This window comes from Mesorhizobium sp. M0598, assembly GCF_040320865.1.
Taxonomy (GTDB): Bacteria; Pseudomonadota; Alphaproteobacteria; order Rhizobiales; family Rhizobiaceae; genus Mesorhizobium.
Window position 1 is genome coordinate 164231 of the sequence record NZ_JAMYQL010000002.1, and the last position, 54409, is coordinate 218639.

The window sequence follows — 54409 nt, forward strand, 5'->3', positions numbered from 1 at the left end:
CCAGGATTGCCGCGCGGCGGGCGCGGCGTTCGGCGTTGAGTGTCTTCAGCGCATAGGGATCCATTCGAGATCAACCCAATCTTTCTACATAGACCTTGATGCGGCCGCCGCATGACAGGCCGACTTGCCAGGCGGTCTCGTCTGCGACGCCGAATTCGAGCATTTTGGCCGTGCCGCTATCAATAACATCGACCGCCTCGGTGACCACGGCGCCTTCGACGCAGCCGCCCGAGACGGAGCCGTGGAAATTGCCTTCGGCGTCGATGACCAGGTGGCTGCCGACCGGGCGCGGCGCCGAGCCCCAGGTCTCGACCACGGTGGCAATGGCGACATCCTTGCCGTCCTTCATCCAGCCCTCCGCGATGATCAGCGGGTCGCGAGCCTCATCGAGATAGATACTGCGTTCCATGATTTTCTCCCTAGGAGACATGTGGTTATGCGACGCGCTTCACGCCAGCCTGATCCACCGGCGCGGGTCGACCGAACGCATAAAAACAGCACGGTCGCCAGCGACCGGTCCGCCACATAATCCGCACGGGTCAACAGATCGAGCGTCTCGTCGACCGTCCGCGGCGCCGGACGCGGTTTTCAACTCGGTCATCCTGTCTTCGCGGACGCGGCCATCTGAAAGCCTCTACAGAGCGTGGTAGCCGCGGTTGTGATAGATCAGCGGCCGCAAATTATCGCCGATGCGCAAACCTGTAACCTTGCCAAAAAGCACACGGTGGGTGGCCAGATCCTTGGAGTCGATCAGTTCGCAGTCGAAGACGGCGAGCGCGCCCTTCAGCGTCGGCGCACCGGTCGAGATCACATCCCATTCGGCCAACGCGAAACGCTCCTCGACCGGCAGGCCGGTAATGCCGGAAAAGGCGATCGACAGCGGCTCCTGATCCGAAGCCAGCGTGTTCAGTGCAAATTTGCCGTTTTCCACGAACGGCTCGTTCTTGGGATTTTCACGATTGAGGCAAACCAGGATGGTTGGCGGCGTGTCCGACACCGAGCAGGCCGCGATCACCGTCGCGCCGCGCCTGCCGGCAGGGCCATCGGTGGTGACTACATGCACATGGCCAGCAAAATGGGCCATCGCGTCGCGGTAGGCCTGCGGCCCGATGTCATTCTTCTTCAGCACCGATGATTTTCCACTAGTCAGAACCAACCGTTATATATGGGGGGATATTGCAGGCCACAAGCGAAGTGCTTGACCTATATCCCGAATTCGCGTGTTGCGCCAAAGCTGGCCAGCCTTTAGGTCTTGACGGCATTGGCGCCGGCAACCACGCGACCGGCGTGGAGGAATTCTTCGCTCGCATGCGACCTTGGACAACCACGATAGCGGTGCTGGCCTGGCTCTCGGTCGCCTGCAGTGCAAATGCCGAGACGCTGCTGGTCGGCGTCGCGGCACCTTTGTCGGGGCCGTCGGCGATCCTCGGCAAACAGATCGAGGCCGGCGCGACAATGGCGGCTGAAGCTGACGGTACCGAGATCAGGACGATCGATGACGCCTGCACGGCCGACGGTGGCGCCGCCGCCGCGCGGGAGTTCACCGCGGCCAAGGTCAACGTCGTCATCGGGTTTTTGTGCACCGACGCAATCGAGGCGGCTCTGCCGATCCTCAAGGATGCCGGCATACCGGTGATCACAGTCGGCGTTCGCACGGAAAGCCTGACCGACCGGCGCGCCAAGACCGGATGGCCGATCTATCGTCTCGGGCCGCGCGGCGACGACGAGCGCAATGCCGTTGCTGCCATCCTCACCCACCTATGGCAGACCGAGCTGTTCGCCATAGTCGACGACGGCACGATCTATGGCCGCGAAATGGCCGAGACGTTTCGGGCAGCCGCCGAGCAAGCGGCTCTGAAGCCGGTGTTCGTCGACACGTTCCGGCCGCAGCTCGACAACCAGATCGGCCTGATCGGCCGGCTGAAGAAAGCCGGCGCAACGCATGTCTTTGCCGGCGGCGACGGCGATGATGTCGCCATTATGGGCCGGGATGCTGGCCAGCTAAATACCGGCATGGTGTTTGCCGGCGGCGAAGCGTTGCGCGCGCCGCTCGGCGACGTGCCTTATGCCGTCGGTACGCTGATGATCGCGCCGCCCGAATGGGCCGATGTCGCCGACCCCAAGGTGCTGCAGAGCTTTGCCGGACAAAACATCGTGCCGGAAGGTTACACGCTGCCCGCCTATGCCGCGGTCGAGATCGCCAAGGCGGCTTCAGCATTGCCGCAAAGCTCCGGCGAGAAGCTGGCCAATGCACTGACCGCACATGACTTCACCACGGCGATCGGACCGATCCGCTTTGACGAAAAAGGCGACCTGACGCAAAATCCTTATCGCGCCTTCCGTTTCGACGGCGGCCGTTTCGTGTCGGCGGAGAGCCAATGATGTCCAGCACGGGGATGTTCCGTACCGGTCCGCGCAATCTCATCACCGACGTCGCCGGGCTGCGTGTCGGCAATGCCGCAGATGCAAAGCTGAAATCCGGTGTGACCACCGTCATCTGCGACGAGCCGGCCGTGGCCGGCGTGCAAATCCTGGGCGGTGCGCCGGGCACCCGCGAAACCGACCTGCTCGAGCCGCACAATTCGATCTACGCCATCCATGCCGTGGTGCTTTCGGGCGGGTCGGCTTTTGGCCTCGACGCCGCGTCGGGGGTGCAGGCGGCATTGCGTGAAAGGGGCATCGGCGTCGAGGTTGGCGGCTTTCGCGTGCCGATCGTGCCGGCGGCGATCCTGTTCGACCTGCGCAATGGCGGCGACAAGGATTGGGGCCGGTATCCGCCTTACCGCGACCTCGGCTACGAAGCCGCGCAAGCCGCCGCGATCGACTTTGCGCTCGGCACCGCCGGCGCGGGTGCCGGCGCGCTGAGCTCCGGTCTGAAGGGCGGGCTCGGCTCGGCCTCGACGGTGCTGGACAGCGGCGTCACCATCGGCGCGCTCGCCGCCGTCAACCCGACCGGCTCGGTGACGGTCGCCGGGACCCGCCATTTCTGGGCGGCGCCGTTCGAGATCGGCGACGAGTTCGGCGGCTTAGGCTATCCCCACCCGATGCCTGACGATGCCAGAAAGGTCCTGCTGAAGTTCCGTGATAGGTATGCGGCAGAGCAGGCGGAAACCGTCGCCAACACGACCATCGCCGTGATCGCCACCGATGCGGTACTCACCAAGGCCGCCGCCAAACGCCTAGCGATATCGGCGCATGACGGCTTTGTGCGTGCCATTTGGCCGACGCACACGCCCGCCGACGGCGATCTGGTCTTCGCGCTGGCAACGGGCAAGAGCGGCATCGAGCTCGGGCTCAACGATGCAATCGATCTCTACGCCGCGGCCGGCGCCACGATGGCGCGCGCCATCAGCCGCGGCGTCTTTGCCGCGACGCCAGCCGAGGGCGATCTGTTCCCGGTCTGGTCGTCGCGCTGAACGCGCAACGCTCATTCGGGTGAGCCGTTATCAGACTGGATTATGATCAGGTGGGTTCGGATTTTTCTTCCTCGAACGTGACCGCAACATCCGAGTTTGCCGACAGCCGCACCTTCTGGCCCTCGACCTCGGCGACAAGGCTGAGAGGAATGAAGTGGTGATGGCCCCTGTGAGCGCCCTCGCCGCTGTCGCGCTTGGTCAGCTTTATGCGATCTCCGTCAACCTTGTCGACGGTACCGACATGGACGCCGTCGGCGCCGATCACTTCCATACGTTCGCGAATCTTGGCTGCATCTGTCATGGGGGTCTCCCTTAGAGCGCCGCGCGTCCTTTTGAACGCGCAAAGGACACTCTAAACATTTTGAATCAATGCACCGTGCCTTCCGAAAATAGATCCTGATTTTAGGAAGGCACGATGCGGTGAAGCTGCCGACAATAACAAACGACGGCCGGATTGGATGCATCGACTTTGTGTTTCAGTCAGCACGATCTTTTGACGGCATCGTGATAGGAATTTAACGGCGTCGACCGCCGGAATGGAAAGTCCCATGCGAAATCTTGCCCTGTTTGCCGTCTGCCTGCTTGCCCCGCTCGCAACTTTGGCCGCCGCCCACGCAGGCGATGTCGCCGAGCTTGAGATCCTCGGCTTCAGCCGTGATGGCGGGGTCTTTGCCTTCGAGGAATACGGCGTCCAGGACGGATCCGGATTTCCCTATGCGATCCGCTATTATATCGACACGGCCGACGACAGTTTCCTCAAGGGCTCGCCGATACGTGTCCGGCTCGACGACGAGAATGCCACGGTGGCCGCAGCGCGGCTGCAGGCCCGGCAAAGGGGCGAAGCGATCGTCAGTCAGGCGGAACTCACGGCAAATCGCGGCATCACCGCCGGCTTCAACCCGGTGACCGAGCTTTCTGCCGATCCCTTCCGCATGGTGGTCAATCCGCGCCCGATCTTCTCGCCGGTCGACGATCCGCTCGAGTTCCGGCTCGACCAGATCGGCATGAACGACACCGAACGCTGCCAGAGCCAGGGCGAGATCAATGGCTTTCGCCTGCTGCGCATCGAGGCGAAGGATGGCGGCCAGACGAGGATCATTCACGAGGACAAATCGATCCCGCAAAGCAGAGGCTGTCCGAATGGCTACCAGATCGGCGCGGTTCAGACATTTTCGCTGGATAGCGTCAGCACCTATGCCGTGCTGATCGCGGTGCGCCAATACGGCTTCGAAGGGCCGGACTATCGCTGGATCGCGGTAACCGGTCGCCTGTGACGTTCCCCGCCATGCGCTATCGCGCCCTGGGCCGTCTCCGCCGCTCCTTGCCGCCGCTGCGCACGGCATTTGCCGGTGCCTTGTTGTGGGCCATGGCGATGGGCGCCAGCGCGCTGCTCAATCTGCTGTTGTACGATTGGGAGACCCCGGTAAAGATCCGCTTCGTCTCGCTGCTTTATGCTGCCGGCGGCGCGCTGGCCTTCCCGGTTGGGCTGTTTATGGCGCGGCTCGTCTCGCTCGGCCGTCACTGGGAAATCGCCCTCGCCGCCGCCTTCGTCTGCCTTCTCGCCGCGACAATTACCTTCACCGGCGGCCTCTTTGGGCTGCAATACCGCTCCTACTACGTCCAATGGCATGCACCCGCGCTCACCATCACCTGGGTTTTCCAGTTCGTGTTCACGATGTTGACGGCGCTTTACCAGTTCGTCGTCCTCGGCATCCGGCTGTATTTTCCGCTCGGTTTCGTTGCACTCGCTGTCGCCAGTGTCTGGTTTGCGCGCCAGCAACGTTGAGCATTTTGCCTGCCTCTGGTAGGACGCGGGCAAATGCTCTCGCAAGTCAGGACCGACTGATGATCCCTCGCTACTCCCGGCCGGAAATGGTGGCCATCTGGTCCCCCGAAACCCGGTTCCGCATCTGGTTCGAGATCGAGGCCTACGCTTGCGACGCATTGGCCGAGATCGGCGTCATCCCGAAGGAGGCCGCCAAGACCATCTGGGAGAAAGGCGGGGCGGCGAAGTTCGACGTCGAAGCCATCGACGAGATCGAGCGCGTCACCAAGCATGACGTCATCGCCTTTCTCACCCATCTTGCTGAATTCGTCGGGCCGGATGCCCGCTTCATCCACCAGGGTATGACATCCTCCGACGTCCTCGACACCTGTTTTGCCGTGCAGCTCACCCGCGCCAGCGACATCCTGCTGGCCGACATTGACGGGCTGCTTGCGGCGCTCAAGCGCCGCGCCTTCGAGCACAAGGACACCATCACCATCGGCCGCAGCCACGGCATCCATGCCGAGCCGACCACCTTCGGCGTCAAGCTGGCGCAGGCCTATGCCGAATTCTCGCGTTGCCGCGAGAGGCTGGTGCATGCACGCGAGGACATCGCCACCTGCGCCATCTCTGGTGCGGTCGGCACCTTCGCCAATATCGACCCCTATGTCGAAGAATACGTGGCCAAGAAACTCGGACTGAAGCCTGAGCCGGTGTCGACGCAGGTGATTCCGCGCGACCGCCATGCGATGTTCTTCGCCACGCTCGGCGTGATCGCCTCGTCGATCGAGCGGCTGGCGATCGAGGTGCGCCATCTGCAGCGCACCGAGGTACTTGAAGCAGAAGAGTACTTTTCACCCGGACAGAAGGGCTCGTCGGCGATGCCGCACAAGCGTAACCCGGTGCTGACCGAGAACCTCACCGGCCTTGCCCGCATGGTGCGCTCCTTCGCATTGCCGGCAATGGAGAATGTGGCGCTGTGGCACGAGCGCGACATCTCGCATTCCTCGGTCGAGCGCATGATTGGGCCCGACGCGACGGTGACGCTCGATTTCGCGCTCTCACGGCTGACCAGCGTCGTCGACAAACTGCTCGTCTACCCCGACAACATGCTGAAGAACATGAACAAATTCCGTGGCCTTGTGCATTCGCAGCGCGTGCTGCTGGCGCTGACGCAAGCCGGTGTTTCGCGCGAGGACGCCTACCGGCTGGTGCAGCGCAACGCCATGAAGGTGTGGGAGCAAGGCGCTGATTTTCTTGAGGAACTTTTGGCCGACAAGGACGTTGTCGCAGCCTTGCCCGAGGCCGAGATCCGCGAGAAATTCGACTTGGGCTATCATACCAAGCACGTTGATACGATCTTTAGCCGAGTGTTTGGAGAAGCCTGATGATTTCGTCGGCCGGAGATTTCGATTTCCTTGCCCTGCCCGGGCGCGGCAATTCCGGGCCGGATCATTGGATGTCGCATTGGTGCCGGGTGTTCCCCAATTCGAGCCGCGTGCTGCAGGCCGAGTGGGACCGGCCAAAGCCTGAAGACTGGATCGGCCAGGTGGATGCCGCGGTGGCCGCCGCACCGCGCCGCGTCGTGCTGCTTGCGCATTCGCTGGCGGTGGCGACGGCGGTGAAGTGGGCTGCCGGCGCCAGTCAAAGCCAACTCGACAAGGTCGCGGCGGCATTCCTGGTTGCCGCGACCAATGTCGAGGATGCCGATCCCTCATTCGACGCGGTGCGCCCGTTCGCGCCGATGCCGCTGAAGCGCCTGCCCTTCCCGGCATTGGTGGTGGCGAGCCGCAGCGACCCGCGCGTCACCTTCGACAAGGCGACCGCTTTTGCCGCAGCCTGGGGCGCGGATATCGCCGATGCCGGCGATCTCGGCCATATGGGGAACGAGGCCGGCCTCGGCGTATGGCCAGCGGGCCTGCTCATGCTTGGCCGCTTGTTCGAAAAAGCAAACCTCTAACCTACGCCTTACCGGGAACCGTCCTTATCACCGTGCCCCACGGATCCTCGCGGGTGGTCTCGCTTGCGGCATTGTCCGAGCGCATCTCGACCCAAGCTAAGCCGGAGCGGGCGGGATCGCGGCGACCGGCGCCCGCGCTCTGCCACGCATTTGCGCCAATGTGGTGATGATAGCCGCCGGACGACAGGAACACCGCCGCGCCACCGTACTTTGCCACTGTGTCGAAACCGAACTCCTGATGCCACCATGCTTCGGCTTCTTCCGGCCTGCCGACCCGCAAATGGACGTGGCCGATAATGCTGTTTTCCGGCGCGCCCTGCCAGCCGGTGTCGCCGGCCGGCACCTCGGCAACGACCGACGGAATGTTCAGCCGCTCCGTCGCCATCGCTATCTTGTCACCGTTCCATTTCCAGTCCTGCGGACGGCGGTCGGCATAGATCTCGATGCCGTTGCCTTCCGGATCGGTTAGGTAAAGAGCCTCGCTGACCAGATGATCGGATGCGCCCTCGATGCCGATCTTGCCGGCGATGGCGTGATTGATCCAGCGGCCGAGATCGGCCCGGCTGGGTAGCAGGAAGGCGGTGTGGAAAAGACCGGCGCTGCGCGGGTCATCGGGTTTCGCGGCCGGATCCGCTTCGATGTCGAGCAAAGGGCGATTGACTGCGCCGAGCGTAATCGTTCCGCCGGCGCGGCTCAGTTCCTGCAAACCGACCACTTTGCGATAGTAGGCAGCGAGATTGTCTGCATCGCGCGCCCGCAAGCCGACGCGGGCAACGCTGACCGGGGTCGTCGCGGCAAAAGGCAGTTCGCTCATCAAAGTGCTCCGTTCAGGCGGCGCTCGACAAGCTTCCAACAGAGCAATCCGGCGCCATCAATCATTCTACGCCATGTCCGTGCCAAAATCTCGGAACAGCCATTCTTTCCCAGCGACAGATCGTTGATCGCGATCGTTCACACAAGAGCGCAAGAAGCGAACAGGGTGTTCACAATAGCGAGCAGAACCGGGCTCGTAAGCGGCCGTTTGCGTGTCGCTGTTGAGTTCATACCCGGTTGCACCCGACAGCGCCTCTCGCTACATGCGCGCCATGAAAGTCAGGGAAGCAGATATTCTCATCGTGCCGGGCTACACCAATTCCGGCCCCGATCATTGGCAGAGCCGCTGGCAGTCGAAACTATCGACAGCGCGCCGCGTCGAACAGGCGGAATGGTCGAAGCCGGTGCGCGAGGATTGGACGGCCGGTGTCGCCAAGGCGGTTAACGAGGCCGAGCGGCCGGTCGTCATCGTCGCCCATTCGCTTGGCGTCGCGGCGGTCATTCAAGCATTGCCTCGGTTCGAGAGGCCGGTCGCCGGCGCTTTCTTCGTGGCGCCACCCGATGTCGCCAATCCAGAGATAAAGCCGAGGCACCTGATGACCTTCGGCCCCTATCCGCGCGACCCGCTGCCGTTTCCGTCGGTGGTGATCGCCAGCCGCAACGACCCGTTCTGCGCCTTCGGCGTCGCCGAGGACATTGCCGGGGCGTGGGGCTCGCTGTTCATCGACGCCGGGGATGCCGGTCATCTCAACGCGGATTCCGGCTTCGGCCCCTGGCCTGAAGGCTCGATGACGTTCGCGAAATTCTTGACGGATCTCTAGGAAGCGATCGAATCCCTGACGCTGTTCAGCAGGGTCTTTGCCCCAAGCGAAATCAGCGAATGCTCGGAACCCATCGCCAGCAGCCGGTAACCCATCGACACCACGCGACCGGCGATGGCCGGTTCCATCACATAGATCGCCGCATGCTTGCCGGCTTTGCGGGTGCGCTCGGCGATCGAGGCGACGGTCCCCATCATGCTCTCCAGCGTCGAACTGACGGTGGTGCCCTTCGACCAGGCGATCGAGAAATCCGACGGGCCAAGGAAGATACCGTCGATGCCCGGCGTGTCGAGGATGCCGTCGAGTGCATCAAGCGCGGCCCGCGTTTCGACCATGGCGAACGCCATGGTGCGCTGGTTGCTGTCGCGCAGCCAGTCGGCATAGTCGCCCTTGCCATGGCGCGGAAAAGCATAGGTCGGGCCCCAGGAGCGCTCGCCGAGTGGCGGGTATTTCATTGCGGCAGCAAACAGCTTTGCGTCCGCCACCGAATTCACCATCGGGGCGATCACCGCCTCGGCGCCGAAGTCAAGCGCACGGCTGGCCATGTCGAAGCGGCCGACCGGGATGCGTACCAAAGCCGGCTTGTTGGCGGCCAGCACCGGCACAAGCCCGCGCAGCACGCTGTCCTCGTGATGGCCACCATGCTGCATATCGAGCGTAACCGCGTCGAACCCTTGCCTGGCCAGTATCTCGACCGTCAAGGCATCCGGCACGCCGGACCAGGCGGTGAACAGCGTCTCGTCGGCCGCAAGGCGTGACTTCAGGGACATTGGCGATTTCCTCTTTGCTTGCAGCAATTCAGCCGGAAATGACCGCAAAGGCAAAGAAAAACCGCCCGGTGAGGCCGGGCGGTCGATTGGTCCAGCATTCGAAGAGTATCGATGGGGATCAGGTGTTCTTGATCTGCTCGATCGCCTGCGCCATCAATTCATCCATGGTGCGGCGGATCTGATGGTCCGACTGGTCGATGCCGGCCGCATCGAAATCCTTGCGTATCTTGCGGAAAACGTCGTGATCGCCGGCTTCCTCGATGTCGCTGACGACCACTTCCCTGGCATAAGCGTCGGCATCGGCGCCGGACTTGCCGAGCTTTTCGGCAGCCCACAGGCCGAGCGCTCTGTTGCGGCGTGCCGCAGCCTTGAACCGAAGTTCCTCGTCGAACGCGAACTTGCGCTCAAAGCCCTCTTCGCGGTCTTTCATGCTGCTCATGGCATCCCTCCGTGAAATCCGATTCGTTGTGCCAATATGTGTTGCCGGAGCACAAACCAAAAGGGCGCCGGCCGGTCAATATGCTACATTGCTTGCTGCGCTGCGGCATTTCGGTGCCCGAAAGCGGTTGATTGAAAGGATTTGCCGATTGAGCAAACAGTGCGATTGGGATAGACACCGGCATTGAACCCCACCGTCGCCATCTTATTTTAGGCAGACGGACAGGAACTGGTCGCTTGCCGCCTGCCCGCAAATCCAGAGAAAAATCAGATGAAAAATCGCCGCCGCATTTATGAAGGCAAGGCCAAGATCCTTTATGAGGGACCGGAGCCTGGCACGCTGATCCAGTTCTTCAAGGACGACGCTACCGCTTTCAACAAGAAGAAGCATGAAATCGTCGATGGCAAAGGCGTGCTCAACAACCGCATTTCCGAGCACATCTTCAATCATCTCAACCGGATGGGCATTCCGACCCACTTCATCCGCCGGCTCAACATGCGCGAGCAGTTGATCAAGGAAGTCGAGATCATCCCGCTCGAAGTGGTGGTGCGCAACGTCGCCGCCGGCTCGCTGGCCAAGCGCCTGGGCATCGAGGAAGGCACCGTGCTGCCGCGCTCGATCATCGAATTCTATTACAAGGCCGATGCGCTCGACGATCCGATGGTATCGGAAGAGCACATCACCGCCTTCGGTTGGGCGAGCCCTCAGGAGATCGACGATGTCATGGCGCTGGCCATTCGCGTCAACGACTTCCTTTCCGGCCTGTTCATGGGCGTCGGCATCCAGCTGGTCGATTTCAAAATCGAATGCGGCCGCCTGTTCGAAGGCGATATGATGCGCATCGTCGTTGCCGATGAGATCTCGCCGGATTCCTGCCGGCTGTGGGACGTGGCGACGCAGGACAAGCTCGACAAGGACCGCTTCCGCCGCGACATGGGCGGGCTGGTCGAGGCTTATCAGGAAGTTGCCCGCCGTCTCGGCATCATGAACGAGAACGAGCCACCGCGTCCGGCCGGGCCGGTGCTCGTCGCATCGACCGACGGTGTCAAAGGTAAGCCGCACTGACGGCTTGCCCGCTCAACAGGTGAACAGGAGCATGTCCAGCGTGATCAAGGCCCGCATTACCGTAACCCTCAAGAACGGCGTGCTAGACCCACAAGGCAAGGCAATCGAGCACGCGCTGTCCGCAATGGGTTTCGGCGGCGTCGGCCAGGTGCGGCAAGGCAAGGTTTTCGACGTCGAATTGGCCGAGAGCGACAGCGCCAAGGCCGAGGCCGATCTGAAAGCCATGTGCGACAAGCTTCTGGCGAATACAGTGATTGAGAATTACGCGGTGGAGATCGCCTGAGGTGAAATCAGCCGTCGTCCTGCTCCCAGGCCTCAATCGCGACCGCGACATGATCGCGGCGCTGACCAAGATTTCCGGCACGCCGCCGGTCACCGTCTGGCAGACCGACACCGAAATTCCCGATGTCGACCTGATCGCCATTCCCGGCGGCTTTTCGTTCGGCGATTATCTGCGCTGCGGCGCCATTGCCGCGCGCATGCCAGTAATGCGGGCTGTGGCCGAAAAGGCGGCCAAGGGCGTCACGGTCATCGGCGTCTGCAACGGCTTCCAAATCCTGGTCGAGGCCGGCTTGCTGCCGGGCGCATTGATGCGCAATACCTCGCTGAAATTCGTCTGCCGTCAGGTGAAGCTGCAGATCGCCAATGCCAACACGATGTTCACCCGCCGCTACCAGCCGGGCCAGATCATCCGGGCGCCGGTGGCGCACCATGACGGCAATTATTTTGCCGATGCCGAAACGCTGGCCCGCCTCGAAGGCGAAGGCCAGGTGGTGTTCCGCTATGCCGAAGGCACCAATCCCAACGGCTCGATCAACGACATTGCCGGCATCGTCAACGGCCGCGGCAACGTGCTCGGCCTGATGCCGCATCCCGAGAACCTGATCGAAGCGGCGCATGGCGGCAGCGACGGCCGGGCGCTGTTCGAAAGCGCGCTGGGCATCGCTGCTTGATACCTTCAATTTTCCTCCTGGAGCCACGGTCATGAAACTCTATTCGCGGCCGTTGTCGCCCTATTCGTCGATCGTGCGGGCGTTGGCCTACATCAAGAACGTGCCGCTCAAGCTCATTGCACCGCCGCCGGGGTTTCCCATCCCCGAGGCATTTCGTGCCATCTCGCCGCTCAACAGGATTCCGGTGCTGATCACCGGTTCCGGCGAAACGATCGTCGAATCGGTAGTCATTGCCGAATATCTGGAGGAGCGTTTCCCCGAGCCGGCGCTGCTGCCCAAGGATACGAAAGACCGGGCGTTGGTGCGCATGTTCGCCCGCATCACCGACCTCGACGTGCTCGCTCCGACCATGAAGCTGTTCGAACTCTATTTCGTGCCGCAGCGCAATGAGGCGGAGATCAAGGCACAGTTCGCCCGATTGCATCACGGGCTTGCGGCAATCGAGGCCCGCATGGCGCATGGCCCGTTCGCGCTCGGCGACGACATCTCCTTTGCCGATGCGTGGTTGACGCCGACCCGGTTCGTCTTCAACAATTTCAGGACAACGATCGGCCGCCCCGATTTGCTTGACGCCTATCCGAAATTCGATGCCTACGAGCAAATCGCCTTGCAGCATCCGGCGCTGTCGCGCGTCTGGGGTGAGATGACAGACGGTCTGAAGATCTTTCTGTCCGAACTCGAGATGGGCGCCGCTTGAACATGAGACCGACGACCACGCGCCTCGCCGTCGCTACTGCCGCCGGGCTTGTACTCGCCTCATGCCAGTCAGGCCCGAAGAGCACGCCGGCGCCGGCGGGCAAGAGCGCGTCACTGCTTGCCATGGAACAGGTGGCAATCGCTGCCCACAAATGCTGGATCGCCAGCAAGGACCCTGCCTTCAAATCTTACCAGATGGCCAACGAACTGAATTCGTTTAGCGGCACGCCCCGCTTCCTGCTGGTGCCGGCCAAGCATTATGGCGGAAAGCCGCTGCTGGTCGTGCAGGCGCAAGGCAATTCGAGCCGCGTCGACGTGTTCGGCCCATTGATGGCGGAACCGCTCGGCGCGCGCATCGGCTCGGACATTGCCCGCTGGCAGGCGGGCAATCCGGCCTGCGGCGCTGCTGCCTAGCCCAATGGGTCGCGTGCTGCAGATCACCGGTCTGGTTGTCGGCCTGGCCGGGCTCGTCCTGCAGATCTGCATCACCGTCCCGGCATCAATGGAAGCCGGCCGCGGCTTTGCCGGCTCGCTGGTCTTCTATTTCAGCTTCTTCACCATCCTGACCAACATCGGCGCAGTGCTCGTCCATGCCTCGTTGCTGTCGTCGACGGGTTATGCCTGGTTTCCGGCCTTTGCCGCGCCACGGATGCGGGCGGGCGTAGCCGTCGCCATAACGCTGGTCCTCATCGTTTATGCAACGGTCCTGGCGCAGCTTTGGCAGCCGCAAGGGCTGTTCCTGCTCTGCGATGTGCTCCTGCACTATGTGACGCCGGTGTTGTTCGTGCTGTGGTGGCTTGTGGCAGGCGCCGACGGCTCGACGCGGTGGCGCGACATCTCCTGGTGGATGATCTATCCGATCGCCTATCTGGCCTACGCGCTGCTGCGGGCGCCGATTGCCGGTGAAGTGCCCTACCCGTTCCTCGATCTCGCTAAGAACGGCGCGACCAGCGTCGCCGTCTCGGCTCTGGCCATCACCGGGCTCTTTCTGATGCTGTGTATTGTGGCGGTGCTTGTGGACCACGGTGTCACGCGCGTCAGGGCGGCGGGCGTTCATCCGCGATGATGCTCTCCCGCCGCGGCAGCCTTTAGCGTCTTGGCACGGTTCGCGCGGCGCCTGCACGGATCGCCGCAGCAGCTTCGCCAGCGATCCGTGACATGAACTTGCGCGTGAATTGGCCGAGCGGCTTGGCATCTTCGAGCGCCCAGCTCGTCGCGAGATCATCGGTGTTGAATTCGTCAACGATAACCCAGGCTGGGGTAAAGAGGGTGGCGCGGCGGGCCTCGGTCTCAGGAATCTCAACATAGTGCGCGCCAGGTCGTGGCGGCTGGCTCGTGATTGGAAAGAGCAGGGCCTGCTTGCGGCCATTCTTGCCGGCAACGATCAGCATAACGCAAGTCGGCCGCGCCTTGCGTCCGCTTTCCTCGCCCCGGTCATATTCCCTTGCCCACAAATAGGAATAGAGAATGATCTGTCCGTGGCCGGGTTCAGTCATCCCGAACATCATCTCGCGCGACTGCGTCGAGGCCGGTTAGAAGCCTGTCGCGTTCCTCGGCCGACAGATCCTCGACGCGGTGTGCCCGTTGCGCGCTGCGACTGGTGATGCGGTCGAACTGCTCTGCCGTCAGGAGAACGAACTTGCGCTTGCCGCGCTTGGTGATGTCAACAGGGCCGCGGAACGCGGCCTCAACAACCTCGCCGGATTTGTTGCCGAGATCTGTGAGGGTGAAACTTGCCACTGTCATCTCCTTCGTTATCCCCAAAATAAGGGAATTAGCTGTTTTCAGCAATACCCCTATTCACTGGAGACGTCGCGAGCGAATGCTGTGAGGGCACGAAGGAGGAGGTATCTCAGTGATGAAGAAGATCGCGTTGGTTCCGATGTCGATATTGACGCTCTCGTCTAACCGCCGATATGCCACGCGACGTTCGAGACGGAGCATCCGGCTGCTCTCAGTCCCAAAACGCCCTCAGCCCCTCACGATGGGCATCGCAACGCGAGATACCGATGTCCTTGAGCTGGTCGTCAGTCATCTCGAGCAGGACCAGCCGGCTGCGCCGGCGATCCATTAACCCGTCAATCCACCTCGCGAAGGATCTGAGCGTACGCACCAGCCGACTGACGTAGGTTGGCCTGCCCGGCGGGCGCGCCACCTGCACCTGCAATTCAACTGCGGCGTAGCGGATTGTCTCTATTGTACCCATTTTCTTTCTGCCAAGATTGCAATTGTGCCCTTTTGTATTGTCCGTTTCATATGTATTGACTCTCATTTCGGTGCAATGTAGAAAATTGTCACCATGACAACTTGGCTTCCAGACCTTACCGCCGGCACTGGACCGCTCTATCAGCGGCTTGCCGATTCCATCGAGACGGACATCGACCGCGGCTTGATCGGTGCAGGGGCAAAGCTGCCGCCGCAGCGCGATCTGGCATACGACATCGGCACGACCGTCGGCACGGTCGGCAGGGCCTATCAATTGCTGCGCGAGCGGGGATTGGTCAGCGGTGAGGTCGGCCGCGGAACCTATGTTCTCGCTCAGCAGTCGGAGAGCGCAAAGCTGGATTTCCTGGGGCCGGTCGAACAAGGCACGCGCTATATGGATGCGCCCGGCGACAAGCTGCGCTTCGATAGCACCGCCGCACCGGATGTCGGCCAGGGTGCCATCGTCGCTGACGTGTTGACACGCACGGCGCAAGACCATCCGTATGAGATTTCAAGCTATACTCGTGATTTCCCGGACCGCTGGTTCGAAGCCGGCAGGCGCTGGCTGTCGCGCAATTCCTATCGCCCGGCGGCGGATGCAATCGTTCCCACGCTCGGCACCCACGCCGCGGTGATGGCAACCATTGCGGGGCTCACCGCCCCCGGCGACTATGTCGTCTTCGAACACCTCACCTATTCGCAGATCTCCCGCAGTGCCGGCCTGATCGGTCGCCGGACCGCACTTGTGGCGGCTGATGACGAGGGCATCGATCCCGAGGATTTCGAGCGCGTCTGCGCACAAAAGCATCCGAAGATGATGTTTTTGATGCCGACGGCCAAGAACCCGACGCTGACAACGCTGTCTGCCGCGCGCCGCGAGGCAATCGCGCGTATCGCCCGTCAATATAACGTCGTCCTGATCGAGGACGATCTCTACGGCGGACTGACCGACGACCCGACACCTTTATTGGCCGAATATGCTCCCGAACGGACCATCGTTGCCGGCGGCCTCTCGAAATCGGTCGCGGCGGGTGTTCGCGGCGGGTGGCTCGCTTGCCCGCCGGCCTATCGTCACCGCATCCGGGTCGCCCACAAGATGATGACGGGCGGCCTGCCCTTTCTGCTGGCGGAGGTGGGCAGCCGGCTGGTGCTGTCCGGTCAGGCCGCTGAGATGCGCAAACGCAGCATTGCCGAGATCGGTGCACGCATCGCGATCGTGCGCGAGACACTCGACGGCTTCGAGTTCAAGGCGCTGGATAATGTGCCGTTCGTCTGGCTCACCTTGCCCGACCCATGGCTTTCCGGCACTTTCAAGCAGGCTTGCCTCGAACATGGCGTGCTCATCGACGACGAGGACGAGTTCAAGGCGGGACGTTCCGAACAGGCCTTTCACGGCGTGCGGTTTGGCATCTCGCAGCCGCGACAGCGGGACGATATTGCGCACGGCGTCGCAGTGATCCGGCGGCTTCTGGACGAAGGCCGCGCCGGCTACGACAGCTTTTCCTGAACCGGCTTGAAACCGGCGGGTCGAGTGGCGATCTCTCGCTACTTGCGGCCAGTTGTTGCTTTCCGTCGTTTTAGTCATCCGACGGGGTGTATCGGCTGCAAAGCTTGCGATAAGACGGGACTCGATCCCAAGGACATAAATTGCCGATCATGACCATTTCCAATTCCGTGCCGATCACTCCGGAACTCATTGCCGCGCACGGGCTGAAGCCCGACGAGTACCAGCGCATCCTCGACCTCGTCGGGCGCGAACCGAGCTTTACCGAACTCGGTATTTTTTCGGCGATGTGGAACGAGCATTGTTCCTACAAATCCTCGAAGAAGTGGCTGCGCACGCTGCCGACCACCGGGCCGCAAGTCATCCAGGGCCCGGGCGAGAATGCCGGCGTGGTCGATATCGGCGACGGCGACTGCGTCGTCTTCAAGATGGAGAGCCATAACCACCCCTCCTATATCGAGCCCTATCAGGGAGCTGCGACCGGCGTCGGCGGCATCCTGCGCGATGTCTTCACCATGGGCGCGCGGCCGATCGCGGCGATGAACGCGCTGCGCTTCGGCGCGCCGGACCATCCCAAAACCAGGCACCTCGTTGCCGGCGTCGTTTCCGGCGTCGGCGGCTATGGCAATTCCTTCGGCGTGCCGACGGTCGGCGGCGAGGTCAATTTCGACGCCCGCTACAATGGCAACATCCTGGTCAATGCCTTTGCGGCGGGGCTTGCCAAGACTGATGCGATCTTCCTGTCGGAAGCCAAGGGTGTTGGCCTGCCGGTGGTCTATCTCGGCGCCAAGACCGGGCGCGACGGTGTCGGCGGCGCCACCATGGCCTCGGCCGAGTTCGACGACAAGATCGACGAGAAGCGGCCCACCGTGCAGGTTGGCGATCCGTTCACCGAAAAATGCCTGCTCGAAGCCTGCCTCGAACTGATGGCGTCCGGCGCCGTTATCGCCATCCAGGACATGGGTGCCGCCGGCCTCACCTGCTCGGCGGTCGAGATGGGCGCCAAGGGCGACCTCGGCATCGAGCTCGATCTCGACAAGGTGCCGGTGCGTGAAGAGCGCATGAGCGCCTATGAGATGATGCTTTCGGAGAGCCAGGAGCGCATGCTGATGGTGCTGCGCCCCGAAAAGGAAAAACAGGCCGAGGCGATTTTCCACAAATGGGGCCTCGACTTTGCCATCGTCGGCAAGACTACCGACGATCTGCGCTTCCGCGTGCTGCACCAGGGCGACGAGGTCGCCAACCTGCCGATCAAGGATCTCGGCGATCAAGCGCCGGAATATGACCGTCCCTGGGTCGAGCCGAAGAAGCCGGCGCCGCTGGCCGGCGATGCACCGCAAGCCGATGTGGCCGACGCACTGCTCAAGCTGCTGAGCGGACCGGACCTTTCCTCGCGCCGCTGGGTCTGGGAGCAGTACGACACGCTGATACAGGGTAATTCGCTGCAGCTTCCCGGCGGCGACGCCGGTGTCGTGCGCGTCGACGGTCATCCGACCAAGGCGCTCGCCTTCTCCTCCGACGTGACGCCGCGCTATTGCGAGGCCGACCCTTACGAGGGCGGCAAGCAGGCGGTTGCCGAATGCTGGCGCAATCTTACCGCCACCGGCGCTCTGCCGCTCGCGGCCACCGACAACCTCAATTTCGGCAATCCGGAACGGCCGGAGATCATGGGCCAGTTGGTTGGTGCTGTGAAAGGCATCGGCGATGCCTGCCGGGCGCTTGGCTTTCCGATCGTCTCCGGCAACGTCTCCCTCTATAATGAGACCAACGGACAGGGCATCCTGCCGACACCAACCATCGGCGGCGTCGGTCTGATTGCCGACTGGTCGAAAATGGTGCGCATCGGCTTTGCCGCCGAAGGCCAGATGATCGTGCTGGTCGGCGCGCCGACGATATGGGGCTCGCATCTTGGCCAGTCCACCTATATGCGCGACATCTTTGGCCGCGCCGACGGCCCGCCGCCGCCGGTCGATCTCGGCCACGAGAAGCGGGTCGGCGACCATGTGCGGGCACTGATCGCCTCCGGTGTTGTTACCGCGGCGCATGACGTTTCCGATGGCGGCATCGCGGTGGCGCTGGCCGAGATGGCGATGGCCTCCGGCATCGGCGCGACCATTCCCGGCCTGATCGGTGCAGATCCGATCCCGGTCTGGTTCGGCGAGGACCAGGGCCGTTATCTGCTGACGCTGTCAATCGACCCGCAGAGCGAGCAATGGGACGCCATTCGCGAACAGCAAAACAAGCTCGGCGTTTTTGCGCCGTGGATCGGCTCGACCGGCGGCAGCGAACTGAAGCTGGGCGAGGCGCGTGCGATACCGGTCAGCGAATTGACCGCCGCCCACGAATCCTGGTTCCCTCGCTTCATGGCAAATGAGGTCGTGGACCCGTGATGTGATCGAGTGGCCCCCTTTCCCTGTGGTTCATCCGCCATTTCGACCATATCTATGAGATCACGACCTGAACAAGGAATCCTCACATGGCAATGGACGCCCACGACATCGAACGGCTGATCAAGGAAGGCATTCCGGACGCCAAGGTGACGATTCGCGACCTGGCCGGCGACGGCGACCATTATGCGGCTGAGGTTGTGGCCGAAAGCTTTCGCGGCAAAAGCCGCGTCCAGCAGCACCAGATGGTCTATGACGCGCTGAAGGGCAACATGGGCGGCGTACTGCACGCGCTTGCCCTGCAGACCAGCGTGCCGGACTGAGCTCTCTTGCAGTTACCGGCTCGCAAGCTTCTTACCGGTCACGGCAATGATCGGCCCCGCCGGATACTTTCCACCAACAATCATCCGCTCGCCGTTCGACAGCGCCGAAACGGCCCCGTCGAAGAAAAGCGCGTTGGGGCAATCGAGCGCGTCTCGAAACAGTCGCGCGAAGCTGCCGAGGCTGACCTCAGAGCGCGAGATCGCCAGCACGACAGTGTTTTGGTCACGCACGCCGACGCCATTGCGGATATAGCGCGATGTGCCGTTTTGCTCGAAGCGGGGATGAAGCCGGCCGTCGATCACCAGCATCGGGCCGGATTGCGTGGCAAACATCACGTCCAGTCTGGTCGCAGCAAAGGCGCTTGTCTCCATGACCGCCGCCTTGCCGTCCTTCCGGACCAGGAAGACGCCATTCGGTTTCAGGAAGAAATTGCCTTCGCTGTCGGCGACGTTGATCGGCGCCTTCTCCCGGCCGACTTCGACGAGAAGGCCGACCGGAGTCAGGTCTTGGTGATACATGCCGGCGTTCATGGCGAGCAGCACCGGCCGGCCCTGATCCGCCATCGCCTTGTCGAATTTGTCCAGTGAACCGAAAGCCTTGCCGTCAAGGTCTGCGTGGAACACACCGATGTCATAGTGGCACAGATCGATTTCGCAGACGACATAGGTGACCGCCTCGAAGCTCGCGTCGCGGCACGGCGCCGGTAATTCACCGCCGACGACGAGAGATGGCTGTCTCGGCGACCTGGCCCACCAGATCAAGGACAGTGCGGCGAACAGAACGGCGAGGAGGAACCCGGCGAGATATCGTCTTTTCATCGCGCCTCGGGAAAGATGGTGGCCAACGCTCTTGGCCCAAGATCAGACGTTCCTTTGCGCCATTTGCATGGCAAGGCGGCAAACATCTTGTTTCGCGCAACCCATGGGTTTATTTGAAGGGTAATGTTCGAGCCTGACTCCCACAGGCATGAAAGGGTATTCCATGAGCGGCATCAACGACTACATCGACAATGAAGTGAAGGGCAACGACGTCGTTCTCTTCATGAAGGGCACGCCCGGCTTCCCGCAATGCGGATTTTCCGGCCAGGTCGTGCAGATCCTCGACTATATCGGCGCCGACTATAAGGGCGTCGACGTGCTGACGTCGGCCGAACTGCGGCAAGGCATCAAGGACTATTCCAACTGGCCGACCATCCCGCAGCTCTACGTCAAGGGCGAGTTCGTCGGCGGCTGCGACATCATCCGCGAGATGTTCCAGGCGGGCGAATTGCAGACCTTCCTCGTCGAAAAGGGCGTCAGCGTCAAAGGCGCCGCCTGACTTCTGTTTCTCGTATGACCTTCCGCCTGCGATTTTCGGGGGTCATGCGCTAAGCGCCGGGGCAGCCCCCACCTTGGCAAAAAGTTCTGCCCGCTATCGGGCAATCAACGAATGGATGCGTCGGCCAGCCGGCGCATTTTCGTTTGAGGATCGGACTGGCCGTGGATCAGCAAGCGCAAGCGCAGCAAAAGGCAAGCACCTTGCCCATACCGCGCTGGGAATTCATTGCGCTGTGCGCGGCGCTGATGGCGCTCAATTCGCTGGCCATCGATATCATGCTGCCGGCGCTGCAGCAGATCGGCGCCTCGCTTGGCGTCGAAAATGAAAACCACCGGCAATATGTGATCACCGCCTACATCCTGGGCTTTGGCGGCGGACAGCTGTTCTTCGGGCCGATCTCGGACCGTTTCGGGCGCCGCGCGCCTCTTGTCGCAGGGCTGGTGATCTACGTCGTGGCGGCGGGCGCTGCGGCAATCGCCCCGTCATTCGCCACGCTTCTGCTATGCCGGGCCGTGCAAGGCATCGGCGCGGCGGCGACGCGCGTCATTGCCGTCTCGATCGTGCGCGATACGTTCGACGGAAGGCGCATGGCCGAAGTCATGTCCTTGATCTTCATGGTGTTCATGGCAATTCCGGTGGTGGCGCCCGGTATCGGCCAGTTCATCATGCTGTTTGCGACCTGGCATGTGATCTTCGTCACCATGGCAGCCGGCGCGCTGATCGTGTCCGCCTGGTCGCTGCTGCGCCTGCCCGAGACACTACACCCCGAATATCGCCGGCCGCTGACGTTGTCCTCGATCATCGGCGGCTTCCGCATCGTTCTCACCAACCGCATCGCGCTCTGCTACGCCTTCGCCAGCACCTTCATCTTCGGCGCCATGTTCGGCTTCATCGCCTCGGCCCAGCAGATCTATGTCAGCGTGTTCAATGTCGGCGAGATGTTCCCGGTCATCTTCGCGGGGGTTGCCGGCGTACTTGCTTTTTCGAACTACCTCAACTCGCGCCTCGTCGGCCGCATCGGCATGCGCCGTCTGTCGCAAAGCGCGCTGCTGCTGTTTCTGGCCATCAGCCTTGCCTGGCTGGTCGTTTCCATCGAAATAAAGATGCCGCTCTGGCTCTTCATTACCTTCTTTGCCTGCGCCATGGTCCCCTTCGGCGCGCTGGGCGCGAACTTCAACGCGCTCGCCATGGAGCCACTGGGGCACCTGGCCGGCACTGCGTCGTCGATCCTCGGGTTCATGCAGACATTTCTTGGCGGCATTCTCGGCACGCTGATCGGCCAAGCCTTCAACGGCACGGTGACGCCGCTGGCCGCCGGGTTCTGCAGCGTGTCGGTGGCGGCGCTGCTGATGATCCTGCTGGCCGAGCGCGGCAGACTATTCCAGCCGCATAACCCGCCGGTCTAATGCACATTGCGCGTGCGCCTAGGATGCACCCTCACTGACCGCGGTGAAGCGAGGGAACAGCGTACGTCCTGCGATTGCTCCACCCATACTGTCCGAAACGGGCAGTGGAAGAGCCTTGTCGAGCGCCTCGAGGACGGAAGCCACGAAGGCCCGGTTGAGCGGACCATCGTCCCCTAGATGGGAGTAAGTGGCGCGCGGCTTGCCGATAAGCGTGCCGTTTCGGCGAATTGAGAACTGCAGCGTCAGGGTCATGCCCGCGGTTCCGGGCGGCGGCTTCCAACAGGCGAAGATCGCGGAGAACATCTCGTCTATGGTGTCGACGGAGTCGGGACTGCGACATGCGCGTTCCCCAGCGCTTGCTTCATTGACACCGGCAACCAAGGCAAGGGCAAAGGCCGTTGCAACAATTGCGGACCGAGGTTTCATTCGAGATCTCCGGTTTCGCACAGGATTGGACAACTTTGGCAGCGAAGAGCTATTCCGCCCAGAGCTCGCGGCGCAGCTCCCGCCAGCTCTCCCGGTCCGGCGCGACCAGCAGGCCACCTCCGACATGCGACGGCAGATAGGCGCTGCCGTCGAAGCGCGCGGCATGGCCGCCCGCCTCCGCATGAATCAGCACGCTGGCCAGGTGATCCCAGGGCATCAGCTTGTTGTAGACGACGAAATGGCCGTGGCCGCTGGCCAGCAGGCGGTATTCGTGGGCGGCGCAGCGATAGTTGAACTGCGATAGCGACTTGGTCTGGTTGCGCGCCAAACGTGAGCGGTCCGGCTCGGGCACATAGTGCCATGAGACCGCACCGGTCATTTCCGACATCGGCGCCGGTTTGGCGACATGGACCTTTTCCAGATCGCCATGGGCATGGCGGATATGGCTGCCGGCGCCACTAACGCCGATCAGCCAATCCTTGCCGACGGGATCGTGAATGATGCCGGCGACCGTCTCGCCCTTGATCACGACGCCAAGCATGACGCCGAACAGCGGCACGCCGGAGGCGAAGTTGAAGGTGCCGTCGACCGGGTCGATGACGAAGGCGAGTTCGGCATCGCCGAGACCGTCGAGCAGCGTCGGGTCGTCGGAGCAGGCCTCCTCGCCGACGATCATTGCGTGGGGATAACGCTGGCGCAGCCTGGCGGTGATGAGCCGTTCGGCATTGACGTCGGCCTCGGTGACGAGATCGGCGGCCGAGGTCTTGCGACGGACGTCGCCCTCGCTCAACCGGCGAAAGCGCGGCATGATCTCGGCGACGGCGGCTTCCGACAGAAGGTCGGCAAGCCAGTCGATCGCGCTGTCGTCAAATGTCATCGGGACGCCTGGTGGTGAGGGTTTCGTTGAGGGCGGCGAAATCGAACAGTTTCCTGTCGAGCAGATGCGAACGCCGCACATTGGTCATGGCGCGGATCATCGTGTCCTTGCGGCCGGGCATGCGCTTCTCGATGTCGTCGAGCATCGCCTTCATGGCGTTGCGCTGCAGGCCTTCCTGGCTACCGCACAGATCGCACGGAATGATCGGGAACTTCATGGCGCCGGCGAATTTCTCGAGATCGGCTTCCGCACAATAGGCGAGCGGCCGCAGCACCATGACATCGCCTTCGTCGTTGAGCAGCTTCGGCGGCATGGCGGCGAGGCGTCCGCCATGGAACAGGTTCATGAAAAAGGTTTCCAGTATGTCCTCGCGGTGATGACCGAGCACCAGCGCCGAGCAGCCCTCCTCGCGGGCAATGCGATAGAGATGGCCGCGCCGTAGCCGCGAGCACAGCGAGCAATAGGTGCTGCCCTCGGCCAGCTTGTCGGTGACCACCGAATAGGTGTCCTGATATTCGATGCGATGCGGAATGGCATGGCTGTCGAGATAATCGGGCAATATGTGCTTGGGAAAGTTCGGCTGGCCCTGGTCGAGATTGCAGGCCAACAGCTCGACCGGCAGCAGCCCGCGCCATTTGAGATCGAGCAGCACGGCAAGCAGGCCGTAGGAATCCTTGCCGCCCGACAGAGCGACCAGCCAGCGGTCGCCGGGCCTCACCATGGAGAAATCGTCGATCGCCTGCCGGGCAAGCCGCAACAGCCGCTTGCGCAGCTTGTTGAACTCGACGGAGGACGGCACATCGGCAAACAGAGGATGAAAGCCGCCTTCGGTGTCGGCGACCGGTTCGAGTGTTTCGGCGTCTGGCAGCATATTCATGGCGCTTCGGCCCCAAGATCCTGTTGCCGCCCGCAGTACCGCATCGGACCGAAAATCGAAATCGATTTCGGAATCACACCGCGGAAAAGGAACGAAAAAGAAAAGGCCGCCTCGACGGGCGGCCTTCGATTGTATCGCGACGAACGCGCCGATCAGCGCGAATAGAATTCGACGACCAGGTTCGGTTCCATCTGCACGGCAAACGGAACGTCCGCCAGGCCGGGGATGCGCGTGAAAGCCGCGGTCATCTTGTTGTGATCGGCCTCGATATAATCGGGCACGTCGCGCTCGGCCAGGCCCACCGATTCCAGCACGATGACCAGCTGCTTCGACTTCTCGCGCACTTCGATGACATCGCCCGGCTTGCAGCGGTACGAGCCGATGTTGACGCGCTTGCCGTTGACGTTGATGTGGCCGTGATTGACGAACTGGCGCGCCGCAAAGATGGTCGGCACGAATTTGGAGCGGTAGACGACGGCGTCGAGGCGCGATTCGAGCAGGCCGATCAGGTTCTCCGAGGTGTCGCCCTTGCGGCGGTCCGCCTCTTCATAGACCTTGCGGAACTGCTTTTCCGAAACGTCGCCATAGTGGCCCTTCAGCTTCTGCTTGGCGCGCAGCTGCAGGCCGAAATCGGAAAGCTTGCCCTTGCGGCGCTGGCCATGCTGGCCGGGGCCGTATTCACGCTTGTTGACCGGGGACTTCGGGCGGCCCCAGATGTTTTCGCCAAGACGGCGGTCGATCTTGTACTTCGCGGATTCGCGCTTGCTCATCGCATTCCCTTTCAAAACAACATACCCGGAACCTCATGGTCCGGGTGAAGGAAACGCGCCCTCCTCTGGCCTCCGTTTTCGAGACCTGACAGGGTTTTCCACGCAACGCGACGGAAAACCCACGGGACACGTCATTTCAAACAAGACATAGGGAAAGTAAAACCGGCTTCCCAAACGTCTTGCACACATAAAGAAAACCACCGGGCATTGCGGCCCGGTGTTGGTGGGCTGGTTAAACGGAGATTTAACCGCTGTCAAGCTTCTGGCTGGCGCGAATCGCCGAACCGGATAGTGTTACGGTTGTAGAACGTGCCGGATGTGGCGGGAGGTTGCGCCAGCGGCATCAGGAAGGGACTGAAGTCAGAGGAGCTGGAATTCGCATGAAGAAGTTCTTCCTTACGTTGGTAGGAGCCGCGGTGATGGCCGGCACGATGGCGGTCGCGCCCGAGCCGGCGCAGGCCCGGCATTGGCATGGGCACAGGCATCACCAGGTCTGCCGCATCGTGGTCAAGAAGAAGGTGGTGTGGCGCCACGGTCATCGCAAGGTCATCCGCTACAAAGTGCGGCGCTGCGGGTGGGGCTGGAACTGGTAATTTTCGCCCTCGCCCGCTGAGACTTCATGGCCCGCGGTTCAGCCGCGGGCCTTTTATCGACCGGCATCCGCCGTCAGAATGGCCAGTCGATCAGTGTTTCGACTTCTTTTCCGGCAGGCCCTTGCGCTTGGTCTCGGCGAATTCCTCGAGCTGTTTTTCGCTCATGGATTTATACATTCCCTTCGACGCGCCTTTGAGCGCGCCCTTCTTGGTCTCGCCGCGCTTGGCTGACAATGCCGCGCCGGCCGCTTTCTGCTGGGCTTTTGAGGTGGCTGGCATGATGGTTTCTCCCGTTTCCGATGAGAGGAAAACGCATTGTCTGGTGTGATGTTCCCAAAGCGAAAATTGCTTGCGGTCAGGATATCGCCAGGCCAAATCCCTGCATCAGCCGGCGCGTCGGAAAATCGGCGCTGTTTGAGGTGAAGAACGCAAGGTCAGCGCCTTCCGGCAGTGCCTCTCTGCGATAAGCGGCCTCGGTATCGGCAAGCAGCGACAGCGCCCGGCGTGCGATCGCCTCGGCCGGGTCGAGCCAGTCGACCGGCCAAGGTGCTGTCTTGCGCATGCGGTTGGCCAAAAAAGGATAATGGGTGCAGGCAAGCACGACGATGTCGGTGCGCAGCCCGTCATGCTCAACGAAGCACGGCGCGATCTCGGCGCGCACGGCGTCCTCGTCGACAAAACCATCGCGCATATAGGCTTCGGCCAATCCAGCCAGCCTGTCGCTGCCGACCAGGCGGACGTGGCATTTCTGCGCCCATTTGCTGATCAGGTCGCGCGTGTACTGGCGCTTGACGGTGCCGGGCGTCGCCAGCACCGAAACCAGACCTGAGCGCGTGCGTTCCGCCGCCGGCTTGATGGCCGGCACGGTGCCGACGAAAGGGTGGCCGGGAAACCGCTCGCGCAAGGCATCGATGACCAGTGTCGAGGCGGTGTTGCAGGCGATGACCGAAATGGCCGGCGAAAACCGTTCGAGCAGCCTAGCGAACAACTCCAGGATATGTGTTCTCAGCGCCGGCTCCTCCCAGCCGCCGAAGGGGAACGCCGCGTCGTCGGCGACATAGATGAAGCGGCGGTCAGGCATCAGCACGCGCGCCTCACGCAGCACGGTGACGCCGCCAATGCCGGAATCGAACATCAGGATCGGACGGGCGCTCGATGGATCGGTCATTGTCATTGAGTCACTAAGGGCTGGGAATCACAAACGAGATCACGAGGGAAGGCCCGGCCCATGCTTTCTGCTTCGGCCAATGATGCTTTATCCCGGCCACTTCTATCTGGAACCATCATGGCCTTGATGCGGCGAGCCGGTCACACAAGGCCGCGCTTGCCGAAGCCGCCGGGCCGCGGCCGGCCGTTCGCCGGAGATGCAGGTTGAGATGCAGGGTGGTTCGACGGCACCGGCGCGGCCCGCGTGGCGTAGGCTGGAGCCAGGGCCGTCGCGCCGGCGGCTGACGCTGAATGGAGCGCGGCGGCGCCGCGCAGCGGCCCGGGCGGGTCGAAATCGTCGAAACTCAGGGATGACGCCATATCCGCAGAGCCACCACCCGCCGGCTTGGCCGCCAAGATGACGGCCCACAGCCCGACAAGAGCTAATCCCAGCAGGTTAAGGCCGGAATGCGAATCTTCGCCGTCGAATTTTACGACAAGAACAGTGCCGGCCTGCAGAATCGCAAACAGGGTCGAGAACACGATATACGACCAAAGGATCCAACCCGACCCTTGCGCGTCGCGGCTTCGACGCCAGGCGAAATTCGCGCGTAACAGAACGATCACCAGCGAGGCGACGAGAACGGCTGCGGCCAGCCCTTCCCTAGAAGGTCCGGGCTTCGAATTGGCCAAACCCTCGATGCCGATGGTCAGCACGACGCACAGCACAAAGGTCACGATTTCCGCAACCAGCAAGGCCGCGGAATAGAAGAAAAAGCGAAGACGCCCGATATTTGAATTGAACATCGAAAGATCCATCGTTTTCCAGACAATGGATCACACCAAATAACATTCGGTTACTGGTGAGGTATGGGCAGTTCCGAGGCTATTCTTTGTCTTTCGCCCTCGCAGCGCGTGCCGCGGCCGCCGGGAGCCGCCTTGGATCGTCGCCGGGCGATCCGTCGCCGCGCGGCATGGCCGGCGAGAACCTGTCCAGCGATGATATGATGCCGCGCAGCACCTTGAGCTCCGGCTCAGCAAAGCCGGGGCGGGTCAGCACTGCACGCAAATTGTCGACCATCTTCGGCTTCTTCGCTGCCGGGCGGAAATAGCCGCGCGCCTCCAGTGCACCTTCCAGATACGCCAACAGGCCGTGCAATTCGTCCTTGGCAGCCGGTGGCATTTCGGGGCCGGAGAAGTTGGTCCTGGTCTCGTCTTCCAGGCCGGACTTCATCCATTCATAGGACATCAGCAGGGCCGCCTGGGCGATGTTGAGCGAGGAGAAAGCCGGATCGACGGGGAAGGTGACGATCTCGTCGGCGAGGCCGACCTCGTCATTATAGAGGCCGAAGCGCTCGCGGCCGAACAGGATGCCGGTGCGCTGGCCGGCCCGCTGCCGCGCGCGCAGCGCCCTGCCCGCCTCGACCGGACCGCGCACCGGCTTGAAATTGTCGCGCGCGCGCGCCGTGGTGGCGAAGACGAAGTTCAAATCGGCAACCGCCGAGGCCAGGTCATCGAACACCTTGACGGCATCGATGACGTGGTCGGCGCGGCTTGCGGCGGCACGCGCCTTCTCGCTCGGCCAGCCGTCGCGCGGATTGACGAGCCGCAGCTCGGAAAGGCCGAAATTGGCCATGGCGCGTGCAACCATGCCGATATTCTCGCCGAGCTGCGGCTCGACCAGGATGATCGCCGGTCCGGACGCTGGAGTTCCGGAGGCAAGAGGGGTGTCGGGATCCTGGGTAGCGGCCATGGTTGTCAGTGAACTGCTGTTTGCGGCATTTCGCAGTCCCCTGCCACATTTGGCGGCGAAAATGAAGCTTTCGCAAGGAATGCCGACACTACGGCGCGGTTCGCCGTTTGCGCGGCCAAAAAGCCTTTGATATACGGGCCGCATCCCAGGGCCGGCAGCCGTGCGGGCAAGGCCGTTCCGTTCCCCAAAAGCGAGGCATTCTTTCCATGGCGAAGATCAAGGTGGCGAACCCGGTCGTCGAACTCGACGGCGACGAGATGACCCGCATCATCTGGCAGTTCATCAAGGACAAGCTGATCCACCCTTATCTCGACCTCAATCTCGAATATTACGACCTCGGTATCGAGCACCGCGACGCCACCAACGACCAGGTGACCATCGATTCGGCCAATGCCATCAAGAAATACGGCGTCGGCGTGAAATGCGCGACGATCACGCCCGACGAGCAGCGCGTCGAGGAATTCAAGCTGAAGAAGATGTGGAAGTCGCCGAACGGCACCATCCGCAACATCCTCGGCGGCACCATCTTTCGCGAGCCGATCATCATGAAGAACGTGCCGCGGCTGGTGCCCGGCTGGACCAAGCCGATCATCGTCGGCCGCCACGCCTTCGGCGACCAGTACCGCGCCACCGACTTCCGCTTTCCCGGCAAGGGCAAGCTGACGATCAAATTCGTCGGCGAGGACGGCCAGGTGATCGAGCACGATGTGTTCGACGCACCCGGCGCCGGCGTCGCCATGGCCATGTACAATCTCGACGAATCGATCCGCGAATTCGCCCGCGCCTCACTGAACTATGGGCTGCTGCGCAATTACCCCGTCTACCTCTCGACCAAGAACACCATCCTCAAAGCCTATGACGGACGCTTCAAGGACATCTTCCAGGAGGTCTACGAGGCGGAGTTCGAAGCAGAATTCAAAGCGAAGAAACTCTGGTACGAGCACCGGCTGATCGACGACATGGTGGCCTCGAGCCTGAAATGGTCGGGTGGCTATGTCTGGGCCTGCAAGAATTATGACGGCGACGTGCAGTCCGACACGGTGGCGCAAGGCTTCGGCTCGCTCGGCCTGATGACGTCGGTGCTGATGACGCCGGACGGCAAGACCGTCGAGGCGGAAGCCGCGCACGGCACCGTCACCCGCCACTATCGCCAGCACCAGAAGGGCGAGGAGACCTCGACCAATTCGATCGCCTCGATCTTTGCCTGGACGCGCGGCCTCGCGCACCGCGCCAAGCTCGACGACAATGCCGAACTGAAGCGCTTTGCCGAGACGCTGGAAAGGGTCTGCATCCAGACGGTCGAGTCCGGCTTCATGACCAAGGACCTGTCGCTGCTGATCGGCCCCGACCAGCCATGGCTTTCGACCACCGGCTTCCTCGACAAGATCGACGAGAATTTGCAGAAAGCGATGGCCTGAGCCCAACCGGCATGGGCAAGCCCGTCGTCTACGGCGCGGATTACAGCGTCTATGTGCGCATCGTGCGGCTGGTGCTGGAGGAAAAGGGCGTCGGCTACGAGCTCGTGCCCGTCGACATCTTTGCCGCGGACGGCATTCCCGGCTGGTATTTCGAGCACCAACCGTTCGGCCGCATCCCGGCCTTCGAGCATGACGGCTTTCGCCTCTACGAGACCGGCGCGATTGCCCGTTATGTCGACGAAGCCTTTGACGGCCCGGCGCTGCAGCCGGCCGGAGCCCGGCCTCGAGCACGCATGAACCAGATCACCGGCCTGCTCGACGCCTACGCCTACAGGACCATGGTCTGGGATGTCGCTGTCGAGCGGCTGGAAAAAACGCCGCCCGACGATGCCGTGATCGCCAACGGGTTGCGGCAGGCAAGAACGGCATTGCAGGCGCTCTCCTCGCTGAAAGCCGAAGGGCCTTGGCTGTTGGGGACGGACCTGACGCTGGCCGACCTGCACGCCGCACCGATCATCGGCTATTTCGTCAAGGTCGCCGAGGGACAAGCCCTGCTGGCCGAGTTTGCCGATATTCGGGATTGGTATGCGCGCATCACTCAACGCGCGAGTTTTGCGAAAACCGAAAAGGCAGGGTGACAAAGATACGAGAGGCCGAGGGACAGCACCCCCTCTGTCCTGCCGGACATCTCCCCCTCAAGGGGGGAGATTGGCAGGTTCATTGCCCCGCTTTTCTTCAATCATTGACAAGTGGCGAAGGCAATCGTGACATCCAATCTCCCCCCTTGAGGGGGAGATGTCCGGCAGGACAGAGGGGGGTACTGTCCCGCCGAGGCTGGCGACAAATTCTCCCAGATCCTTGCCTTCTCCGCCTCGCAAGCCGCTCAATCGGGAAGGTAGATCTCCGCCTTCATGAAGGTCTTCGCACGGCCTGTGATCAGCACGCGATCTCCGGCCAGTTTGCAGAGCAAATGCCCGCCGCGCTGCGAGCATTGGAATGCCGACAGATGCGTCTTGCCGAGTTTTTCAGACCAATAAGGCACCAGCGTAGCATGAATGGAGCCGGTTACCGGATCCTCGGGAATGCCCGCCCCGGGCACAAAGTAACGGGAGACGAAATCGTGGGCTCGCCCAGGCGCGGTAATAACCAGGCCGAGAGGATGAAAACGTCCGATCCTGAGCAGATCGGGAACGAAAGATCGCACGGTTGTCTCGTCGGCAAGCTCGACAAACAGGTTCTCGAAATTGCGGAAGCTCGCAACCGGCCGCTGAGGCAATATCGCTTGCAGCGCCGAGTTCAGCTCCTCCTCGACGGGCTGCGGCGGAAAACAAGGCAGATCGAGCTGATAGCCCCCTGCCCACCGGGAAACCCGCAGCTCGCCGACCCGGGTGGCGAAGGCCATTTCGCCCTGACCATTGTATTCCGTAGCCAGCACATGGGCGGCCGCAAGAGTGGCGTGGCCGCAGAAGTCGACTTCGTGGACCGGCGTGAACCAGCGCAAATCCCAACCTTTGCCATTCGGCCGCACAAACGCGGTTTCAGCAAGATTGTTTTCGTTGGCGATGGCCTGCATTACCTGCTCCGACAGCCATTCCTCTAAAAGGAGAACGGCGGCAGGGTTACCCTGGAAGGCCCGTTCGGCAAAGGCATCGACCTGATACATCGTCAGCGTCGGCATATCGGCCCTCAAAGATATCCGCTGGGCGGCGCGCCATTTCGGCCGTGCCGCCCCCGGTGCAGGTTCACGCCGCTTCGAGAGCCGCTTTCACCGCAGCGATCGCGTCTTCGGCCTTCGAGCCGTCCGGGCCGCCGGCCTGGGCCATATCGGGTCGCCCGCCGCCGCCTTGCCCGCCCAATGCCGCGGACGCGACGCGCACCAGATCGATGGCGTTGAAGCGGCCGGTCAGATCATCGGTGACGGCGACGACGACGCTCGCCTTGTTGTCCTCGCCGGCGCCGACAAAGACGACGATGCCGGAGCCGAGCGACTTCTTGCCGGCATCGGCCAACGGCTTAAGATCCTTTGGCGAGACGCCCGATACCGCCTTGCCGAGAAAACCGACACCGGCAATGGTTTCGTTTTCCGCAGGCACACCGGCTGGCGAGCGATCGCCCAGCGCCAGCTTCTTGCGCGCCTCGATCAGCTCCTTTTCGAGCTTCTTGCGTTCGTCCAGCAGCGCCTCGACGCGGGCCGGCACATCGGCCGGCGAAATCTTCAGCGCGGCGGCGGCCGCCTTCAACCGCTTGTCCTGTTCGTCGAGATGCTTTCTGGCGGCCTCGCCGGTCAACGCCTCGATGCGGCGCACGCCGGCAGCGACCGCGCTGTCGGACACGATGCGCACCAGGCCGATATCGCCGGTCGCCCTGACATGCGTGCCGCCGCATAGCTCGACCGAATAAGGCCGGTTGGCCTTGGCGCCATGCAAGCCCGTGCCCATCGAAACGACGCGCACTTCATCGCCATATTTCTCGCCAAACAGCGCCATGGCGCCTTCGGCAATGGCGTCGTCGACAGACATCAGCCGCGTGGTTACAGGGCCGTTCTGAACGACGATCTCGTTTGCCATGCGCTCGACCTCTTCGAGCTCGTCAGGCGAGATCGGCTTGTTGTGCGAAATGTCGAAGCGCAGACGCTCGGGCGCGACCAGCGAGCCCTTCTGCGCCACATGGGTACCCAGCACCTCGCGCAGCGCCTCATGGATCAGATGCGTGGCGGAATGGTTCGCGCGCAGCCTGGAGCGACGCGCGTGGTCCACCTTCAGCTCGACGGTCGCGCCCGTCTTGACGGTGCCGTTGGCCACCTTGCCGAGATGGACGAAAAGCCCATCGGCCTTCTTCTGGGTATCGGATATTTCGATCGAGAACCCGTCGCCCGAAATGACGCCGGTGTCGCCCATCTGGCCACCGGACTCGCCATAGAACGGCGTCTGGTTGACAACCACGGCAACGGCGTCGCCCTTGCCGGCGCTGTCGACGGTCTTGCCGTCCCTGACCAGCGCCTGGATGAGGCCTTCCGCCTGCTCGGTCTCATAGCCGAGGAACTCGGTGGCGCCGGCGTTCTCGCGCACCGGAAACCATACCGTCTCGGTCGCCACGTCGCCGGAGCCGGCCCAGCTTTTGCGCGCCTCCGCCTTCTGCCGCTCCATCGCCTCGGTGAAGCCGGCAAGGTTGACCGAGATGTTGCGCTGGCGCAGCGCGTCCTGCGTCAGATCGAGCGGAAAGCCATAGGTGTCGTAGAGCTTGAACGCTGTCTCGCCATCCAGCATGTCGCCGGAGGCCAGCTTTTCCGTCGCCTCCGAAAGCAAGCCCAAGCCGCGCACCAGCGTCTTGCGGAAGCGCGTCTCTTCCAGCTTCAGCGTTTCGGTGATCATCTGTTCGCCGCGCACCAGTTCCGGGTAGGCTTGGCCCATCTCGCGGACCAGCGCCGGCACCAGGCGCCACATCAGCGGATCGCGGGCGCCGAGCAATTGCGCGTGGCGCATGGCGCGGCGCATGATGCGACGAAGCACGTAGCCGCGGCCTTCGTTGGACGGCAGCACGCCGTCGGCGACCAGGAAGCAGGACGAACGCAGGTGATCGGCAATGACGCGCAACGATGCGACGGCGTCCGCATCCGGACCGCGGCCGAGCGCCGACGATGCGGCGTCGATGAGGTGGCGGAACAGGTCGGTTTCGAAGACGCTTTCAACGCCTTGCAGGATGGAGGCCATGCGCTCGAGGCCCATGCCCGTGTCGATCGACGGACGCGGCAGGTCGATGCGCTCGTCTTTCGTCACCTGTTCATACTGCATGAACACCAGGTTCCAGAATTCAAGGAAACGGTCGCCATCCTCCTCGGGGCTGCCGGGAGGGCCGCCCCAGATATGCTCGCCGCGGTCGATGAATATCTCCGAACACGGCCCGCAAGGTCCAGTGTCACCCATCGCCCAGAAGTTGTCCGAAGTCGCGATGCGGATGATGCGATCGTCCGAAAGGCCGGCGATCTTCTTCCAGTACGAAGCCGCCTCGTCGTCGGTGTGGTAGACGGTGACCAGCAGCTTGTCCTTCTTCAGCCCGAACTCCCTGGTGATCAGGTTCCAGGCAAGCTCTATGGCCCGCTCCTTGAAATAGTCGCCGAAGGAGAAATTGCCGAGCATCTCGAATAAGGTCAGGTGGCGCGCGGTGTAGCCGACATTGTCGAGGTCGTTGTGCTTGCCGCCGGCGCGAACACTCTTCTGGGCGGTCGTGGCGCGCGAATAGGGCCGCTTCTCCAGACCGGTGAAAACGTTCTTGAACTGCACCATGCCGGCATTGGTGAACATCAGCGTCGGGTCGTTGCGCGGCACCAGCGGGCTTGACGCGACGACCTCGTGACCTTCCTTGCGAAAATAGTCGAGAAATGCCGACCGGATCTCGTTGACGCCACTCATGAATACTGCCTTTTCGAGAGAACCGCCGGCTGCCGGCGGAAAATAGACATGGCCTTTTAGCGGTCGCACCGCAGCCTGTCCAGAAACACCAAATGGGCTCAAATCCCGGCTTTCACCAGCGCCTTGAAATGCGTCTGCCTCGCCGTCAAACGCGAACCGCCGGCCCTGGGCCGGCGGTTTGAAACGCATCGATTACACAAACTCAAAATCAAAACATCAAATCGAAACCTGGCTGAGACTCAGCGAGGCGTCGCTTGCCCTACATCACCCCAGCGTCGTCCTCGAAACCGTCGTCGCTGCTCTCGGAGCCGCCGTTCTCAAGGAATTTCTCAGCGATCAGCCCGGCATTCTGCCGTAGCGCCAGCTCGATCTCGCGCGCCGTGTCGGGATTGTCGCGCAGGAACAGTTTTGCGTTTTCGCGGCCCTGGCCAAGACGCTGCGAATTGTAGGAGAACCAGGCGCCCGACTTTTCGACCACGCCCGCCTTGACGCCGAGATCGACCAGCTCGCCGGTCTTGGAGACGCCCTCGCCATACATGATGTCGAACTCGACCACCTTGAAGGGCGGCGCCAGCTTGTTCTTGACGACCTTGACGCGGGTCTGGTTGCCGACGACCTCGTCGCGATCCTTGACCGAGCCGATGCGGCGGATGTCGAGGCGGACCGAAGCATAGAATTTCAACGCATTGCCGCCGGTCGTCGTCTCGGGCGAACCGAACATGACGCCGATCTTCATGCGGATCTGGTTGATGAAGATGACCATGGTGTTGGAGCGCGAGATCGAGGCGGTGAGCTTGCGCAGTGCCTGGCTCATCAGGCGGGCCTGCAGGCCGGGCAGCGAATCGCCCATCTCGCCTTCGATTTCCGCCCGCGGCGTCAACGCCGCCACCGAATCGACCACCAGCACGTCGATGGCGCCGGAGCGCACCAGCGTGTCGCAGATCTCCAGCGCCTGCTCGCCGGTATCGGGCTGCGAGATCAGCAGGTTTTCGAGATCGACGCCGAGCTTGCGGGCATAGACCGGGTCGAGCGCGTGCTCGGCATCGACGAAGGCGCAGATGCCGCCCTTCTTCTGGGCTTCGGCCACCGTGTGCAGCGCCAGCGTCGTCTTGCCCGAGCTTTCCGGCCCGTAGATCTCGACGATGCGGCCGCGCGGCAGGCCGCCGACGCCAAGCGCGATGTCCAGCCCAAGCGAGCCGGTCGGCACCGTTTCGATCTCGACGACCTGCTCGTTCGCGCCGAGCCGCATGATCGAGCCCTTGCCGAAGGCACGCTCAATTTGCGACAGCGCGGCATCCAGAGCCTTTGATTTGTCCACCGCTTTGTCCTCTACAAGCCGCAAAGAATTCTGAGCCATGATACATCACCCCGTGGTCGTCAATGGAGGCCGGACAATCCCGCAATCCTTAAAAGAATGTACCTCATTTGTTCTCATTTGTCAATGAGCACCAAGGGTTTGAAAAATAACGCATATCCCTATTTGTTCTATTTTTGTTTCGCGATTATTGCTTCCGATGCGTCTCGCCTCGCATGCGGCGCCGTTGCCGTTACCAACCGAATCGGACCCGCGATTGCAGGGTTCCGCCCGGCGACCTAGTCTCTCCGGGCAACAGCTAAAGGGCATTTTGACGGCATGATCAAATCCCCGACGATCCTGGCCGTGGGCGGCGCCTATATCGAGCGGCGCGGCCGGGTTGCCGGCGCCTTCGTGCCAGCAGCGTCTAATCCGGGCACGATGCGCGAGCATGTCGGCGGCGCCGTCTTCAACGCCTTGCGCTGTGCCGTGCGCCGCGGCGTCTCGGCCTCGCTGCTTTCGGTGCGCGGCGGCGATGCCCTTGGCGACACGGTTTTACGCGCCGTCACCGAGGCCGGCATTGCCGACCTGTCGGCGGTGTTCCTCGACCGAGCAACGCCAAGCCATACGATGCTGATCGATAGCGACGGCGGGCTGATCGCCGGCCTTGCCGACATGGTGCTCTACGAGCTGGCGCTTCCCAAGCAGATCCGCCGCGCCAAGGTCCGGGAAGCGATCGGTTCGGCCGACGCGGTGCTGTGCGACGCCAACCTGCCGTCGACCGCGCTGGAGCGGCTGGCGGCACTCGCCGCCGGCAAGCCGGTGTTTGCGCTTGCGGTCTCGCCCAACAAAGCGGCGCGGCTGACGCCGGTGCTCGACCGTCTGGCGATGGCCTTCATGAACCGGCACGAGGCCGGCGTGCTCGCCGGCCTCCAAATCGATCAAGGCATCGTCGACGGCCTGAGACGCGCCGGGCTGAAAAGCGGCGTGATCACCGCCGGCGACGAACCAGTGCTCGGTTTCGACGAATTGAGCGCGTTCTCGATCTCGCCACCGCCGCTACAAAAGCGGACCGATGCTGCCGGCGCCGGCGACGCATTGGCAGGCGCCACGATCGCTGCCCTGCTGCGCGGCCTGACGCTGCGCGCCGCACTGCGCGAAGGCATTGCCGCAGCTATGCTCGTCGTCGAGAGTGCCGCCTTCACCAGCGCTGGCTTTGCCGAAGCGCTGGCGCTCGTGCCCGAGGCGCGGGACCTGGCATGAAGTACGGCCCGGAATTGCCGAAGCATGACGCAGCCTATTTGCCGGCGCGCCGTGCTGCCTCGTAGGCGCGGCGCGCCCACATCGCCATCTCGTCGGGATCGTCGAAGGCGCTGTCGGGAACGCTCCAATAGGGCATCGACACGAGCTTGCCGTGCCGCGAGCCGGTATAGGTCCATTGCCGGCAGCCGGCCGCTTCGAAATCCGGGGCGCTTTCGGCGTCGGCCTTCAGCATCAATTCGCCACGGATGACGATGGCGACGATGACGCCGTCGAAATAGATGCCCTTGCCGCCGAACAGCTTGCGGATGCTGACCGGGCCGAGGCCTTCGAAAAGCTCTTCTATGCGCTCGTTGTCCATGCGGCGATCATGTCACCCGGATTTCCCCTTGTCATCGACGCAACCGGCACCATCCTGACAAGTTCAGAATCAATTTCGTCGGAGTTTTTCATGCCGCTTCTGCTCAAAGGGTCCTGCCGGTGCAATGCCGTACGTTTCGAGGTGGAAAGCCACACGCCGGTGCCGTTCATGCTGTGCTACTGCTCGATCTGCCGCAAGCAGCAGGGCGGTGGCGGTTTTGCCATCAATCTCGGCGCCGATTACGAGACGCTGAAAATCCAGGGCAAGCGCCATCTCGGCGTCTACCGCGCCGAGATCGAGGACGACGAGCACCCGCAACGCGAGACCTCGACGGGCGAGCGGAACTTCTGCACGAAATGCGGGACGGCACTCTGGCTCTACGACCCAACCTGGCCGGAGCTGGTGCATCCGTTTGCCTCGGCGATCGACACAGAGCTACCGAAGCCGCCGGAGAAGGTGCATCTGATGCTGAAATACAAGGCGAACTGGGTCGAGCCGGATATCGGCAAGGGCGACAAGGTTTTCGATGTCTACCCGGAGGAGTCGATCGCAGACTGGCACAAGCGAACGGGGATGTGGGTGGATTAGCGTTCTTCTCCCCGTCGCTATACGGGGAGAAGATGCCGGCAGGCAGATGAGGGGCGGCGCGAACTTGCGAGAGCCGGCCCTGCCCCTCATCCGGCCCTTCGGGCCACCTTCTCCCCGTATAGTGACGGGGAGAAGGAAAGCCTCAGGCCGAAGCGCGCGCCTCGGCCAGTGCCTTCAGATCGGCCGGCTTCAATTCGACCGATTCGCCGCAGCCGCAGGCCGAACTCTGGTTCGGATTGCGGAAGGTGAAGCCGGTGCGCAGCGTCGTCCGCTCGAAGTCCATCTCGGTGCCGAACAGGAAAAGTGCCGCCTCCGGCGCGACATAGACATGGGCGCCATCGCGCTCGATATGATCGTCCTTGGTGTTCGGCTCGGTCACCAGATCGACCGTATATTCCATGCCGGCGCAGCCGCCCTTCTTGATGCCAAGGCGAATGCCATGCGCGTTCTCACGGGTCGCGACGATCTCGCGCACCCGGTCGGCAGCCTTTTCGGTCATGGTGATGACGGCGAAGCGTCCCATTCTTTTTCCTTCTCCATTCCTTGCAGGTTCAAGGCCTGCCGAATGATTCCTCACCTAAAATGGTGAAGTTTTGTACCCGGCGCAAGTGCGCCAGCCTCCGGCTGGTCGGATGCTAGTACCACCCCACCGCCACCTGCGCCTCTTCCGACATGCGATCGGGCGACCAGGGTGGGTCGAAGGTCATGTTGACCTCGACGCCGGAGACGCCTTCGACGGCGCCGACGGCATTCTCCACCCAACCGGGCATTTCGCCGGCCACCGGGCAGCCAGGCGCGGTCAGCGTCATGTCGATCTTGACCGAGCGGTCGTCCTCGATATCGATCTTGTAGACCAGGCCGAGCTCATAGATGTCGGCCGGGATTTCCGGGTCATAGACCGTCTTCAGCGCCGAGACGATGTCGTCGGTCAGCCGCGCCAGTTCGTCGGCGGGAATGGCCGATCCGGAAACCGCCGCATTGGTCGTCGCTTCCGAATTGGTCTCGGCGGTGTGGCTGGCATCATCCATCATCGTCACCCGAAGAACTTTCGCGCCTTTTCCAGCGCATCGGCCAAAGCATCGACTTCGGCCCTGGTATTATACATGCCGAACGATGCCCTGCATGTGGATGTTACGCCGAAGCGTTTCAACAGCGGCTGGGCGCAATGCGTGCCGGCGCGCACCGCCACTCCCTGCCGGTCAATGACCATCGAGACGTCATGGGCATGGATGCCCTGCAGCTCGAAGGAAATGATGGCACCCTTGCCGGGGGCATCGCCGAAGATGCGCAGCGAGTTGATGGCGCGCAGTTTTTGATGCGCATAATCCTTCAGATCGGCCTCGTGCGCGGCGATACGCTCGCGTCCGACCTTTTCCATGTATTCCAGCGCCGCACCAAGCCCGATCGCCTGCACGATCGGCGGCGTGCCGGCCTCGAAACGGTGCGGCGGGTCGTTGTAGGTGACGATGTCCTGCGTCACCTCCTCGATCATCTCGCCGCCGCCCATGAACGGGCGCATGCGCTCCAGAATATCCTTCTTGCCGTAGAGCACGCCGATGCCCGACGGGCCATAGACCTTGTGGCCGGTGAAGACGAAGAAATCGCAGTCGAGGTCCTGCACGTCGATCGGCATATGCACCGCGCTCTGGCTGCCGTCGACCAGCACCGGAATGCCGCGGGCATGGGCAATGCGCACGATCTCCTTGATCGGCGTCACCGTGCCCAGCGCGTTCGACATATGGGTGATGGCAACCAGCCTGGTGCGGTCGGTCAGCCGCTTCTCGAATTCCTCGATATGGAAGACGCCGAGATCATCGACCGGCACCCAGACCAGCTTGGCGCCCTGCCGCTCGCGGATGAAATGCCACGGCACGATGTTGGAATGGTGCTCCATGATCGACAGCACGATCTCGTCGCCCTCGCCGATGTTCGGCATGCCGAAACCATAAGCAACCGTGTTGATCGCCGCCGTGGTGTTGGAGGTGAAGACGATATTGTCGGTGCTCGGCGCATTGAGGAAACGGCGCACCGTCTCGCGAGCCTTCTCATAGGCGTCGGTCGCGGCATTCGACAGGAAATGCAGGCCACGATGGACGTTGGCATATTCCTGGGAATAGGCGTGCTGGATAGCGTCGAGCACCGCCTGTGGTTTCTGCGCCGAGGCGCCATTGTCGAGATAGACCAGCGGTTTGCCGTAGACTTGCCGCGACAGGATCGGGAAGTCGCGGCGGATCGCCTCGACGTCGTAGGGGATGTTTTCGACTTTCTGGTCCATCTCGAAGTCCTTGCCGCGCTGCCGCGTTCCTTCCAACACCCCTCATCCGTCTTGGCGCTTCGCGCCAATCCACCTTCTCCCACAAGGGGAGAAGGAGAGGCGCGTTTCCTTCTCCCCTTGTGGGAGAAGGTGGCCGAGCGAAGCTCGGTCGGATGAGGGGTGCTGGCCGAAGCGCCAGGCCCTCATCCACTTTATCCGTGCGCCACGAACCAGTTGTCGAGTCTCGCTTCCAGCGCCTCGACGATGGCCTCGTCGTCCAGTTCCTCGATCACTTCGGCGACGAAGGCCTTGACCAGCAGGCCGCGCGCGGTCTTCTCGTCGACGCCGCGCGCCATCAGGTAGAACAGATGGCTGTGGTCGATCTCGGTGACGGTCGCGCCATGGCCGCAGACGACGTCGTCGGCGAAGATTTCGAGCTCCGGCTTGGTCGAGAACTCGCCGTCATCCGACAGAAGCAGCGTGTTGCAGGCCATCTTGGCGTTGGTCTTCTGCGCATATTGGTGGACGTTGATGCGGCCCTGGAAGACGCCGCGCGCCTTGCCGGTCACCACGTTTCGGATGACTTCGGTCGAGGCTGTGTGCGGTACGGCGTGGTCGAGCACCATGGTGACGTCGGTATGGGTATCGCCGGCGAGCAGATTGATGCCGCGCAAGGTGAATTCGGCGCCCTCGCCGGTCGTCTTCACAACGACCTCCTGCCGGACAAGCTTGCCGCCGGCATTCATGATGAACAGCGTCAGCTTCGAATTCTTGCCGAGATGCGCCTTGAACTGGGCAAGATGCGTTGCCGTATCCGGCTGCTCCTGCACGACCAGCCATGTCACTTCGGCGCCCTCGCCAAGCACAAGCTGGCTGACCGAACTGACCAGTGCCGCCCCCTCGCCCGCCTGGCGTTCGACGATGACAGCGTTGGCGCCGGCGCCGACACGGATGGCCAGCCGTACATGCGTCTGTCCACCGGCCTGCAAATTCTGCAGCTCAAGCGGCTTTTCCAGTTGGGCACCGTCGGCGATGTCGACGAAATAGCCGTCGGCGACAAAGGCGGTGTTGAGCGCGCCGATGGCATCGTCGGCGCCATAGGAATCCAACCCCGGAGCGATGCTGCCGTCGGTCAGCTTCTCCGACAGGCGCTGCACGGCAACGCCTTCGATACCGGGCAGTTTCGTACTCGAAACGCCGTTCAGCACCGGCAAAACGCTGGAGCCTTCGACGATCGGCGCAATGGCTTTCGCGACCGCTGCCGGATCGAAGTCCGGCACCGAGGTCAGCAGCCGGCGCAGGTCCGTATAGTGCCAGGATTCGATGCGCCGCGTCGGCAGGCCGCTTTTGATCGCCTCGATGGCGTCGTCGCGCTTCAGCATCACCGCGCCGTCGCCGGGCAGTAGCGACAGCCGCTCGCCAAAGGCGTCGATCAGTGCCGTTTCAGCTAATGTTCGCTGGGGTGTCGTGTGCATATTCATCAGTTTCGTCCTGCCTTCCGGCATCTCACGCGGCTTGCCCGATCACGCCGGCATAGCCATTGGCCTCGAGGTCGAGCGCCAGCGACTTGTCGCCCGACTTGATCACCTGACCCCTGTAGAGCACGTGCACCGTATCCGGCACGATGTATTGGAGCAGGCGCTGGTAATGGGTGATGACGACGATGGCGCGGTCCGGCGAGCGCAGCGTGTTGACGCCGTCCGCGACGATCTTCAACGCGTCGATGTCGAGGCCGGAATCGGTCTCGTCGAGCACGCAGAGCTTTGGCTCGAGCAGCTTCATCTGCAGGATCTCGGCACGCTTCTTCTCGCCGCCGGAGAAGCCGACATTGAGCGGCCGCTTCAGCATCGCCATGTCCATGTTGAGCGAGGCGGCAGCTTCCTTTACGCGCTTGAGAAATTCCGGGATCTTCAGCGGTTCCTCGCCACGCGCCTTGCGCTGCTCGTTCATCGCAACCTTCAAAAATTCCATCGTCGCCACGCCCGGTATCTCCATCGGATACTGGAAGGCGAGGAAGATGCCGGCGGTTGCGCGCTCGGCGGGATCCATTTCGAGGATCGACTGGCCGTTGTAGAGGATGTCGCCCTCGGTGACCTCATAATCCTCGCGCCCGGCAAGGATATAGGACAGCGTCGATTTTCCCGAGCCGTTCGGCCCCATGATGGCGGCGACCTCACCGGCCTTCACCGAAAGATTCAGGCCGCGGATGATCTCGGTGCCGTCATCGACGATGCGGGCATGCAGGTTTCTGATTTCAAGCATTCTCTTGCTCTATCGTTCCGTTAACTACATATCGCCGAGCTAGGGCAACGGCGACGTCGCTTTCAAGTTCAGGTGCCAAGTCAAATCGCATACTTCCGTCCTCGACGGCGTCGGCGGGATTCGGCCACCTGGTGATTTCAAAAATCTCAGGGCCGTAGACGGTGATCATCAACTCCGTGCCGTCTTCGCGCCCAGCGCTAATTCGGTTGGCTTCGACTTCGATCCTGACGACAACTTTCCTTTCGGCAGCAAAGCTTCGAAGGTAGTTCCCGAGCGACGTTGCCAATTCTCCGCAAATCCGCTCATCGAGGTCGGCCCGATAGTTGTCGGGTAGCTCACCAGAATGCCTGTCAAACTGGTGAACGCGTGCGACCAACGGCGGACCGTCCTCTGCCTCATCATCACTCACCCAACACTCCCCTCAAGACTAATCCCGATCAGCTTCTGCGCTTCGACCGCGAATTCCATCGGCAGTTGCTGGATGACGTCCTTGACGAAGCCGTTGACGATCAGCGCGATCGCCTCTTCTTCCGGAATGCCGCGCTGCATCACGTAGAACTTCTGGTCCTCTGAAATCTTCGAGGTGGTTGCCTCGTGCTCGAACTGCGCGGTCGAATTCTTGGCTTCCATGTAGGGCACGGTGTGCGCGCCGCACTGGTCGCCGATCAGCAGCGAATCGCAGTTGGTGAAGTTGCGGGCGTTGGTTGCCTTGCGGTGCGCCGAGACCTGGCCGCGATAGGTGTTCTGCGAATAGCCGGCGGCGATGCCCTTGGAGATGATGCGGCTCGACGTGTTCTTGCCCAAATGGATCATCTTGGTGCCGCTGTCGACCTGCTGATAACCATTCGACACGGCAATCGAATAGAACTCGCCGCTGGAATCGTCGCCGCGCAGGATGCAGCTCGGATATTTCCAGGTGATGGCCGAACCGGTCTCGACCTGCGTCCAAGAAATCTTCGAACGGTGGCCACGGCAGTCGCCGCGCTTGGTAACGAAATTGTAGATGCCGCCCTTGCCTTCGGCGTCGCCGGGATACCAGTTCTGCACCGTCGAATATTTGATTTCGGCGTCATCGAGCGCGATCAGCTCGACCACCGCGGCATGAAGCTGGTTCTCGTCGCGCTGCGGCGCCGTGCAGCCTTCGAGATAGGAGACGTAAGCCCCCTCCTCGGCGATGATCAGCGTGCGCTCGAACTGGCCGGTGTTCCTCTCGTTCATGCGGAAATAGGTCGACAGTTCCATCGGGCAGCGCACGCCCTTGGGCACGAAGACGAAGGAGCCGTCGGTGAACACGGCCGAATTCAGCGTCGCGTAGAAATTGTCGGAGGTCGGCACGACCGAGCCGAGATACTTCTTCACCAGCTCCGGATGCTCGCGGATGGCTTCCGAGATCGAGCAGAAGATGACGCCGGCCTGCGCCAGTTCCTTCTTGAAAGTGGTGACGACGGAGACGGAATCGAACACCGCATCGACGGCGACGCGGCCCGACTTGTAGACGTTGTCGCTGGCTTCCTCGAGCTCCGACGCATCGGTCTTCTGCACGCCGGCGAGGATTTCCTGTTCCCTGAGCGGAATGCCGAGCTTCTCATAGACCTTCAGCAATTCGGGGTCGACCTCGCTGAGCGAAGTCGGACCCGGCGTGCTCTTGGGCGCCGCGTAATAATGGAGATCCTGGAAATCGATTTTGGGATAGTGGACGCGCGCCCATTTCGGCTCGTCCAGCGTCAGCCAGCGGCGATAGGCTTCCAGGCGCCATTCCAGCATCCAGGACGGCTCGTCCTTCTTCGCCGAAATGAAGCGGATAATGTCTTCGCTCAGGCCCTTGGGGGCCTTGTCCATCGCGATTTCGGTCTGGAATCCGTATTTATACTGGTCGACATCGATCTTTCGAACTCGATCGATCGTCTCCTGCACAGCAGGCATCAGCGTTCTCCATCCACGCCGGGGTCAAGGCCCGGCAGTTTTCAAACTATGGCACCGCAAACGAGCACCCATCAGGCACCCGAGGCGGCGTAGGTGTCATATAGTGCGTTCATGCCGGAAATTCACCCGGCCAAATTCGAACGCACGGCTCTACCAGGCCGCAAGGCCCTACATTTCGTCTGCCGCGCTCAGGCGGCTCGTTCCCTGCTTGCCTTTTCCTTACCGGCTTGGCGCGCGACGATCGTCGCCAGCGCCGAACGGAACAGCTCAATGTCTTCGGCGCTGGTCGCGTGGCCGATGGACACGCGCAACGCGCCGAGGCCGTCACCGTAACCCATCGCTTTCAGCACATGGCTCGGGCCGACCTTGCCCGACGAACAGGCCGATCCCGCCGAGAGCGCCACACCGGCCAGGTCGAAGGCAATCTGCGCCGTCTCGGCCTTGATGCCGGCAATAGCGAAGAATGTCGTATTGGCAAGCCTTGGCGCGCCGGTCCCGAAGATTTCGGCGTCCGGAACAAGCGTTTTTACGATCGCCTCGATTTCGTCGCGACGCTGCCGCACCGTTTCGATCGTTTGCAAGCCGGCAGACGCCTCTCGCGCCGCCGCGCCAAACCCGGCAATCGCCGCTAGGTTTTCGGTGCCGCCGCGATGGCCTTTTTCCTGGCCACCGCCGCTGACCAGCGGCTTTGGCATCATCAGGTCCGACGCCGCGACAATGGCGCCGACCCCCTTGGGGCCGCCGATCTTGTGCGAGGAGAGAATCAGATAATCTGCGTAACCCGCTGACATATCAAGCGGAATGCGGCCGGCCGCCTGCACGGCATCGACAACCAGGATGCCACCCGCCGACTTGACGATTTCGGCAATGCGGCCAACCGGCTGGATCACGCCGGTCTCATTGTTGGCAGCGTGGATGGCCACCAGCGGCAAGCCTTCGGCCTTGTCATGCTGGGCGAGAGCCTCGGCCAAAACGTCGAGCCTGACGACGCCGTCGGCGTCGACGCCGATCCGCGTTACCTGCCCCGTGGGGAAACGCCCGCCGTTCAGCAGGCAGGGATGGTCGGCCTCGGACACATGGAGCCGGCTCATGCCGACAGCGCCGCGCCCCATCTGCCAGTCCGGCGTCAGCAGCGTCGAGGCCGTTTCCGTCGCGCCGGAGGTGAATACGACATGCTCGGCCCTGGCGTTGGCCAGTCGAGCCACGTCGCGCCTGGCGTCCTCGATCAGCCGCCGTGCAGCGCGGCCCTCGGCATGAACCGAGGACGGGTTGGCGGCGACGTCGAGCGCAGCCACCACCGCCGCGCGCGCCGAGGCAAGCAGCGGCGCGCTGGCGTTGTAGTCGAGGTAGGCGCGTGCTCCGGCCATTTCCGTCCAACTGGTCCCTTCAAAAGCCGTTCCGCGAAGATAGCGCGTTATTTCCTTGAAATTGCAAGGCAAGACGTCCTATTTACGCGGCTTGCGGCGCGGGTGGCCGAGCCACAATTTTTGGCCGCCCAGTTTTGAACAATTCTAAACTAGCTTCTAGAAAGACGCTCGCCCTGCGTCAAGGCCTAGGGAAGACTGGGGCCAGAGGAAGAGTTGTTCCGGGCGCCGCGCAATTTATGCCAAGTGGAGTATTTCATGCCTGAGGTCATTTTCACCGGTCCGGCCGGCCGCCTGGAGGGTCGTTATCAGCCCTCGAAGGAAAAGAGCGCGCCGATTGCCATCGTCCTGCACCCGCACCCCCAGTTCGGCGGCACGATGAACAACAAGATCGTCTACGACCTCTTCTACATGTTCCAGAAGCGCAATTTCACCACGCTGCGCTTCAATTTCCGCGGCATCGGCCGCAGCCAGGGCGAGTTCGACCACGGCACCGGCGAATTGTCCGACGCCGCCGCGGCGCTCGACTGGGTGCAGTCGCTGCATCCGGATTCCAAGAGCTGCTGGGTTGCCGGCTATTCGTTCGGCTCGTGGATCGGCATGCAGCTTCTGATGCGCCGGCCGGAGATCGAGGGCTTCATCTCGGTCGCGCCGCAGCCCAATACCTATGATTTCTCGTTCCTGGCGCCATGCCCGTCGTCCGGCCTGATCATCCACGGCGACGCCGACAAGGTCGCGCCGCCCAAGGACGTGCAGGGCCTGGTCGACAAGCTGCACACGCAAAAGGGCATTACCATCACCCAGAAGACCCTGCCCGGCGCCAACCATTTCTTTGCCAACCATGCGGAGCTTCTGATCGAGGAATGCGCGGACTATCTGGATCGCCGGCTGGCCGGGGAACTGTCCGACCCACGGCCGAAGCGGCTGAGATAATCAGCGATGTACCAACCGCCTCACTTCCAGGAAACACGGCCGGACGTCCTGCACGGGCTGATCCGGGCGCATCCGCTTGGCCTGCTGGTGTCGAACGGCGTCGAGGGGCCGGTCGCCAACGCGATTCCCTTTCTTCTAGACTCGGATGTGCCGCCGAACGGCAGGCTCCGCGCCCATTTGGCCAAAGCCAATCCGCAATGGCGGCTTTTGGCCGACAATCCCCTGGCGCGGGTGCTGGTCGTCTTCCAGGGCGCCGATGCATATGTGACGCCGTCCTGGTACGAGACCAAGCGTGAAACCGGCAAGGTGGTACCGACCTGGAACTACGCCATCGTCCAGGTGCGCGGCATCGTCACGGTGATCGAAGACCAGGATTGGCTGGCCGAGCAGATTTCCGATCTGACGATGTCGCAGGAGGGCAGCCGCTCGGCGCCGTGGGCGGTGACCGACGCGCCGGCACCCTTCATCCAGTCGCAGATCAAAGGCATCGTCGGCCTGGAGATCGAAATCACCGAAATCAGCGGCAAATGGAAAGTCAGCCAGAACCGCCCGGCCGCCGACCGCGTCGGTGTCGCCGAGGGGCTCGAGAGCGAGACTGCCAACTCGGCCGACATGGTCCGGCTGGTAAGGTCTTACGGCGGGCTGGACGGCAAGTAATCTGGATTGCTTGCTCGACCGGTTTCGGTCGAGGCTCAATCGACCTTCGTCATCGCCGCCTTGCGCTCGTTGGCGATCAGCCAGAGATTGCGGATATAGATCAACAGGCCCATGGCCTGGCCGGCGATGAACACCGGATCCTGACGCTGGATGGCGTAGATCAGCAGCAGGCCGCCGCCGAACAGCGAAAAGAACCAGAAGGCGATCGGCACGACGCTGCGCTTGGCCTTTTCCGACGCTACCCACTGCACCAGAAAGCGCATGGTGAAGAAGAACTGGGCGACGAAGCCAAGCAGAACCCAGGCATCGAATTGCTTGACGAAAACATCGTGAAGCCAGGTCGCCAATTCCTGAAGCACGTTACCCATGCCTGATTTCCTCTACTTTGGGCATTCTGCGGCGCCTGCGGCGCAGCCACCAGACGCCGGCAAGATCAAGCACGCCCTGCAGGCCGCGATCGAAGATGCCGTAATTCGATTTGCCGTGACGGCGGGAGCGGTCGACGACGTCGCAATGGACGACGCGGTAGCCCTCCTGGATGACCAGCGCCGGAACAAAGCGGTGGGTGCCGTCGAAGAACGGCAGTTTCCGCAAAATGTCGGTATGGATCGCCTTGAGGCCGCAGCCGGTATCCCGCGTCTCGTCGTGCAGGATGGCCTTTCTCAGTCCGTTGGCGAAACGCGACGCCAGCTGCTTAATCTTGCTGTCGCGGCGCTTCAGACGCTGTCCCTGCGCGGCCCCGACATCTGGACCAGCCTGCCGGAGCGCGTCAATCAACACTGGGATATAGCCGGGGTCGTTCTGGCCGTCGCCGTCGATGGTGGCGACGATATCGCCGCGCGCCGCCCAGGCGCCCGAACGCACCGAGAGCGACTGGCCAGCGGATTTCGCATGCCTGAGATGGCGCAGCGGGAACGCGCGAAGCGCTGCCTGGGCGGCGAGCACCGAAGGGGTATCGTCGGTTGAGCCGTCATCGACGACGATGACCTCGAAGTCGCGCCCGGCCATCACGGCGCCGATCTCGTCGAGCAGAAGCGGCAGGTTCGCCGCCTCGTTCCGGCAAGGAATGACGATGGATATCTCCGGCATCTCGACTCTGTCATAGGATATGGCATTCGATCGATGCCGTGCGGTCCAGCGGATGAGACCCGTTGGCGGCGCCTCATTACGCCAGCCGAAACGATGACGCAAGCAGGCCGCACGCTTGGGGTTCTCCCTTCTCCCCTTGTGGGAGAAGGTGGCCGCGCGAAGCGCGGTCGGATGAGGGGTGTTCCAGCTTGGCATCACCTGCACTCCGTCCAGCACCCCTCAACCGTCTTGGCGCTGCGCGCCAATCCACCTTCTCCCACAAGGGGAGAAGGCAAGAGGGTGTCGCAAAATCGGATTCCACTTTTGCTGATCGCGCTTGAGTGCTAAACGCCCGCCTTCATGCATACCCGAGCCGCATTCGGCCGGAAGCCTTTCGGGAAAGAAAAATGTCCGCCTTCAAATCCGATTTCCTGCGCACGATGAGCGAGCGCGGTTTCATCCACCAGACCTCGGACGATGCCGCCCTCGACCAGCTTTTCGCCACGGAAACGGTGAGCGCCTATATCGGCTTCGACGCCACCGCCAGGAGCCTGCATGCCGGGTCGCTGATCCAGATCATGATGCTTTACTGGCTGCAGCAGACCGGCCACCGGCCAATCGCGCTGATGGGCGGCGGCACCTCGATGATCGGCGATCCGTCGTTCAAGGACGAGGCGCGCAAGCTTTTGACGCCGCAGGATATAGAGGACAATCTCGCCGGCATCCGCCGCAACTTCACGCCCTACCTCAAATTCGGCAGCGGCCCGAACGACGCCGTCATGATCAACAATGCCGACTGGCTGATGGACATCAACTACGTCAATTTCCTGCGCGATGTCGGCCGGCATTTTTCGGTCAACCGCATGCTGGCCTTCGATTCGGTCAAGCTCCGGCTGGACCGCGAGCAGTCGCTGTCGTTCCTCGAATTCAACTACATGATCCTGCAGGCCTATGACTTCGTCGAGCTCTACAAGCGTCTCGGCTGCCGGCTGCAGATGGGCGGCTCCGACCAGTGGGGCAACATCGTCAACGGCATCGATCTCGGCCATCGCATGGAAGGCGCGCAGCTTTATGCGCTGACGACGCCGCTGCTCACCACCTCCTCCGGCGCCAAGATGGGCAAGTCGGCCTCGGGCGCGGTCTGGCTCGATGCGGAGATGCTGAGCCCGTACGAGTTCTGGCAATACTGGCGCAACACCGAGGATGCCGATGTCGGCCGTTTCCTGAAGCTTTACACGACCCTGCCACTCGCCGAGGTCGCACGCCTCGAACGGCTCGGCGGCTCGGAGATCAACGAAGCCAAGAAGATCCTCGCCACCGAAATCACCGCCATGCTGCATGGCCGCGAGGCGGCGGAGGAGGCAGCTAGGACGGCAGAAGCGCTTTTCGAAAGAGGTCAGTCAACCGAGTCATTGCCGACAGTAACCATCGACAAAGGACAGGATGACAAATGGCAATTTGGCAGGTCGAATGCAGCAATTGCCGTCGCGTCGGGACTTGTGCCGTCCAATTCGGAAGCTCGGCGCAAGATGGCGGAAGGTGCTCTACGAATCAATGACAGGGTCGTCACCGACCCGAACGAAATTGTCTTGTGGACCGACCTGTACGAAAACACCGGAGCATTCAAAGTTCAGTTGGGAAAGAAGAAGGTCATTCTGGTACGGCCGGTCTGACCTCTGCTGAGGCTCAGGTGAGACCGAGCCGGCGACGGGCACAAGCAATGGATCGCTGCATTCCTCGGCAACTGTAACGGCATGGATCCTAGGGTCTCCGCGACGTCGCTTCGCTCCTGCTGCGCCCTAGGATGGCGAAGGCATGGTGGCTCAAGGCTAGTCGCGGATGTCGGAGAGCGAGGCGGTCGCGTGGCGGCCGATGGCAAACGCGACCTTCGAGATTCGCTGAAGTCTCCCCTCGCTTCGTCATCCTAGGGCGAAGCAGGAGCGAAGCGACGTCGCGGAGACCCTAGGATCCATGCCGTTACCTCTAGGCGGTGCTACGCTGAACAGCACTTCACCCGGCCTTTTTGGCGCCACCCGCCTACCCTACCCGCCTCACCGATACTCGAAGATCGACCTGAAAATCCCGGGCGCTATCACCGATAGCGGATTGACCTCCAGGTTCGGCTTGTTGGCGTTGCCCTTGAGCCTGTAGGTGACGCCGATCAGGCCGCGGTCGCGGCCGTTGCCGAGCAGTGCGCCGATCAGCGGCAGTTCGCCGAAGATGCGGTTTACGCCGTAGGCCGGCATGAACGTGCCGGTCATGTCCATATTGTTGTTCTGGTCGTAGAGCGTGCCCTGGAAGGTGGTGCCGATGCGCGAGCCGCGCAGCACGCCATTGCGCAGCTTGAGATAGCCGCTGCCCTTATCGATCTCGCTGAAACCGCGCTCGAACTTCACCCTCGACGTGTCGAGATTGCCTTTGACCGCCTCGTTGAGGCTGCGGTTGTCGCCGGCCGGCGTCGTCGACACGATCGAGGCGAGCTTCGGCTCATTGACGATATAGAAGTTCTTGGCGTCGACCTGGCCTTTCATCGGCCCGTCGCCGGCCCCGGTCAGCGCCAGCGTGATCGAGCCGCCTTCCATATGCTCGTAGATGTTGAGGAAGCGCAGTATGGCGCCGGCGTCGGCAGACTTCATGTTGAGCGTGCGCAGGCCGCCGCCGGTCGTGTTGCTGATGGTGATGGCGGCTCCCGAACTTGCCGTGGCGCTCACCTTGAGCCCGTTCACCCGGGAGCCGGCGGCGCTGTAGTCGAGCTTCAAATTCGACAGCACCTCGTCGTGGAAGCCGGTCAGGGAGCTGACGTCGGCGCTGACCGAGATCGCATCGACGCCGGTGGTCTTGGTGGCGGTATCGACATCGGACGTGAATTGCTTGATCAGCGAGCGTGCGTCCAGCGCGCTGCCGCTAACCTCGACCGCATAGGCCTTGCCCGACCGCTTCACCGAGACGGCGACGTCGTCGCCCCTGTTCAACGTGACCTTGCTGAACCGGGCCGAGGACAAGGCGCCGTTGACCAGCACGGCGCTGCCGTCGATGGAGAAGGTCTTGCCGTCGAGTTCGAAATTGGACAGCGTCGTGGTGTCGCCGGTCTTCGCCATGGCGAAGACGACCTTGGCGGGAATGCCGGGCCCCTTGCTCCAGCCGGCCCAGGGAATGTCCAGCCTGGCATTGGTTAGGTCGGCCGACACGTTCTGGTTGCCGCTACCGCTCTTGTCGATCGCCACCTTGATGGTTCCGGAAAGCAGCGTCGACAGGCCAGGCATGGCGGTGGCGCGCGTCTTGTCGTCGAGCACCAGCGCCACTTTACGACTGCGCGGCGGGCCGCCATCCCTGAGCGGCTCGATCAGGTCGAGCTCGGCCGGAATGCCGTTGAGCAGCGCCTTGGCCGAGATCACCGCCCGGTCGGGCGCGACCGTGATCGAGCCGTCGGCATGGCTGACCGTCTGGCCCTCGAACGGCTTGCCCAGCGACAGGTCCTTGTAGTCGAGCGCCACCAGCCAATCGAGTTTGGAAGAGTCGACACCGGACTGCAGCGGAATATCGGCCTTGACGTGGCCGGTCACCGTGCCGGACAGGTCGTCCGGCAGCAGGCCGACATGGCGCATGGCGTTGATCGGGTCAAACGATGCCAGCTCGGCGATTGCCGGCGCCTCGCCGGCAACATCGATGTCGAGCGCGCCGATCACCGGCGGATGGTTCGCCGCCTTGACGGTGAGCGTGCCGTTGCTCGCCGCCACCGTGCGGCCGCTCGGCATATAGACGCTGCCCGACGACAGCGCGACGTCGACGTCATTGCCGTGGAAGCCGACAACGCCGACGGCATCGCGGATCGGCGGAATGCGGCCGGCCGTATCGAAGCGCGATCCTTCGACCTGGAATCGGCCGAACACTTCATCGGCGGAAAGCGGCACGCCGTTGCCGAGCCGTCCGGGCACGACCTGGAACTGCAGGCTGCCATCGACCACGCGGCCGCCGAACAGGTTCTTAAGCACCCACAGCCTGGCATTGCGCGCCGAAAACCATGGCCATAATTGCTTGACGTGCGAGACCGGCATGTCGTGGACATTGAGCGCCACCGATATGCCCGGCGCCTGGTTGGCGACGAATGAAACCGAAGCCGTGCCCAGCACTTCGCTGCCCGGTCCGGACCGGACGCCGATCTGCTCGGCGACCAGCTTTTGGCTCGTCGGCTGGTAGATGCCGGCAATACGGGCAATGAAGCTGAGCGCCGGCTCCGGCGAATCCGAAGGCGCCAGGGTCGAACCGTCGCTGGTCAGGTCGTAACGATAGGATGGCTCCTCGCCCGCTGCGCCGGTAGCCGGCTTCGGCCCGATCGAACCGGCGAAATCGAAGGTCGAGCGGCCGGTTTTCACCAGCAAACTGTCGACCTGGATTTTGTTCGACCCGGCGACGAGTGTTGCATCGAGATCGATGTCGGCCGGAAGCAGGCCGCGCGAACCGAGATCGAGCACCGATCCGGTCAGTGACAGGGCAGCGGTCAGCCGCGAACCGCTGTCGCCGGTCCCTTCCGACCCCGCCAGCTTCAAGGCGATCGCACCCAATTTGCCACCTGCTGCCGCAGCGTCGGCATCCGCTGCCTGGATGCTGGCGTCCAGCGTGGTGATGCGTCGCGTCGCCGGATCGCGGGTGGCGGCAGCGGCGATGGTAAGCGCCCTACCGTCGACATCCGCGTCGGATGAAAACTCCATGCTTCCCGGTCCCGACTGCGAGACGGAGGCGTCGGCGATGGTGACCGACTTGACCGATCCGGACTCGGGCAGTGCCAGCTCGACGTTGCGCAGATCGATCTGGCGCATCGAATCCTCGCGCACCGCATCGAGCGCGCGGTTGAGGTTGGCGAAGACGGCGGCGGAAAGTTTTTCCGGATCGATGAGGCCGTCCTGGTTGCGCAGCTCGGCCGTCCAGTCGCCGCCGGACGGCATTGCCGCCATGACGATGTGCGCGTCGGAAATCCGGGCGCTGGTCAGCCGTACCTCGCCCGAAAGCAACGGGATCAGCCGGATGCCGAAGCGGACCCGGCCTGCATCGGCCATTGGTTTTCCGTCGGCGGTCTTGAGGCTGACGTCGCTGACCTGCAGCGCAATGAAGCTCGACCCGTCAAGCGTCAGCCGTGCCGGCCCGACGGCAACGTCGACATCGAAGCCGGCCAATTTCTCGATTGCCGTTTCGGCTTCCGCACGAAGCCGCTCCGAGCCGAAGCCGGACACGCCGATCGCATAGACGCCGGCGGCAGCCAGCAGCACAAGGGCGACAAGGCCGGCAAACAGCCGCGCCATCATACGGACGCCGCGACCGATCGACGCCTGGCCGAGCGGCGGGACGCGGCACGCGGACGGAAAGGTTCCCAGGTCGGTGATCTCGTCACGCCTGAACCTGATCTTCTCGTGCTGCGGTAGCTCCTGATCCACGCAATCTTCCGTTGAAACGAATTCGATCGTGGACGAATCCCCGCTCGACATTATATCGATGCAGCCTGGCGCGTAACCTCAATCAAGGGCATCGATATGGCTGACCTCGACGTGGGCGATGTTCCGCCGCAATTCGATCTTCCGCGCGACGGCGGCGGTTCACTCAGTCTCGCCACATTGCTGGGAAAACCCATCGTACTCTATTTCTACCCACAGGACGACACCACAAGCTGCACCAACGAGGCGATCGGCTTTTCGCAGTTGAAGCCGGGGTTCGAAAAGGCCGGCGCTGTCGTCATCGGGCTCTCGCCGGACAACGTCAAGAAACACGACAAATTCAAGGCGAAATACGATCTGAGCGTCGACCTTGTCGCCGACGAAGAGCGCAAAGTGATCGAGGCTTACCATTTGTGGGTAGAAAAGAAGCTCTACGGCCGCACCTATATGGGCGTCGAGCGGGCGACGTTCCTAATTGGCCGGGACGGACGCATCGCCAGGATCTGGCGCAACGTCCGCGTCAAGGGGCACGCCGAAGAAGTGCTGGAGGCGGTTCGCGCCCTTTGAGAGCTGCGCCAGACCGCTGCAATTCGATACCCGTTTTGCGCGAAGACCTTTGCCTGTCGTTCGATCCGGCAAAACTTTGTTAACCCTAATAATGTGTAATCAGGCTCGTCGTTGGTGTCGTAACGAAAGCTTGGTCCCGTGAACGTAGCCAGTCAGTCAGCGGTCTTCGGCAGACGCAAAGAGCCCCACACGGTCATCATCGCCCGGGGCGACCAGATAAGGCATTTCACCATACGCCCATGGCTGGCTGCATTTTGCGGCTCGGCGCTGGCGGCGATCGTCATTGGCTACCTGCTGGCGACCTCCTATCTGGTGCTGCGCGACGATCTGATCGGCGCCACG

At 62.6% G+C, this 54409-nt stretch carries 62 protein-coding genes (2 of these 62 cut by a window edge); 28 read left to right on the forward strand and 34 right to left on the reverse strand.

What is annotated here, in order from left to right:
- From NKI59_RS03845 to NKI59_RS03860, 3 genes are all read right to left on the reverse strand, one after another.
- A protein-coding gene (locus tag NKI59_RS03845) for an XdhC family protein (protein WP_352702461.1) crosses the window boundary here: on the reverse strand, positions 1-64 show its 5' end (the start). 641 nt of this gene lie to the left of the window's left edge; only the first 64 of its 705 coding nucleotides appear in the window; the start codon lies at positions 62-64; its stop codon lies off the left edge, out of view.
- 6 nt (positions 65-70) lie between these two features.
- Complete coding sequence (locus NKI59_RS03850) at positions 71-409, reverse strand: XdhC family protein (protein WP_023674738.1); 339 nt, start codon at positions 407-409, stop codon at positions 71-73.
- A 225-nt stretch (positions 410-634) separates the two neighbouring features.
- Positions 635-1129 carry a flavin reductase gene (locus tag NKI59_RS03860; protein WP_023674737.1) on the reverse strand — a complete coding sequence of 165 codons (495 nt, stop codon included), beginning with the start codon at positions 1127-1129 and terminating at the stop codon, positions 635-637.
- A 179-nt stretch (positions 1130-1308) separates the two neighbouring features.
- Here NKI59_RS03860 and NKI59_RS03865 point away from each other — a divergent pair, with 179 nt between their 5' ends.
- Both NKI59_RS03865 and NKI59_RS03870 read left to right on the forward strand, forming a co-directional pair.
- Entirely contained in the window at positions 1309-2382 is a 1074-nt protein-coding gene (locus tag NKI59_RS03865) for a branched-chain amino acid ABC transporter substrate-binding protein (protein ID WP_352702464.1), read from the forward strand.
- Positions 2383-2396: 14 nt separating this feature from the next.
- A complete protein-coding gene (locus tag NKI59_RS03870) occupies positions 2397-3416 on the forward strand; it encodes a P1 family peptidase (protein WP_352702722.1) in 1020 nt (339 codons plus the stop codon).
- A gap of 46 nt (positions 3417-3462) precedes the next feature.
- On the opposite strand, the gene NKI59_RS03875 is transcribed toward NKI59_RS03870, so the two are convergent.
- Entirely contained in the window at positions 3463-3717 is a 255-nt protein-coding gene (locus NKI59_RS03875; protein WP_023674734.1) for a DUF2171 domain-containing protein, read from the reverse strand.
- 247 nt (positions 3718-3964) lie between these two features.
- Here NKI59_RS03875 and NKI59_RS03880 point away from each other — a divergent pair, with 247 nt between their 5' ends.
- The 4 genes from NKI59_RS03880 to NKI59_RS03895 are packed head-to-tail and all read left to right on the forward strand — an operon-like array spanning position 3965 to position 7141.
- Entirely contained in the window at positions 3965-4690 is a 726-nt protein-coding gene (locus NKI59_RS03880; protein ID WP_352702466.1) for a DUF2259 domain-containing protein, read from the forward strand.
- Between the two features lie 11 nt (positions 4691-4701).
- Positions 4702-5202, forward strand: coding sequence for a hypothetical protein (locus NKI59_RS03885; RefSeq protein WP_352702467.1), 501 nt, complete (start codon positions 4702-4704; stop codon positions 5200-5202).
- 59 nt (positions 5203-5261) lie between these two features.
- Positions 5262-6569, forward strand: coding sequence for an adenylosuccinate lyase (purB, locus tag NKI59_RS03890; protein WP_352702469.1), 1308 nt, complete (start codon positions 5262-5264; stop codon positions 6567-6569).
- Entirely contained in the window at positions 6569-7141 is a 573-nt protein-coding gene (locus NKI59_RS03895; protein ID WP_352684203.1) for an RBBP9/YdeN family alpha/beta hydrolase, read from the forward strand. Before purB ends, NKI59_RS03895 begins: the two co-directional genes overlap by 1 nt.
- Before the next feature lies 1 nt (position 7142).
- Here the strand turns inward: NKI59_RS03895 and NKI59_RS03900 are convergent, their stop codons facing one another.
- Positions 7143-7955, reverse strand: a complete 813-nt coding sequence (locus NKI59_RS03900; protein WP_352590699.1) for a VOC family protein — start codon at positions 7953-7955, stop codon at positions 7143-7145.
- 271 nt (positions 7956-8226) lie between these two features.
- Between NKI59_RS03900 and NKI59_RS03905 the strand changes: the two genes are divergently transcribed.
- Positions 8227-8775: an RBBP9/YdeN family alpha/beta hydrolase gene (locus NKI59_RS03905; RefSeq protein ID WP_023674728.1), complete on the forward strand. Its 549-nt coding sequence runs from the start codon at positions 8227-8229 to the stop codon at positions 8773-8775.
- On the opposite strand, the gene NKI59_RS03910 is transcribed toward NKI59_RS03905, so the two are convergent.
- Both NKI59_RS03910 and NKI59_RS03915 read right to left on the reverse strand, forming a co-directional pair.
- On the reverse strand, positions 8772-9545 hold the full coding sequence (locus NKI59_RS03910; RefSeq protein ID WP_352576016.1) for an HpcH/HpaI aldolase family protein: 774 nt from the start codon (positions 9543-9545) through the stop codon (positions 8772-8774). The two genes, NKI59_RS03905 and NKI59_RS03910, sit on opposite strands and share 4 nt — an antisense overlap.
- 118 nt (positions 9546-9663) lie before the next feature.
- Positions 9664-9984: a DUF1476 domain-containing protein gene (locus tag NKI59_RS03915; protein ID WP_023674726.1), complete on the reverse strand. Its 321-nt coding sequence runs from the start codon at positions 9982-9984 to the stop codon at positions 9664-9666.
- Between the two features lie 270 nt (positions 9985-10254).
- On the opposite strand from NKI59_RS03915, the gene purC reads away from it, so the two are divergent.
- Genes purC through NKI59_RS03945 form a run of 6 tightly spaced genes read left to right on the forward strand, consistent with a single transcriptional unit; the run spans position 10255 to position 13764 of the window.
- Entirely contained in the window at positions 10255-11049 is a 795-nt protein-coding gene (gene purC, locus NKI59_RS03920; RefSeq protein WP_023674725.1) for a phosphoribosylaminoimidazolesuccinocarboxamide synthase, read from the forward strand.
- Positions 11050-11089: 40 nt separating this feature from the next.
- Entirely contained in the window at positions 11090-11332 is a 243-nt protein-coding gene (gene purS / locus NKI59_RS03925; protein ID WP_352684242.1) for a phosphoribosylformylglycinamidine synthase subunit PurS, read from the forward strand.
- A 1-nt stretch (position 11333) separates the two neighbouring features.
- Positions 11334-12002 carry a phosphoribosylformylglycinamidine synthase subunit PurQ gene (gene purQ / locus NKI59_RS03930; protein WP_023674723.1) on the forward strand — a complete coding sequence of 223 codons (669 nt, stop codon included), beginning with the start codon at positions 11334-11336 and terminating at the stop codon, positions 12000-12002.
- A gap of 31 nt (positions 12003-12033) precedes the next feature.
- A complete protein-coding gene (locus tag NKI59_RS03935) occupies positions 12034-12699 on the forward strand; it encodes a glutathione S-transferase family protein (RefSeq protein ID WP_352449401.1) in 666 nt (221 codons plus the stop codon).
- Between the two features lie 2 nt (positions 12700-12701).
- Entirely contained in the window at positions 12702-13112 is a 411-nt protein-coding gene (locus NKI59_RS03940; RefSeq protein ID WP_352684198.1) for a hypothetical protein, read from the forward strand.
- A gap of 4 nt (positions 13113-13116) precedes the next feature.
- Positions 13117-13764: a Pr6Pr family membrane protein gene (locus tag NKI59_RS03945; protein ID WP_352702473.1), complete on the forward strand. Its 648-nt coding sequence runs from the start codon at positions 13117-13119 to the stop codon at positions 13762-13764.
- A gap of 22 nt (positions 13765-13786) precedes the next feature.
- On the opposite strand, the gene NKI59_RS03950 is transcribed toward NKI59_RS03945, so the two are convergent.
- The 3 genes from NKI59_RS03950 to NKI59_RS03960 form a co-directional block, all read right to left on the reverse strand.
- Positions 13787-14206 (reverse strand): hypothetical protein, encoded by a 420-nt coding sequence (locus NKI59_RS03950; protein ID WP_352702475.1) that lies wholly within the window; start codon positions 14204-14206, stop codon positions 13787-13789.
- The gene (locus tag NKI59_RS03955) at positions 14187-14438 is read right to left on the reverse strand and encodes a type II toxin-antitoxin system prevent-host-death family antitoxin (RefSeq protein ID WP_023674718.1); all 252 of its coding nucleotides are present in this window, start codon (positions 14436-14438) and stop codon (positions 14187-14189) included. The genes NKI59_RS03950 and NKI59_RS03955 overlap by 20 nt, the downstream gene beginning before the upstream one ends.
- Positions 14439-14652: 214 nt before the next feature.
- Entirely contained in the window at positions 14653-14904 is a 252-nt protein-coding gene (locus NKI59_RS03960; RefSeq protein ID WP_023674717.1) for a DUF1127 domain-containing protein, read from the reverse strand.
- Positions 14905-14997: 93 nt separating this feature from the next.
- Here NKI59_RS03960 and NKI59_RS03965 point away from each other — a divergent pair, with 93 nt between their 5' ends.
- The 3 genes from NKI59_RS03965 to NKI59_RS03975 all read left to right on the forward strand — a co-directional run bounded on the left by NKI59_RS03965 (position 14998) and on the right by NKI59_RS03975 (position 19117).
- Positions 14998-16410: an aminotransferase-like domain-containing protein gene (locus NKI59_RS03965; protein WP_352702477.1), complete on the forward strand. Its 1413-nt coding sequence runs from the start codon at positions 14998-15000 to the stop codon at positions 16408-16410.
- 149 nt (positions 16411-16559) lie between these two features.
- Positions 16560-18797: a phosphoribosylformylglycinamidine synthase subunit PurL gene (gene purL / locus NKI59_RS03970; RefSeq protein WP_352702480.1), complete on the forward strand. Its 2238-nt coding sequence runs from the start codon at positions 16560-16562 to the stop codon at positions 18795-18797.
- An 86-nt stretch (positions 18798-18883) separates the two neighbouring features.
- On the forward strand, positions 18884-19117 hold the full coding sequence (locus NKI59_RS03975; RefSeq protein ID WP_023674714.1) for a BolA/IbaG family iron-sulfur metabolism protein: 234 nt from the start codon (positions 18884-18886) through the stop codon (positions 19115-19117).
- A gap of 12 nt (positions 19118-19129) precedes the next feature.
- Here the strand turns inward: NKI59_RS03975 and NKI59_RS03980 are convergent, their stop codons facing one another.
- Positions 19130-19936, reverse strand: coding sequence for a phosphodiester glycosidase family protein (locus NKI59_RS03980; protein WP_352702482.1), 807 nt, complete (start codon positions 19934-19936; stop codon positions 19130-19132).
- Positions 19937-20099: 163 nt separating this feature from the next.
- Here NKI59_RS03980 and grxD point away from each other — a divergent pair, with 163 nt between their 5' ends.
- The gene (gene grxD / locus NKI59_RS03985) at positions 20100-20435 is read left to right on the forward strand and encodes a Grx4 family monothiol glutaredoxin (RefSeq protein WP_023674712.1); all 336 of its coding nucleotides are present in this window, start codon (positions 20100-20102) and stop codon (positions 20433-20435) included.
- Between the two features lie 206 nt (positions 20436-20641).
- The gene (locus NKI59_RS03990) at positions 20642-21841 is read left to right on the forward strand and encodes a multidrug effflux MFS transporter (protein ID WP_502901022.1); all 1200 of its coding nucleotides are present in this window, start codon (positions 20642-20644) and stop codon (positions 21839-21841) included.
- Between the two features lie 18 nt (positions 21842-21859).
- Here NKI59_RS03990 and NKI59_RS03995 read toward each other — a convergent pair whose 3' ends face one another.
- From NKI59_RS03995 to rpsD, 4 genes are all read right to left on the reverse strand, one after another.
- The gene (locus NKI59_RS03995) at positions 21860-22267 is read right to left on the reverse strand and encodes a UCP034077 family protein (RefSeq protein ID WP_352501584.1); all 408 of its coding nucleotides are present in this window, start codon (positions 22265-22267) and stop codon (positions 21860-21862) included.
- Between the two features lie 49 nt (positions 22268-22316).
- A complete protein-coding gene (locus NKI59_RS04000; protein WP_352702486.1) occupies positions 22317-23144 on the reverse strand; it encodes an inositol monophosphatase family protein in 828 nt (275 codons plus the stop codon).
- On the reverse strand, positions 23134-24021 hold the full coding sequence (gene ttcA, locus NKI59_RS04005; protein ID WP_352702488.1) for a tRNA 2-thiocytidine(32) synthetase TtcA: 888 nt from the start codon (positions 24019-24021) through the stop codon (positions 23134-23136). The genes NKI59_RS04000 and ttcA overlap by 11 nt, the downstream gene beginning before the upstream one ends.
- Positions 24022-24173: 152 nt before the next feature.
- Positions 24174-24791 carry a 30S ribosomal protein S4 gene (gene rpsD / locus NKI59_RS04010; protein WP_352637814.1) on the reverse strand — a complete coding sequence of 206 codons (618 nt, stop codon included), beginning with the start codon at positions 24789-24791 and terminating at the stop codon, positions 24174-24176.
- 380 nt (positions 24792-25171) lie between these two features.
- Between rpsD and NKI59_RS04015 the strand changes: the two genes are divergently transcribed.
- On the forward strand, positions 25172-25384 hold the full coding sequence (locus tag NKI59_RS04015; protein ID WP_023674706.1) for a hypothetical protein: 213 nt from the start codon (positions 25172-25174) through the stop codon (positions 25382-25384).
- Between the two features lie 90 nt (positions 25385-25474).
- On the opposite strand, the gene NKI59_RS04020 is transcribed toward NKI59_RS04015, so the two are convergent.
- The 4 genes from NKI59_RS04020 to NKI59_RS04035 form a co-directional block, all read right to left on the reverse strand.
- Positions 25475-25663, reverse strand: a complete 189-nt coding sequence (locus NKI59_RS04020; protein WP_023674705.1) for a DUF3008 family protein — start codon at positions 25661-25663, stop codon at positions 25475-25477.
- A 76-nt stretch (positions 25664-25739) separates the two neighbouring features.
- Positions 25740-26552 (reverse strand): glutamate racemase, encoded by an 813-nt coding sequence (murI, locus tag NKI59_RS04025; RefSeq protein WP_352702490.1) that lies wholly within the window; start codon positions 26550-26552, stop codon positions 25740-25742.
- 140 nt (positions 26553-26692) lie between these two features.
- Positions 26693-27349, reverse strand: coding sequence for a DUF805 domain-containing protein (locus NKI59_RS04030; RefSeq protein WP_502901021.1), 657 nt, complete (start codon positions 27347-27349; stop codon positions 26693-26695).
- A gap of 67 nt (positions 27350-27416) precedes the next feature.
- Complete coding sequence (locus NKI59_RS04035; RefSeq protein ID WP_352702494.1) at positions 27417-28283, reverse strand: RNA methyltransferase; 867 nt, start codon at positions 28281-28283, stop codon at positions 27417-27419.
- Positions 28284-28489: 206 nt separating this feature from the next.
- Between NKI59_RS04035 and NKI59_RS04040 the strand changes: the two genes are divergently transcribed.
- Both NKI59_RS04040 and NKI59_RS04045 read left to right on the forward strand, forming a co-directional pair.
- Positions 28490-29701, forward strand: coding sequence for an NADP-dependent isocitrate dehydrogenase (locus NKI59_RS04040; RefSeq protein WP_352702496.1), 1212 nt, complete (start codon positions 28490-28492; stop codon positions 29699-29701).
- Between the two features lie 11 nt (positions 29702-29712).
- Entirely contained in the window at positions 29713-30339 is a 627-nt protein-coding gene (locus NKI59_RS04045) for a glutathione S-transferase family protein (RefSeq protein ID WP_352702497.1), read from the forward strand.
- Positions 30340-30584: 245 nt separating this feature from the next.
- Here NKI59_RS04045 and NKI59_RS04050 read toward each other — a convergent pair whose 3' ends face one another.
- From NKI59_RS04050 to recA, 3 genes are all read right to left on the reverse strand, one after another.
- Entirely contained in the window at positions 30585-31379 is a 795-nt protein-coding gene (locus NKI59_RS04050) for a PhzF family phenazine biosynthesis protein (protein ID WP_023674698.1), read from the reverse strand.
- Between the two features lie 64 nt (positions 31380-31443).
- Positions 31444-34110: an alanine--tRNA ligase gene (alaS, locus tag NKI59_RS04055; protein WP_352702725.1), complete on the reverse strand. Its 2667-nt coding sequence runs from the start codon at positions 34108-34110 to the stop codon at positions 31444-31446.
- Between the two features lie 259 nt (positions 34111-34369).
- Entirely contained in the window at positions 34370-35467 is a 1098-nt protein-coding gene (gene recA, locus NKI59_RS04060) for a recombinase RecA (protein ID WP_023674696.1), read from the reverse strand.
- Positions 35468-35743: 276 nt separating this feature from the next.
- Between recA and NKI59_RS04065 the strand changes: the two genes are divergently transcribed.
- On the forward strand, positions 35744-36667 hold the full coding sequence (locus tag NKI59_RS04065) for a PfkB family carbohydrate kinase (protein ID WP_352702501.1): 924 nt from the start codon (positions 35744-35746) through the stop codon (positions 36665-36667).
- Between the two features lie 34 nt (positions 36668-36701).
- Here the strand turns inward: NKI59_RS04065 and NKI59_RS04070 are convergent, their stop codons facing one another.
- Positions 36702-37025 (reverse strand): TfoX/Sxy family protein, encoded by a 324-nt coding sequence (locus NKI59_RS04070; RefSeq protein ID WP_352702503.1) that lies wholly within the window; start codon positions 37023-37025, stop codon positions 36702-36704.
- Positions 37026-37115: 90 nt separating this feature from the next.
- On the opposite strand from NKI59_RS04070, the gene NKI59_RS04075 reads away from it, so the two are divergent.
- On the forward strand, positions 37116-37613 hold the full coding sequence (locus tag NKI59_RS04075; RefSeq protein ID WP_352702505.1) for a GFA family protein: 498 nt from the start codon (positions 37116-37118) through the stop codon (positions 37611-37613).
- Between the two features lie 142 nt (positions 37614-37755).
- Here NKI59_RS04075 and sufA read toward each other — a convergent pair whose 3' ends face one another.
- From sufA to NKI59_RS04115, 8 genes are all read right to left on the reverse strand, one after another.
- Positions 37756-38136 carry a Fe-S cluster assembly scaffold SufA gene (gene sufA / locus NKI59_RS04080; protein ID WP_023674691.1) on the reverse strand — a complete coding sequence of 127 codons (381 nt, stop codon included), beginning with the start codon at positions 38134-38136 and terminating at the stop codon, positions 37756-37758.
- 112 nt (positions 38137-38248) lie between these two features.
- Positions 38249-38641, reverse strand: coding sequence for an SUF system Fe-S cluster assembly protein (locus NKI59_RS04085; RefSeq protein ID WP_352702507.1), 393 nt, complete (start codon positions 38639-38641; stop codon positions 38249-38251).
- Between the two features lie 5 nt (positions 38642-38646).
- Positions 38647-39888 (reverse strand): cysteine desulfurase, encoded by a 1242-nt coding sequence (locus tag NKI59_RS04090; protein WP_352702510.1) that lies wholly within the window; start codon positions 39886-39888, stop codon positions 38647-38649.
- Positions 39889-40079: 191 nt separating this feature from the next.
- Positions 40080-41348 (reverse strand): Fe-S cluster assembly protein SufD, encoded by a 1269-nt coding sequence (gene sufD, locus NKI59_RS04095; protein WP_352702512.1) that lies wholly within the window; start codon positions 41346-41348, stop codon positions 40080-40082.
- A gap of 25 nt (positions 41349-41373) precedes the next feature.
- A complete protein-coding gene (gene sufC / locus NKI59_RS04100; protein WP_352702514.1) occupies positions 41374-42129 on the reverse strand; it encodes a Fe-S cluster assembly ATPase SufC in 756 nt (251 codons plus the stop codon).
- The gene (locus NKI59_RS04105; protein ID WP_352702516.1) at positions 42122-42538 is read right to left on the reverse strand and encodes a hypothetical protein; all 417 of its coding nucleotides are present in this window, start codon (positions 42536-42538) and stop codon (positions 42122-42124) included. Before NKI59_RS04105 ends, sufC begins: the two co-directional genes overlap by 8 nt.
- Positions 42535-44052 carry a Fe-S cluster assembly protein SufB gene (gene sufB, locus NKI59_RS04110; protein ID WP_352702518.1) on the reverse strand — a complete coding sequence of 506 codons (1518 nt, stop codon included), beginning with the start codon at positions 44050-44052 and terminating at the stop codon, positions 42535-42537. The genes NKI59_RS04105 and sufB overlap by 4 nt, the downstream gene beginning before the upstream one ends.
- Before the next feature lie 188 nt (positions 44053-44240).
- On the reverse strand, positions 44241-45419 hold the full coding sequence (locus NKI59_RS04115) for a cysteine desulfurase family protein (RefSeq protein WP_352702521.1): 1179 nt from the start codon (positions 45417-45419) through the stop codon (positions 44241-44243).
- 255 nt (positions 45420-45674) lie between these two features.
- On the opposite strand from NKI59_RS04115, the gene NKI59_RS04120 reads away from it, so the two are divergent.
- Together NKI59_RS04120 and NKI59_RS04125 are read left to right on the forward strand one after the other, a co-directional pair.
- Positions 45675-46349, forward strand: coding sequence for an alpha/beta hydrolase (locus tag NKI59_RS04120; protein WP_023674683.1), 675 nt, complete (start codon positions 45675-45677; stop codon positions 46347-46349).
- A gap of 6 nt (positions 46350-46355) precedes the next feature.
- A complete protein-coding gene (locus NKI59_RS04125; protein ID WP_352702523.1) occupies positions 46356-47006 on the forward strand; it encodes an FMN-binding negative transcriptional regulator in 651 nt (216 codons plus the stop codon).
- A gap of 35 nt (positions 47007-47041) precedes the next feature.
- Here the strand turns inward: NKI59_RS04125 and NKI59_RS04130 are convergent, their stop codons facing one another.
- A complete protein-coding gene (locus NKI59_RS04130) occupies positions 47042-47374 on the reverse strand; it encodes a lipid-A-disaccharide synthase N-terminal domain-containing protein (RefSeq protein WP_023674681.1) in 333 nt (110 codons plus the stop codon).
- The gene (locus NKI59_RS04135; protein WP_352702525.1) at positions 47367-48095 is read right to left on the reverse strand and encodes a glycosyltransferase family 2 protein; all 729 of its coding nucleotides are present in this window, start codon (positions 48093-48095) and stop codon (positions 47367-47369) included. Before NKI59_RS04135 ends, NKI59_RS04130 begins: the two co-directional genes overlap by 8 nt.
- A gap of 386 nt (positions 48096-48481) precedes the next feature.
- On the opposite strand from NKI59_RS04135, the gene tyrS reads away from it, so the two are divergent.
- Positions 48482-49747, forward strand: coding sequence for a tyrosine--tRNA ligase (gene tyrS / locus NKI59_RS04140; protein WP_352702527.1), 1266 nt, complete (start codon positions 48482-48484; stop codon positions 49745-49747).
- A gap of 378 nt (positions 49748-50125) precedes the next feature.
- Here tyrS and NKI59_RS04145 read toward each other — a convergent pair whose 3' ends face one another.
- Positions 50126-53503 carry a hypothetical protein gene (locus NKI59_RS04145; RefSeq protein ID WP_352702529.1) on the reverse strand — a complete coding sequence of 1126 codons (3378 nt, stop codon included), beginning with the start codon at positions 53501-53503 and terminating at the stop codon, positions 50126-50128.
- A 96-nt stretch (positions 53504-53599) separates the two neighbouring features.
- Here NKI59_RS04145 and NKI59_RS04150 point away from each other — a divergent pair, with 96 nt between their 5' ends.
- Positions 53600-54067 (forward strand): peroxiredoxin, encoded by a 468-nt coding sequence (locus NKI59_RS04150; RefSeq protein ID WP_352702531.1) that lies wholly within the window; start codon positions 53600-53602, stop codon positions 54065-54067.
- 138 nt (positions 54068-54205) lie between these two features.
- Positions 54206-54409, forward strand: partial view of a M23 family metallopeptidase gene (locus NKI59_RS04155; protein WP_352681546.1) — the 5' end (the start) only. Its footprint extends 1077 nt past the window's final position; the window shows 204 of its 1281 coding nt (coding positions 1-204); it begins with the start codon at positions 54206-54208; its stop codon lies beyond the right edge, outside the window.

Excerpts from the sequence above, each read along its gene's own strand:
- NKI59_RS03905 (WP_023674728.1), top strand. The coding sequence starts at position 8,227 with ATGAAAGTCAGGGAAGCAGATATTCTCATCGTGCCGGGCTACACCAAT.
- NKI59_RS04045 (WP_352702497.1), top strand. The coding sequence starts at position 29,713 with ATGGGCAAGCCCGTCGTCTACGGCGCGGATTACAGCGTCTATGTGCGC.
- NKI59_RS04135 (WP_352702525.1), bottom strand. The coding sequence starts at position 48,095 with ATGCCGGAGATATCCATCGTCATTCCTTGCCGGAACGAGGCGGCGAAC.
- purC (WP_023674725.1), top strand. The coding sequence starts at position 10,255 with ATGAAAAATCGCCGCCGCATTTATGAAGGCAAGGCCAAGATCCTTTAT.
- NKI59_RS03900 (WP_352590699.1), bottom strand. The coding sequence starts at position 7,955 with ATGAGCGAACTGCCTTTTGCCGCGACGACCCCGGTCAGCGTTGCCCGC.
- tyrS (WP_352702527.1), top strand. The coding sequence starts at position 48,482 with ATGTCCGCCTTCAAATCCGATTTCCTGCGCACGATGAGCGAGCGCGGT.
- ttcA (WP_352702488.1), bottom strand. The coding sequence starts at position 24,021 with ATGAATATGCTGCCAGACGCCGAAACACTCGAACCGGTCGCCGACACC.
- sufB (WP_352702518.1), bottom strand. The coding sequence starts at position 44,052 with ATGCCTGCTGTGCAGGAGACGATCGATCGAGTTCGAAAGATCGATGTC.
- NKI59_RS04050 (WP_023674698.1), bottom strand. The coding sequence starts at position 31,379 with ATGCCGACGCTGACGATGTATCAGGTCGATGCCTTTGCCGAACGGGCC.
- NKI59_RS03910 (WP_352576016.1), bottom strand. The coding sequence starts at position 9,545 with ATGTCCCTGAAGTCACGCCTTGCGGCCGACGAGACGCTGTTCACCGCC.
- NKI59_RS04090 (WP_352702510.1), bottom strand. The coding sequence starts at position 39,888 with ATGGACCAGAAAGTCGAAAACATCCCCTACGACGTCGAGGCGATCCGC.
- NKI59_RS04030 (WP_502901021.1), bottom strand. The coding sequence starts at position 27,349 with ATGGATCTTTCGATGTTCAATTCAAATATCGGGCGTCTTCGCTTTTTC.
- NKI59_RS03965 (WP_352702477.1), top strand. The coding sequence starts at position 14,998 with ATGACAACTTGGCTTCCAGACCTTACCGCCGGCACTGGACCGCTCTAT.
- NKI59_RS03850 (WP_023674738.1), bottom strand. The coding sequence starts at position 409 with ATGGAACGCAGTATCTATCTCGATGAGGCTCGCGACCCGCTGATCATC.
- NKI59_RS03975 (WP_023674714.1), top strand. The coding sequence starts at position 18,884 with ATGGCAATGGACGCCCACGACATCGAACGGCTGATCAAGGAAGGCATT.
- sufD (WP_352702512.1), bottom strand. The coding sequence starts at position 41,348 with ATGAATATGCACACGACACCCCAGCGAACATTAGCTGAAACGGCACTG.
- murI (WP_352702490.1), bottom strand. The coding sequence starts at position 26,552 with ATGACCGATCCATCGAGCGCCCGTCCGATCCTGATGTTCGATTCCGGC.
- NKI59_RS03995 (WP_352501584.1), bottom strand. The coding sequence starts at position 22,267 with ATGAAACCTCGGTCCGCAATTGTTGCAACGGCCTTTGCCCTTGCCTTG.
- NKI59_RS03940 (WP_352684198.1), top strand. The coding sequence starts at position 12,702 with ATGAGACCGACGACCACGCGCCTCGCCGTCGCTACTGCCGCCGGGCTT.
- NKI59_RS04150 (WP_352702531.1), top strand. The coding sequence starts at position 53,600 with ATGGCTGACCTCGACGTGGGCGATGTTCCGCCGCAATTCGATCTTCCG.
- rpsD (WP_352637814.1), bottom strand. The coding sequence starts at position 24,791 with ATGAGCAAGCGCGAATCCGCGAAGTACAAGATCGACCGCCGTCTTGGC.
- NKI59_RS04035 (WP_352702494.1), bottom strand. The coding sequence starts at position 28,283 with ATGGCCGCTACCCAGGATCCCGACACCCCTCTTGCCTCCGGAACTCCA.
- alaS (WP_352702725.1), bottom strand. The coding sequence starts at position 34,110 with ATGAGTGGCGTCAACGAGATCCGGTCGGCATTTCTCGACTATTTTCGC.
- NKI59_RS03950 (WP_352702475.1), bottom strand. The coding sequence starts at position 14,206 with ATGATGTTCGGGATGACTGAACCCGGCCACGGACAGATCATTCTCTAT.
- grxD (WP_023674712.1), top strand. The coding sequence starts at position 20,100 with ATGAGCGGCATCAACGACTACATCGACAATGAAGTGAAGGGCAACGAC.
- NKI59_RS04075 (WP_352702505.1), top strand. The coding sequence starts at position 37,116 with ATGCCGCTTCTGCTCAAAGGGTCCTGCCGGTGCAATGCCGTACGTTTC.
- NKI59_RS04130 (WP_023674681.1), bottom strand. The coding sequence starts at position 47,374 with ATGGGTAACGTGCTTCAGGAATTGGCGACCTGGCTTCACGATGTTTTC.
- recA (WP_023674696.1), bottom strand. The coding sequence starts at position 35,467 with ATGGCTCAGAATTCTTTGCGGCTTGTAGAGGACAAAGCGGTGGACAAA.
- NKI59_RS03935 (WP_352449401.1), top strand. The coding sequence starts at position 12,034 with ATGAAACTCTATTCGCGGCCGTTGTCGCCCTATTCGTCGATCGTGCGG.
- NKI59_RS03980 (WP_352702482.1), bottom strand. The coding sequence starts at position 19,936 with ATGAAAAGACGATATCTCGCCGGGTTCCTCCTCGCCGTTCTGTTCGCC.
- NKI59_RS03865 (WP_352702464.1), top strand. The coding sequence starts at position 1,309 with ATGCGACCTTGGACAACCACGATAGCGGTGCTGGCCTGGCTCTCGGTC.
- NKI59_RS04115 (WP_352702521.1), bottom strand. The coding sequence starts at position 45,419 with ATGGCCGGAGCACGCGCCTACCTCGACTACAACGCCAGCGCGCCGCTG.
- NKI59_RS04120 (WP_023674683.1), top strand. The coding sequence starts at position 45,675 with ATGCCTGAGGTCATTTTCACCGGTCCGGCCGGCCGCCTGGAGGGTCGT.
- NKI59_RS03895 (WP_352684203.1), top strand. The coding sequence starts at position 6,569 with ATGATTTCGTCGGCCGGAGATTTCGATTTCCTTGCCCTGCCCGGGCGC.
- NKI59_RS04040 (WP_352702496.1), top strand. The coding sequence starts at position 28,490 with ATGGCGAAGATCAAGGTGGCGAACCCGGTCGTCGAACTCGACGGCGAC.
- NKI59_RS04125 (WP_352702523.1), top strand. The coding sequence starts at position 46,356 with ATGTACCAACCGCCTCACTTCCAGGAAACACGGCCGGACGTCCTGCAC.
- NKI59_RS03885 (WP_352702467.1), top strand. The coding sequence starts at position 4,702 with ATGCGCTATCGCGCCCTGGGCCGTCTCCGCCGCTCCTTGCCGCCGCTG.
- sufC (WP_352702514.1), bottom strand. The coding sequence starts at position 42,129 with ATGCTTGAAATCAGAAACCTGCATGCCCGCATCGTCGATGACGGCACC.
- NKI59_RS04065 (WP_352702501.1), top strand. The coding sequence starts at position 35,744 with ATGATCAAATCCCCGACGATCCTGGCCGTGGGCGGCGCCTATATCGAG.
- purB (WP_352702469.1), top strand. The coding sequence starts at position 5,262 with ATGATCCCTCGCTACTCCCGGCCGGAAATGGTGGCCATCTGGTCCCCC.
- NKI59_RS03945 (WP_352702473.1), top strand. The coding sequence starts at position 13,117 with ATGGGTCGCGTGCTGCAGATCACCGGTCTGGTTGTCGGCCTGGCCGGG.
- NKI59_RS04015 (WP_023674706.1), top strand. The coding sequence starts at position 25,172 with ATGAAGAAGTTCTTCCTTACGTTGGTAGGAGCCGCGGTGATGGCCGGC.
- NKI59_RS03870 (WP_352702722.1), top strand. The coding sequence starts at position 2,397 with ATGTTCCGTACCGGTCCGCGCAATCTCATCACCGACGTCGCCGGGCTG.
- NKI59_RS04000 (WP_352702486.1), bottom strand. The coding sequence starts at position 23,144 with ATGACATTTGACGACAGCGCGATCGACTGGCTTGCCGACCTTCTGTCG.
- NKI59_RS03960 (WP_023674717.1), bottom strand. The coding sequence starts at position 14,904 with ATGGGTACAATAGAGACAATCCGCTACGCCGCAGTTGAATTGCAGGTG.
- NKI59_RS04070 (WP_352702503.1), bottom strand. The coding sequence starts at position 37,025 with ATGGACAACGAGCGCATAGAAGAGCTTTTCGAAGGCCTCGGCCCGGTC.
- NKI59_RS03875 (WP_023674734.1), bottom strand. The coding sequence starts at position 3,717 with ATGACAGATGCAGCCAAGATTCGCGAACGTATGGAAGTGATCGGCGCC.
- NKI59_RS04085 (WP_352702507.1), bottom strand. The coding sequence starts at position 38,641 with ATGGATGATGCCAGCCACACCGCCGAGACCAATTCGGAAGCGACGACC.
- purL (WP_352702480.1), top strand. The coding sequence starts at position 16,560 with ATGACCATTTCCAATTCCGTGCCGATCACTCCGGAACTCATTGCCGCG.
- sufA (WP_023674691.1), bottom strand. The coding sequence starts at position 38,136 with ATGGGACGCTTCGCCGTCATCACCATGACCGAAAAGGCTGCCGACCGG.
- NKI59_RS03880 (WP_352702466.1), top strand. The coding sequence starts at position 3,965 with ATGCGAAATCTTGCCCTGTTTGCCGTCTGCCTGCTTGCCCCGCTCGCA.
- NKI59_RS03915 (WP_023674726.1), bottom strand. The coding sequence starts at position 9,984 with ATGAGCAGCATGAAAGACCGCGAAGAGGGCTTTGAGCGCAAGTTCGCG.
- NKI59_RS04020 (WP_023674705.1), bottom strand. The coding sequence starts at position 25,663 with ATGCCAGCCACCTCAAAAGCCCAGCAGAAAGCGGCCGGCGCGGCATTG.